The organism is Thiothrix lacustris DSM 21227, from assembly GCF_000621325.1.
GTDB lineage: Bacteria > Pseudomonadota > Gammaproteobacteria > Thiotrichales > Thiotrichaceae > Thiothrix > Thiothrix lacustris.
Window position 1 is genome coordinate 1 of sequence record NZ_JHYQ01000008.1, and the last position, 56,165, is coordinate 56,165.

Here is a 56,165-nt window from a genome sequence, read left to right on the forward strand (position 1 = left end):
ATCCGTTGGCTATAGCGGTAGTGATACCCTGAAATACCGTATCACCGATAAAAATGGCAACACGGCAGAAGCCAGTATTGAGTTAACGGTTCAAGCTGCCAATACTGCTCCCGTAGCAACCGACGACAGCACCAGCACCACCACTAAAGTACCGATTACAATAGATGTGCTGGCCAACGACACGGATGCTGACAATGACGCTCTCAGCATTGCCAGCTTTACGCAAGGTAGCAAAGGCGTTGTCACTCAAAGTGGTGAAACACTGATTTATACGCCCAATGCGGATACGACGGGCAGTGACACGTTCACCTATACCGCAACAGACTCCGCTGGCCATGAAGCCACCGCGACAGTCACCGTAACCGTCATTGCTGATCCTGAACCCACCACCAAAGACACTGATGGTGATGGTTTAACTGATGCAGAAGAAACCACTCTGGGAACCAATCTCAACAATCCTGACTCTGATGGTGATGGAGTCAATGACAAAGAAGAAGTTGGCTCTAATATTAACCAACCAAAGAACACGGATAGTGACGGCAAAATTGATCCACTTGACGCCGATGATGATGGTGATGGCTTATTAACCCGCAAAGAAAACTACGCAGGCACACCTCAAACCACCGATACAGACAAGGATGGCATACCAGACTATCTCGACAAAGACGATGACAATGATGGTATTCCCACCGCTGCCGAGCATCCAGATGACAACGCAGATGGAGCACCAGAGGATGCCCTAGATAGTAACAAGAACGGCATACCAGACTATTTAGATGCCACACAAGCAAGCTTAACAAGCATAGCAGTTCCAACGTTGACCCAGTGGGCTCAGGTTCTACTCAGCCTACTGCTAGGTATCGTTGCTTTACGCAAACATATACGCTTGAATAAATAATCCCCTTATAAAATAAGGATTTTTTTAGTAACTTTCAGCCATCAATCTGATCTTTGTCAGGTTGGTGGTTGGTATTTTGTCGTACAAATACAACTTGCACTGAAAAACACATAAGCATAGCCTTATGCGCTTGTTTCAAACGAACACTCCTTTGGAATGAATAGTAAGGAAATGGGTTATCGAATTTTTTCACACGATTCTATAAGGGAATTTGCCGTGCACTTTCCATATATGCCTCCTACAATAAGAGTCAACCCTGTGCTGCACAATAATGGCAAAAGTCAACAGGGATGTGAGTGTGTTATAACGTGTTAAAGTTGAGGGTTAAACATGAAATTAATTAAAGGGGCATTTGCCCTAGCCGTACTGTTGACTACATCGCTGACAGCAATTGCTGCTGAACAAAAAACGCCAGTACAAAACTTCTCTTTTAAGGATATTGACGGCGCAAGTCATCAATTCTCTGAATACAAAGGCAAGTGGGTCATCGTCAACTATTGGGCTACCTATTGTGGACCATGTGTCGCTGAGCTACCCGTTTTGAATAGTGTTGCCAAACGTTTCAAAGACAAAGTAGTGATACTGGGAATGGAAGCCGGTGAAACACCAACCGAAGAACTAAAACAATTTGTAGAACAGAAAAAAATTGCCTATCCAGTCATACCTACTCAAGATAGTACTATGTTTGCACTGGGTTTATTGTACGGTGTACCAACAACATTTGTTGTCAATCCGAAAGGTGAGATTGAGGGTACACATATGGGAGCCGTGTCTTCTGCTATGTTACAGAATTATTTACGGGCAGATAACAAGGCAACAGCCTCAAAAGACAAAGATACTCACTGCACATCAGACGTTTGCTAACCTATTATGAATAAAAAGCTCGCTATTTAAAGCGAGCTTTTTGGCAAACAAAGAGAAACAAAGAGAAACAAAGAGCGCTTACTTGATCTGCAAACGCTGCCCTGGACTGAGTGAGTAATTAGGTGCTTCCAAATTATTCAGACGGATAATATCTTTCCAATAAACACCCGTATTACGCATCACCTGAAATACTGTATCACCCTTTTGTACCGTGTAATAACCAGTAGAGGTAGAGGCAGTTGTAGAGCTAGCTGTGTTGTAGGCTACACTAGGTGTTGATGTTTTTGGCTCAGAATAAATGTAGTAACTACCGCTGTTAGTACCTGCGCTGTTAGTACCTGTATTATAGCTAGGAGCAGCCGGTGCAGGCGCTGGCGCACTAGCTGTATACGTATTATTAGGATTTGTATAATCGTAATAAGACGGTTGGGCTGGTGAAGTATTATAGCCATAGCTATTGGCAACAGGTTGCTGTGGTTGTGCTTGTGGCTGTGCGCTGTAACTACCACCATAACCATACGTTGAAGTATTAGTATTTGATACCGCAGCACCACCCGTCCCTGCTACACAACCATCACCGTGCTGATGTGCCAATCCTTCTGCTGGTAATGCATGACTATGAGTACGACCACAATGGGTATGCGTCACTGGTGTCGTTGAACGATTACCAATCGTTCCTGAAGTTGTTGCTTGTGTATTGGTTCCGTTGTAACCAGCATAATACGGACTTGGGGCGCAAGCGGCTGCCGTCAATGCTAGCAAGGAAGTGGCAGCAGCCACTTTAAGTTGTCTATCCATGATAGTGACACCTTCTGTTATTTAGGGTTCAGGGATGTGAAAATACTCACATAATTCTTGAATAACTTTGGAATATATACCAAATTTAAGAAAATATTTCTCAATATTCCAATCATGTGTGTATTCATTAGCTAATTTTCATTAATCATAGGCACGAACTGTACAGCCTCATACTCGACAGTTATATAGTTTTCAGCACTCTTTCGCGTGATGATCTGCAACACCTGCATCAGGCCTTGCTTACCAACAGGAATAATCAAACGCCCACCTAAGGCAAGCTGTTCTAACAATGCGGGAGGGATTTTTTCAGGGGCAGCCGTGACGATAATGGCATCGAAAGGTGCTTCTTTTACCAAGCCATCACTACCGTTACTAAGGTAAGTGTGAATATTACGATAACCCAAGGTATACAGTAATTCTCGGGTAGCATGGAACAACGGCTCGATACGCTCCACAGTGAATACCTTATCAACCAAAGGCGACAACACAGCCGCTTGATAGCCAGACCCCGTGCCTACCTCCAGCACTTTACGAGGTGGACTATCACCCATCATCAATAATTCAGTCATATACGCAACGATGTAAGGCTGAGAAATGGTTTGACCATACCCAATCGGCAACGCCGTATCTTCATAAGCACGACTTGCCAAAGCCTCATCGACGAATAAGTGCCGGGGTGTTCGACTCATGACAAACAACAATGTCTCATGTGTAATACCCGCCGCACGCAAGCGCTCAACCAAGCGGTTGCGTGTACGTTGCGATGTCATGCCAATGCCTTGAGTATCAAGCTTACGTGGAGACATGACAAGCTTCCAACCAAAGGGCGGTATCGACCAATGCCCGATGACGCGTCAAGTCTGCATGAATCGGCGTAATCGACACATAACCTTCCTGCACAGCATGAAAATCGGTACCTTCGCCAGCATCTGCGGCATCACCGGGAGGGCCTATCCAGAAAATTTCCCGACCCCGAGGATCTGTCGTACGAACCACCGGCTCAGAGCGGTGACGATTACCCAAACGCGTCACACAAAACCCTTTCAACTGATCCCACGGCACGTCGGGAACATTAATATTGAGAATCATATGGCTTGTATCGGGGTAAGCATTAACATGCGGTAACAAGTACAGCACCACCTTTGCAGCTGTATCAAAGTGCACTAACGGCGCATGATCACGCGCCACCAGCGATACCGCGAGGGCAGGATATCCCAAGAAACGCCCCTCCATCGCCGCTGCTACTGTGCCCGAATACAGTACATCATCCCCCATATTAGCCCCGGCATTGATACCAGAAATCACCATATCAGGATCATTCGCATACAATCCTAAACCAAGATGCACACAATCTGTTGGGGTTCCATTAACACTGTAGACCTGCTCCTCGTGCTGCGTCAGCCGTAAAGGATTACGCAATGTCAGCGAATTACTCGCACCACTACAATCCTGATCGGGTGCAACTGTGATAACATTAGCAACTGTTATCAAAGCCTCTCGTAAACGGTTAATACCTGGAGCGTTGACGCCATCATCATTACTGAGCAGTATATCCATGAGTACTGAAGAGTTTTCCTTGTTCCGTGAATCCATGTCCGATGTGAAGCCACTACGGCACAAACATCATGTCGTACATCATAGCGTAAAACCGCCAGCCATACCCATCAAGACCCTCGAAGACGAGCGACAAGTACTACGAGATATGCTTTCTGATGCTTATGATCCGGTGGAGCTTCAACCCGGTGATATGCTGAGTTACTACCTCCCCGGTTTGCAAACAAGAATTGTGCGCAAACTACGTTCAGGTCATTACCGCATAGCCAGTGAACTCGACCTGCACGGGCTGAATGCACGAGATGCCAAACAACAACTACTGCAATTTTTGCACGACGCTCACCCCGGCCAAGGGGAATGTGTACGGATTATTCACGGCAAAGGCAATCGTTCCAGCCACAAAGGCCCGGTCATTAAAACAAAAATCAATAATTGGTTACGCCAACACGAACGAATTCTCGCATTTCACTCCGCTCGTCCAGTAGATGGCGGAACGGGTGCAATTTACGTCTTGTTACGTCGCTAAACGAACCTGAATAGTTTATGATTATGGGTAAATTCCGGGCACATAAAAGATAGTGAGACATGACAATGAATATTTTATGGACAATAATACCCCTGTTGTTCGTCAATAGTGCAAACGCCACTGAAACGCTATGGCAAGACCAGAAAACACGTAGCACTGATGATACATCCAATACCACGCCACTACAGAACTACCGATTACTCGGCTTAGATGAAGCGCAACTCCAAACACAATTAGCACAAGCTGCCCTTCCCAATACACAAGCCCGTAGTGAACAATCAACCTTAAGCTTACCCTTACCTGATGGTGGTTTTGCCAGCGTTACCGCTACCCCCAGCGAAACCCTCGCCCCCGAGATCGCAGCAGAACATCCAGATATTCAAACCTGGAAAGTCGTCGGAACTGATGGCAAAGTCATTAGTGGTGTGATTGATTTCACCCCACAAGGCTTCCATGCCATGTTGGATATGGCAAATGGTGACACCCTATTCATTGAGCCAAAAGCCAATGACGCTTCACGTGACTATGTCAGCTTCCGCAAAAGCGCTAATCGTGAAGCATTCAACCAAAGCGGTTGGTCTTGTGCTAGCCAACATAGCCAAAGCACTTCACAGCCTAGTTTTAGCAGTACACTCGCAACCAATACGGCTGCTCGTAGCCTTGCTGCAAGAACCGGTGAGACTATACGGACTTACCGTATTGCCATCGCAGCAACCGCTGAATACACTAGCTATCAGGGTGGACAAGATGCCGCTTATAGCGCCATTGTCACCGCAGTCAACCGCATCAATCAGATTTACGAACGTGATTTAGCCATACGTTTGATCTTGGTTAGCAACACGAATTTGGTCTTCACCAACGCCACAACCGACCCTTACCACAACAGCAGCTCCTCGCTCATGCTGACTGAAAACACCACAACACTCAACAGCATCATTGGCAGCGCTAACTACGATATCGGGCACGTCTTAGCCACCAATAATGGCGGACTAGCAAGCTCCTCTACTGCTTGTGGCACATACAAAGCACAAGGTGCGACTGGCCTCGCTGCCCCAAAAGGTGATGCATTCATCATCGACTACGTTGCACATGAAATAGGCCACCAATTAGGCGCGAGCCACACCTTCAATAGTCTCATTGGCTCCTGTGGCGGTAGCAACCGCGAAAAGCTGAGTGCTTTTGAGCCGGGCAGCGGTAGCACCATCATGTCCTATACGGGGTTATGCGGTAGCGACAACCTTCAAGCAAATAGCGATAGCATGATGCACTCCACGTCTATCCAGCAAATACAGGATTACCTCGTCAATGGTGCAGGAGCCAGTTGCGCGGGTAGCATTAGTCCAACTAACACCAGTCCAATAGCAGACGCTGGCAGTAATTACACCATTCCCGCTAGCACCCCTTTCACGCTGGTAGGCGCGGGGCTGGATAGCGATGGCAACACACTCACGTACTCATGGGAACAGATAGACGCCGGTAGCTCATCAAATGTGAATGTGGATACGACCGACAACGCGTTGATTCGCGCCCATTTACCAATGACCACGCCACTACGCACGATTCCACAATTGTCAGATTTAACTGGAGGCGTCCAATCTGCGGGTGAAGCATTACCTGTCAACGACCGTGCCCTAAATTTCCGTCTCACAGTAAGAGATGGCTTAGGCGGCACAGACTATAAAGACATGAAAGTCACTGTCAGCAACACGGGCAGCGCTTTTGCTATCACAGAACCTAGCAGCACAGCACTCGTAGCAGGCAGCGTACAAAATGTACAATGGACTGTTGCAGGAACTGATCTTTCCCCCATCAACTGTAGTGCGGTTGACATCGCCTCTAGCACAGACGATGGCAATACCTTCACAACCCTATTAAGTAAAGCCCCCAATAATGGCAGTGCCACCGTCACCTTACCGAACAACCTTGGTAGTAAAACCTACTTACGCGTCAAATGCAGCGATAATATTTTCTTTGCCCTATCAGCAACCACGCCTGCACAAGCAAAAAATGGCGGCACGGGCAGCAGTACCACTAGTGCTAATGCCAGCGTTACCGACAGCAGCACCAGTTCAAGCTCTGGTGGTGGTTCTATGCCACTTGAATGGGCACTATTCGCAGGCATCTATGCCCTGTTACGCCGCCGGAAAGGAATCCAAAGATGAAACACACCTTATTAGCACTACTCTGCGCCACTGGTCTGACAGCCTGTCATGAAACGGTTGCCACGGATACCGGCAGCAGCAATAACGGCGGTGGTATTCACATTCCCTCCGCCGCAGAAATCAGCAAAGGCAAAGAACAGCACTACGCCGAGCAACTGCCCATTCTGCAAGCCCGCAACCCGGAAGCCGAGGCAAGAGCCTCCATCCGCCAAGGCAAGCGTTATTTCCTGTGTAATGCCGGGCGTGGCAGCAGCGTTCCCGGCGTTGATCCAACGGTCTTCGCCAGCCTAAAAGGCAATTGCCCGACCGAATGTCTGGATGGGGTAACGGATGCGCTGTACGGCGAAAACCACCGGCGTTACCTGGCCGTAGCGCTGGACTATTCCGCGAAGTGGAACAAGGTCATGCTGGACGCTTGCCGCTAACCCCGGTCAAGCACTTCAGGCAGATAGTGCACCACCATTGCACTCAAGGCACGCGAAGCGGTTTGCGGCACAACTCCCGGCATGTTTGCCACGCAATAAGGCAAGCGCCCTTCCACCGCAAACACCGGGTCAGCGTGGGTGGTGGGTCGTGAAGTCTCGAAACAACCACCCTCGTCGATGGCCACATCGACCAGCACCCTGCCCGGCCGCAGCAAATCCAGATCAGCACGCGAAATGACTTTGGGTGCAGCCTTGCCGGGAATCAACACCGCACCCACCACCAGATCAGCATCCGGCAAATGACGCCGGATCACCTCTGCCGAGGCCAACGCGGTTTCCACCCGAAACCCCAGCAAAGACTGAATGCGCTGCAACGCCGCCCGGTTACGGTCAAGCACCACCACGCGTGCGCCCATACCAACCGCCATGAGTGCCGCTTGCGACCCCACATTGCCTGCGCCGATGATCAGCACCTTGCCCGGTTCTACGCCCGGAATGCCGCCGAGCAAGATACCTGCGCCGCCTTGCGCCCGTTCCAGCCAATGCGCCCCCGCCTGTATCGCCAGTCGCCCAGCAATTTCAGACATGGGCGCCAGCAAGGGCAAACCGCCCAGCGCATCACGCACCTGTTCAAACGGGATGTAGCGCGTACCTTGGGTATTGAGGAAATCTTCCAGCGCCGGATTCGCGGCCAGATGCAGGAAACAAAACAGGGTATGATCAGCGCGGATCAGCGCATATTCTTCCGGCTGCGGTTCTTTCACCTTGATAACCAGTTCAGCAAACTGGTAAACCGACTGCGCATCCGGCAAGCCTTGCGCCCCCGCCTGCGTATAGTCGCTGTCGCTGAAACCCGCACCCTCCCCCGCGCCACATTGCACAGCAAGCGTGTGACCTTGCCGCACCAGTTCCGCCACCGCATCCGGTGTCAACGCAACCCGGTACTCGTTATTTTTGATTTCCTTGGGAATGCCGATACGCATGGTGAGCCTCTTTCCTGAGTTTCCCCCATACTAGCAAGCCAGCAAAGCTCAACACCAGCGCCCCCACATACACCATGCCAAAGCGAAAGAAATACGCCAGCGGAAACAACTGGATCAGCGGGCTATCATCCGGGAAGACCCACGTCCCCTCCGGGAACAACAGCGTGTGCAGGAAAATAAACAGCGGCACAAACCCGCCCAACAGCATCACTACCCCCGGCAATAAGATAGCCGCCAACCCCAAATACCCCGTGCGCACTAACACCCGGCCTTGAGCAAACCGCCGCTGCAACCCCAGCAATAACACGCTGGCAGCCAACACCCCGTAAAACAGGTAGCTAATCTGGGCAAACAACTGACGCACATCCAACAAGTGATAGCGCTCAACAAAATTGAGGTAGGTGACTTCCAGCACACCATCGGTCACACCGCCCAGCAAATACGCCACGATTTCCTGCCGCTGTGGCACAGCCTCCGGCAACCAGCGGTACAGCGTCAACAGCGCTTCCCAAACACCCAAAAAAATGGCAAGCATCAAAACGATGCTTGCCATCCATGTCAGCACATTGGTGACAACGCCTGCTTTAGACAAGCGTGCGCACACCGTTCGCACCGCCCAGAATCAGCACATCCGCAGGGCGGATCGCAAACAGGCCGTTAGTAACAACACCCGGAATCTGGTTAATACGGTTTTCCAGCGCCACCGGATCGGTGATTTCCAGCCCGTGAATATCGAGGATAATATTGCCGTTATCCGTGGTAAAACCAGCACGCAACACCGGCTTGCCGCCCAGCTTGATCATTTCACGCGCCACTAGCGCTTCTGCCATCGGAATGACTTCGATCGGCAGCGGGAACTTGCCCATCACCTTCACCAACTTGGTGTCATCAGCGATGCACACAAACTTTGCACTCGCACCGGCGACGATCTTTTCACGGGTCAAAGCACCGCCACCGCCCTTGATCAGGTTGAGGTTTTCGTCGGACTCATCCGCGCCATCCACGTACAGCGACAGCTCCCCGGCTTCGTTCAAATCCAGCACACGGATACCGTGGCTTTCCAGACGCTGGGCGCTGGCGATGGAACTGGCAACCGTGGCTTCCACCTTATGCTTGATCCCCGCCAGCAGGTCGATGAAATGGTTGGCGGTCGAACCTGTACCAATCCCGACGATCATGCCCGGCTGGACATAGGCTAATGCGGCTTCTGCTGCCGCTTTTTTCATAGCATCCTGACTCATAAACTTTCCTGTGATGTTGCAAAAATCTTTCTCAAGCCCGAGTTTGCAATATACTAGCGCACACGTAAAGGCACAGCCGCAAAAGTTGGAAACATGAACAAATCGCTGATCAAACGCATCCTCACCGCCCGCGTCTACGACGTGGCTATCGAAACCCCACTGGATCGGGCGCGTAGCCTGAGTTCACGGCTGGGCAATGAAATCTTCCTGAAGCGCGAAGACTTGCAGCCAGTGTTCTCCTTCAAGCTGCGCGGCGCATTCAACAAAATGTTCCTGCTAACCCCGGAAGAACGCGCTCACGGCGTAGTCGCTGCCTCCGCAGGCAACCATGCGCAAGGCGTAGCGCTGTCCGGTTCCAAGCTCGGCATCAAGACCACCATCGTCATGCCCAAGACCACCCCGGAAATCAAAGTCAACGCGGTCAGAGCCTTTGGCGGCAATGCGGTATTGCACGGCAACTCCTACGACGAAGCCTACGCCCACGCCCGCGAACTCGAACGCGCACAGCACATGACCTTCGTGCACCCCTTCGATGATCTCGATGTGATCGCCGGGCAAGGCACGATTGGCATGGAAATCTTGCGCCAACATTCCGACCCGATTGACGCCGTATTCCTGTGCGTTGGCGGCGGCGGCCTAATTGCAGGTGTCGGCAGCTACATCAAATACCTTTACCCCGACATCAAAATCATCGGTGTAGAACATGAAGAAGCGCCCACCCTATACACCTCCTTGGCAGCAGGCGAACGGGTACAACTCGCACAAGTGGGCACGTTTGCCGATGGCGCGGCGGTAAAGTTGGTTGGCGAAAACACCTTTGAAATTGCCCGCCACGTTGTCGACGAAGTAATCTTGGTCAGCACCGACGAAACCTGCGCCGCCATCAAGGACGTGTTTGAAGACACCCGCACCCTGCTAGAACCCGCAGGCGCATTAGCCGTGGCAGGCATCAAAAAATACGTCGCCCGCGAGCAAGTGCAAGGTAAACACCTGATCGGCATTGCCAGCGGCGCGAACATCAACTTCGACCGCCTGCGCCACGTCGCCGAACGCGCCGAATTGGGCGAAGGCCGCGAAATGTTGCTAGCAGTGACCATCCCCGAACGCCCCGGCAGTTTCCGCGAATTTTGCCACGCCATCAGCAACCGCACCATCAGCGAATTCAACTACCGCTATTCGGATGCGCACGACGCCCAAGTCTTTGCCGGGGTCAAGATTTCCGGCGGCAAGCCAGAACGCGAAACCCTGTTACAGGACTTACACACACGTGGCTATTCCTTCACTGACCTGACCGACAACGAAGTCGCCAAACTGCACTTGCGCTACATGGTCGGCGGGCATTCCAGCGGCGCGAAAAACGAAGTACTGTACCGCTTCATGTTCCCGGAACGCCCCGGCGCATTACTGCACTTCCTCACCAGCATGAGCGCGGGCTGGAACATCAGCCTGTTCCATTACCGCAATCATGGCTCGGATTTCGGGCGCGTGTTGGTCGGCATTCAAGTCCCGCCACAGGAACGCGACGAGTTCTGCGAGTTCCTCAACAAGCTGGGGTATGAGTATTGGGATGAGACCGAAAATCCGGCTTACCAACGGTTTCTAGGGTAACGTCTCCCGTTCTACTGGCGCCAACTCCCGCCATTCACCCGGCGGGAGTTCCGCATCCAGCATCACTGTGCCAATCCGCTCGCGATGCAGCGACCCCACCCGATTTCCCACTGCCGCAAACATGCGCTTCACCTGATGGTATTTGCCTTCGGAAATCGTAATCCGCGCCTGCTGGTCGGGCAGGATTTCCACCTCCGCAGGCTTGGTCAGCCCCTTTTCGCCATGCAATTGCACCCCGGCGCGTAACTGTTCCGCGCCCTCTTCCGTCAGCGCCCACGCCAGCGTTGCCAGATAAGTTTTCGGCACATGGCTTTTCGGGGCAGTAATGCGGTGCAACCAGTCGCCATCATTGGTCAACAGCAACAAACCTGTCGTGTCCTTATCCAAACGCCCCACTATCCGCAGCGTCTTGCGGTGCGGATGATCAATCAAATCCAACACGGTCTGATGCTCAGGGTCTTCCGTGGCACTCACCACACCTGCCGGTTTATGTAGCATCAAATAAATATCACCCGGCAAGGTAATCAACGCATCATCCAACGTCACTGCCGCTGTTGGGTCAATGTGCGTAGAGGTTTTAGTGATGGTTTTACCCTCAACATCTACCCAACCACAACGAATGGCTTGTTGAGCATCCACCCGCGTAATAGCGGCGGCTTGACTGACGAACTGATCTAAACGCATAGGATTTTACTGCTATAATGGCGAAAAAAATCCATAACAATAAAGGAAAGTACTCATGAAACTCAAAGACTATCTGCGTATCCTCGCCCATTACGACGGCTCCGACCTGTACCTCACCGCCGATCTCGAACCCAAAGCCAAATTCCAAGGCAAGCTCAAAGCCCTCGATAAAGTCGTCATGACCCCGGAAATGCTCAAGGACATGGCTTACGAGCTAATGAACAAAGAACAGCAGCAGCAGTTTGAACACAAACCCGAAATGAACCTCGCCATCAGCGAAGAAGGCGTTGGCCGTTTCCGCGTCAATATTTTCAAGCAGCGCCACAAAATCGCGATGGTCATCCGCAATATCAAAACCGACATTCCCAACGCCGACAAACTCGGCCTGCCGCAAGTGCTCAAAGACGTGATCATGGAAAAACGTGGCTTGATCCTGTTCGTCGGCGGCACAGGTTCGGGCAAATCGACTTCACTCGCCGCACTGATCGACCACCGCAATGCTTCGGCTGACGGGCATATCATCACCATCGAAGACCCGGTGGAATACGTGCATCCGCACAAAAAATGTATCATCAACCAGCGCGAAGTCGGCGTCGACACCGACAGCTACGAAGACGCGCTGAAAAATACCCTGCGCCAAGCCCCCGACGTGATTTTAATCGGCGAAATCCGCGCCCAAGAAACCATGGAACACGCCCTAGCCTTCGCCGAAACAGGCCACCTGTGCCTGTCCACCCTGCACGCTAACAACGCCAACCAAGCGCTCGACCGCATCATCAACTTCTTCCCCGAAGAGCGCCGCCACCAATTGCTGATGGATTTATCCCTCAACCTCAAAGCCTTCGTCTCGCAACGCCTGATTCCCACCATTGACGGCAAGCGCGTCGCCGCCATCGAAATCCTGCTCGGCACACCGATGATTCGCGACCTGATCATGAAAGGCGACGTGCACGCCATCAAAGAAATCATGGAAAAGTCCGAAGAACAAGGGATGCAAACCTTCGACAGCCACCTCTACAAGCTGTATCTGGCCGGGCAAATCTCACTGGCAGAAACCTTGCGCAACGCCGACTCCCCCAGCAACCTCAAGCTCAAGATCAACCTGTCGGGGAATCTGGCGAAACCACGTCCGACAGCAGCGGCAGCAGCACCTGAAGCCAAATCCACGGCCGCAAGTGCTGATTTCATGGCGAATTTGTCACTGGAGCCAAAACCAGAGGTGGAACTGACCTAAGCTCTTTTCTCCCAGAGTTGACATCCTACGAGACGGCTATGCCCAGCCGCGAGAATGTTCCGAGCTGCATTGACATCTCTGTCGTGCAGCGTGCCACACTCGGCACAAATCCATGAAATACCAACGACCCCGTGCATCCCCATTTTTCCACTGGGCAACCGGCTTTGAAAGGAATCCAGCCCAATGAGCGTTTAGACCCTCCACTCACGCGCCAACGTAGCTTGTCTTTTTTGAACTGCTGGCGGGACTTGGCATGAACGGCAATCACCTCTTGAATTTTAGGCGTGAGTGACAACAGGGAAATGGCATGAAGGGTGAGAGATACGCCACCAACGGATAGGTTAGCTAAAGACGCTTATATCCCCGACCTGAAGGACGGGGCTTTACGCGAATATTGGTAAAGTAAGAGGTGTTTTTCGTAGCCACTCTACCTCTGGGAAATCAACCCGACGGCTGCGGCAAATCCGTCCGCCCCCTCACATGCTTAATCATCTTCATCACGGCAGGTGAAGCATTCGTCACCTCCAAATGCGTATCAGGATGCTTCAACACCCAAACCCGTAGCAATTCATCCGCAAACGCCTGCCCCATTTCCTCCACAGCCCGGCAATCAATTTCCACTTCACTAAACGCCTCAAACCGTGCTGTCACCCGCTTGGCTTGCGAACGTGACACCAGGTTCCCTTCCAACGTAGCGAGTGACAAAAAGAAGCGCGTTTTGTAAAAAATGAAATCTTCGGTATCGCAAAATTGATCAAATACCTGTTTGGTTGTTTGGGTAGCAGCATTCGCCAGTTGCATCTGAATACGTGTTCCTTGCCGTGATGCAATACTGGCAACCGTGCATTGGTCGCCTGCAAAGGTAACAGCAAGCTCGCCGGATTCCAGGATAAAACGGTCAAACATTTTGCTACTGAAGAATAAACCCTCACCACTGTGTGCTTGCGGGGCAGTCGTTAGCTTGCCCTTGACGAGTTCGATCAGCGCATGAACATCAGAATCTAACCCAAAGTATTCCCGCAAGCTGGCAAGCACCCCAATACCATCATCTTCAATCACCATCGTGACGGATTGTTCGTCTTGTTCAACCTGAATACTAACCGTGCTGCCATGCGAATGATCCAACACATTGTTGAGCATTTCCGTAAAACCATACTCACACATCATCAAAGCTGATGCCGATAAGTTCAGTTCCGGCTTAACCCATTGCGCCCAGAGTCGGAATTCGTCTTTGACAGTCTCAATAGGGAATCGTTTTTCCATCGTCACACCCGTCGTTAGATCGCGCTAGAACGCCTTAGCCTTTCCACTATAACACCTCACATCCGCTCCATCACCCCAATCCCCAGCAAACCCAAGCCGGTTTGCAGGGTTTGCGCGGTCAGGTTAGCCAGTTGCAAACGGCTATTGCGCACCTCTTCCGCCACGCCATCCTTGAGGATAGGGCAAGCTTCGTAGAAGCTCATGAAATTGCCCGCCAGCTCGTACAAATAAGTACACAGGTGGTTCGGCAAGCCTTCTTTCGCCACGCTGTCCGTCGCTTCGGTGAATTGCAGCAGCTTCATCGCCAAGGTACGTTCAGCGGGTTCGTGAAGAGAAATCCCCCCCAGCCCCCCTTTTTCAAAGGGGGGAGTAACACCCGCCTTTCTGAAAATGCTTTTGATGCGAGCGTATGCATACTGCAAATACGGCGCGGTATTGCCCTCGAAACTGAGCATGGATTCCCAGTTGAAGATGTAATCCGAGTTGCGATTTTTGGAAAGGTCAGCGTATTTAACCGCGCCGATACCGACAGTGCGGGCAATGTCATGGCGTTCAGTTTCATCGAGTTCCGGGTTCTTGTCGGTGACGAGGGCGAAGGCGCGTTCTTCAGCTTCTGCCAGCAAATCTACCAACTTGACCGTGCCGCCGGTACGGGTTTTGAAAGGCTTGCCGTCTTCGCCGAGCATATTGCCGAATGGCATGTGTTCGAGGGAAATGGTGTCACTCGCGAACCCGGCTTTACGTGCCAACAGGAACACTTGCTGGAAATGCAGCGCTTGACGGGCATCGGTGAAATACAGCGCACGATCGGCCTTCAACGTGCCGCTACGGTAACGCACTGCCGCAAGGTCGCTGGTGGCATACAGGTAGCCACCGCCGGTTTTCTGCACGATGATCGGGGTAATGCTGCCATCCTTGTTCTTGAATTCGTCGAGGAACGCGCACTGTGCGCCCTGATCTTCCACCAGCAAGCCTTTGGCCTGCAAATCGCTGACCACGTTGGCAAGGTCGGCATTATAGGCGCTTTCCGGCATCACATCCGCACGGGTCAGGCTCACGCCCAGGCGCGCGTAGACGGCCTCACAATGGTGTAGGGAAATGTCGATAAATTGCTGCCACAGTTGCAGGCATTCCGCATCACCCGATTGCAGTTTCACCACGTAATCACGCGCAGCATTGGCGAAATCAGGCTCAGCGTCGAAGCGCTGCTTGGCTTCGCGGTAAAAGGTTTCGAGGTCAGCCAGCTGGGGTTCGACTCCGCTCACCCCGCCGTTCTTGTCGGCAAGGCTGACCATGTGGGCAATCAGCATCCCGAATTGCGTGCCCCAGTCGCCGACGTGATTCTGGCGAATAACCTTATGGCCTTGGAACTCCAGCACCCGCACCACGGCATCGCCAATGATGGTGGAACGCAGGTGGCCAACATGCATTTCTTTGGCAAGGTTGGGGCCGGAATAATCCACGACGATGGTTTGGTCTGTAGGGGTATATTGCATACGCCCTCCCCCCAACGCCCCACTCAACCACTCGTTTTTCAGGTGGATATTGATGAACCCTGGCCCCGCGACTTCGAGTTTTTCGGCGAGATCGGACAAATCCAGCGTTTCCAGCAAGCGGGTGGCAAGTTCACGCGGGTTAGTTTTCAACTGCTTAGCGGCCGCCATCACGCCGTTGGCCTGATAATCGCCGAATTCGGGGCGGGCGGAAGGTTTCACAATGGCGGTTACGGTAGCCGGTGCGCCGAGGGTGTGCAGCGCGGCGGTAATACGGTCATCAAGCAGTTGGCGAATATTCATCAGACTCTTTTCAGGTTTGGGCAAAAGGGGGATTTTAGGCGGCTTGCCTCGCAGAATCCAATATTCTGAACCTTAGATTGGCAGGATTAAGGGATTCTCACGGTGAAAGAGGCGATTGCACCTAGGCCAACAGACGTTTTTTACCATTTTCGTCAATGGCAACGTAGGTAAAGTCAGCTTCCGTTACTTGCCAACGCAGCTCGGTATCGCTGCTGTGCCACAGTGGCTTGACCCATACTTGCAGGTGCAAGGTGATGGAGGTTGTGCCGATTCTTACTACGTCACCGTAGCAGCACACCACATCCCCAACATTAACAGGACGAATAAATTTCATGCTATTGACCGCCACGGTTACCACTCGTTCTTTAGCAATTTCTTTGGAGAGGATCCCGCCCGCAATATCCATTTGTGCCATGATCCAGCCACCGAAAATGTCACCGTTGGGATTGGTATCTTTAGGCATCGCAAGGGTACGCAGGATCAGCGTTCCGCGTGGGTGGGCATTATTGGTGGTCATGGGGGTTCCTGTCGTTGGTATTTTAGACGCTATCCATCACAGCTTCAGTCAGGCGAAAATGCCTTCCACTTCCATCATCAAATCAGCACGGCACACATCACCTTGCAGATAGAGAACGTCGACAGGGCTATCCCCCAGATACGCAGTGAGCATCGCCTGAATCGGCGCTAGAATGTCTGGCGCGTGTAGGTAGACTTTCAATTGCGTTAACTCGCGCACCGTTCCAACAGGTAAGCCCAAGGTTTTATCGCCATGTCCTAACAACGCTTCCAGATTGCGCAAGGTTTCTTCCAGTTGTGCCAACGGGTTGCCGATGTGTAAGGTTTCATGCCCGACGATACTGGTCGTGCCGGAAATATACAGGTGCTTACCCTGCCCCCAGTCTTTCACCGTCGCTCGCGAAAAAGCCGGGCTGACGGGGCCATACTGACGCGGATACAGGAATGCGCTGGTCTGGCGCGGATTTTCCAACTGCATCCCCGCACTTTTTGCAGCGATGAAATACAGTTGCAAGCCTGACTGTTGTGTACCAATCGCGGTCGCAGCGGGCGGGGCGTAATCGAAATTGCCCCACACATCCAGCGCATCCTGCCGACCCAAGCAAAACGTCTGGTAGCGGTTGAATTCGCCTTGTTGCGAGACGATGGCGGGGAAATAATTCCACATGCGCAACAAACACGGGTAGCCCGCGTGCTGCAACAATTCAAATACATGCTGGTAAGCCGTCTGGCTGGCAATGCGGAAATCGGGAAAATCCGCTTCTTCCAGCAACAAATGCCCAAATAGCACCGTGCCGTTTTCACTGTAAGTAATGCTGGCGTGTTTGCCATAGCGGACAGGTGTAGGGCTAAGCCAACGTTCCGTGCGGGAAGTGCCTGCCAATAAGGGTAAACCGACGGTAAAGATGGGGCGCTGCGTATCCAGAATCGCCGCTTTCTGAGCGAAACCGATAGCTGCCAGCACATTCTGCCCCTGACCTGCGGCGATGACATCACCGTCCGGCAACATCGTGACAGCAAAAGGTGGCAAATTGTAGCGTGGTATTGCGTCGTTCACATTGCTGACTTTGAATGGCTCAAAATAAAAAAGGGTTGCGACCTGACGGTAGCAACCCTTTAAATATATTGGCTCCCCGAGACGGACTCGAACCGCCGACCCAATGATTAACAGTCATTTGCTCTACCGACTGAGCTATCGGGGAACTGTTGAAGGCGCGTATTCTGCTAAATTCCGCTGGCAACGTCAAGTAATTTTTTCACAAGATTCACGTAATAATTCAATTCCAGCCTTTTGCTTATGCGCATTTTCACTAATCAAGCGCCGAAAAGCCCGTGCGCCCGGCATTCCTTGGAACAAACCAAGGATATGACGACTCATGTGATTAAGCGCCACACCCGCTTCTTGCTGCGCTTGCACATAATCCAGAAACACCTCAAACGCGGCTTTACGCTCAAGGAACGGTGCATCCACCCCATAAATCAGCGGGTCAACCTGTGCTAGCAACCACGGATTATGGTAAGCCTCTCGCCCCACCATCACCCCGTCGACGTGCTGCAAATGCTGCTGGCATTGTTCCAGCGTGGTAATGCCGCCGTTGATAATGATTTCAAGCTGCGGGAATTCTTGCTTGATCTGATAAACCAGTTCATAGCGTAACGGCGGAATGTCGCGATTTTCTTTCGGACTAAGCCCTTTCAACCACGCTTTCCGGGCATGGATAATGAACGTCTCACAACCGGCCTGCGAAACTGTACTGATGAATGCGTGCAAACCACCGTAGTCATCCTGATCATCGATACCGATACGATTTTTTACGGTGACAGGAATTTTCACAGCAGCCTGCATCGCAGCAACGCAATCAGCGATCAGTGGTGGCTCCGCCATCAGACAAGCGCCAAATGCACCTTTTTGCACCCGTTCGCTGGGGCAACCGACGTTAATGTTTACTTCGTCGTAACCGTAGCGCTCTGCCAACCGGGCGCATTCCGCCATTTCCTGCAGATCACTGCCCCCTAATTGCAAAGCGATGGGGTGCTCTTCCTGATTAAAACGCAAATGACGTTCGGCATCACCGTGTAACAATGCCCCAGTTGTCACCATCTCCGTGTACAAAACTGCTTCTTTTGTCAGCAATCTGTGAAAATAACGGCAATGACGGTCAGTCCAATCCAACATTGGGGCTACGGTAAATTTCCTGTTCAGCTTATTCATATAATATTCTTATCTTGAAGTGATTTATATTATTTCGATCAAAAAACAATCTCAAAAATAAACAGCACATAAGCAAGGGGCTTTTATGTTGGACACAGAAATCGTTATGTACTTTATGGCTGGGCTAGTCATTATCGGGATTCCATCCTTCCTTTTCTACCGCATTGGCCTGGATATTGGGGTAAATAAAGGTATTCGCCGCCAATTAGTACGTGAATTGATGGCGAATGGCATTCTCGAAGAAGTCGATATGAGCATTCGCGGCACACAACGCAACTGACTCAGCGGCAAGCCGCAAGGCGATGCTACCGCTGCACTCAGCAACCAAGAGAGCAGCACCTCGACTACGCTCAGTGACCGGGATGAATTAATGCTGGCAGAGGGGGCAGAACCAAGTGGAACGCTGCCCTTGAGTGATCTGAACAATCGGGTTCTGGCAGACCGCACACGCCTGCCCGGTTCGATCGTAAACCTTCAGCTCAAGCTGGAAATACCCCGGCGTCCCATCTTCCCGTACAAAATCGCGCAAGGTTGTTCCCCCGCATTCAATGGCATAGGCCAAAATCTGGCGGATAGCTTGCACCAGTTGAAGATAACGTTCGCGGGATACGCCCCCCGCCGCACAGCGTGGGTCTATCCCGGCTAGAAACAGCGCTTCGTTGGCGTAGATATTACCTACGCCAACGACAATATGCGCATTCATAATGAATACCTTCACACTAACCGTGCGGTTACGGGATTGCGCAAACAGGTAATCACCATCAAAACCATCACTCAACGGTTCCGGCCCCAAATCACATAGCAAGGGATGCTGCAACGGGTCACCTTGCACCCACAGGAATGCCCCAAACCGGCGCGGGTCGTGGTAACGCACCGCCTTACCACTTGCCAGCACCAAATCGAAATGGTCATGTTTACGCGGCTCTAAATCTACCTCCACAATCCGCAAACTGCCCGACATTCCCAAATGGATCAGCCCGACACCGGCGTCGGTATGCAGCAGAATGTATTTGCCGCGCCGGGTCAACTCATGCACCACCTGCCCTTCCAGCGCGGTAATCGTGTCCGGCACAGGCCAGCGCAATTTAGGCTGGCGAATATTGACCTTGGCAACAGTGTGCCCCTTCAACCACGGCTCGATTCCCCGGCGGGTGGTTTCCACTTCTGGCAATTCAGGCATCGTGCATCCTTTCTATAGTCAAGCTCATGGGGGCTATGTTATACCTTCTGCCTCTAACACGGAGGATCACCATGAAAAAAGAAACCCTATCTCTTCACGCTGGCTACACGACCGACCCGACCACCAAATCGGTTGTCGTGCCTATCTATCAGACCGTGGCCTACGAATTTGATGATGCCCAGCATGGCGCTGATTTGTTCAATCTGGCCGTGCCCGGCAATATCTACACGCGCCTGATGAACCCCACCAATGACGTGCTGGAACAGCGCGTGGCAGCACTCGAAGGCGGTATCGCCGGGCTGGTGGTTAGCTCCGGGATGTCCGCCATCCATTACGCCATTATCAATATTGCGGAAGTGGGCGATAACATCATCGCCACCCCACAATTGTACGGCGGCACTTACACCCTGTTTGCGCACATGCTCCCCAAATTGGGTATTGAAGTGCGCTTTGCTGAAAATGACAGTGCGGAAGCCATCGAAAAGCTGATCGACGCCAAAACCAAGGCTGTTTTCTGCGAAACCATCGGCAACCCGGCGGGCAATATCGTCGACATTGAAGCGATTGCCACTGCCGCCCACAAACATGGCGTCGCGGTCATCGTGGATAACACCGTTGCTACCCCCATCCTGTGTACCCCGATTGATTACGGTGCGGACATTGTGGTGCACGCCCTGACCAAATACATCGGCGGGCACGGCAATTCACTGGGCGGCATCATTGTGGATTCCGGCAAATTCCCGTGGACGGAAAACAAAGAGCGCTACGCAGCCATCAACAGCCCAGAACCTTCCTATCACGGTGTGGTGTATACCGAAGCCTTTGGAGCGGCGGCCTACATCGGGCGGGCGCGTACTGTGCCTTTGCGCAACACGGGTTCGGCACTGTCACCGTTCAATGCATTCCTGATCCTGCAAGGGCTGGAAACGCTGGCCTTGCGCATGGAACGTCATTGCGACAACGCCATTGCCGTTGCCCATTACCTGAAAGATCATCCCAAAGTTGAGTGGGTGAATTTTGCGGCGCTGGCAGATGACCCGTATCATGCCTTAGCATTAAAATATTTCGACGGCAAACCTGCCTCGCTGATGACCTTCGGCATCAAAGGCGGCTTTGATGCTGGCGTGAAGTTCTACGACCAATTGCAGATCATCAAGCGCTTGGTGAACATCGGCGATGCGAAATCGCTGGCGTGCCACCCGGCTTCCACCACCCACCGCCAATTGACCGAAGCCGAGCAATTGCGTGCTGGCGTTAGGCCGGAAACCATCCGCCTGAGCGTTGGCATTGAACACATTGACGACATCATTGCTGATCTCGAGCAAGCATTCGCAGTGGTTTGATCCCTGACTAACGAAAACTAACGATTTACCTTACCCAACCAAGGAGATTTACATGGCAACGATTACCCTGCAAGGCAACCCGATTGAAACCGTCGGCGAACTGCCAGCCGTTGGCAGCAATGCCCCAGCCTTCACCCTGACCAAAACCGACCTGTCTGAGGTTGGTCTACAAGACTTCGCGGGTAAAACCGTCATTCTCAACATTTACCCCAGTGTTGACACCGGCATCTGTGCGGCTTCCACCCGCAAGTTCAACGAAGTCGCCAGCAGCAACCCCAACGTTGTCGTACTGTGCATTTCTGCCGACCTGCCGTTTGCGCACAGCCGTTTCTGTGGCGCTGAAGGTCTGGAAAATGTGGTTTCCCTTTCCACCTTCCGCAACGCTGATTTTGGCAGCAACTATGGCGTCACCATCACCACTGGCCCTTTGGCTGGCCTGATGTCCCGCGCGGTCGTCATCGTCAAGGATGGCAAAGTAACTTACACCGAACAAGTGCCTGAAATTGCCCAAGAACCTGATTACGACGCGGCATTGGCAGCAGCGTAACAGCCGTTGTAGGACTAAAGTCCGACCTACACATCACGGTGTGGGTCGGGTTTCAGTTCAATATCAAAGCATAAAAATCAACCACATACCTGCAAACTCCTACCCGCTTGACTACACTCAGTTCGATACACCAATCAGGAACTGACCATGAAAACCCTACCTCACGTGTTGTTCGCCCTCATCATGAGCGCAGGCAGCACAGCGGCCGGTGCTGCCGAATGTACCTCCTCTTTTTATTGTTACGGCAATACGGCTAACACGGTCGTTAGTGTAGCAACACGTCCACCACCGATTCCGCCACCCAACCCACGAGTAGTACAACAACGGCGGCAAGCACAACTTGCCCTGCGTAGCCGCCCCCCTACACCTACCATTGCTAGACCGGCCGCTACCCCAACACCACAACGGGCTGTCACGCCCATCACTCAGCCAACACCACGTGCCAATATTAGGGCGACCCCACCTGCACAACCCAACAGAACATCCAGCAATTGCCAAACATTTTTTAATCAAGCAAGTGCCCTAGAAAGCCAAGCAGTTATCGCATCCAAACAGAATAATCGGCAGCGCTCCATCAGCTTGTTCAAAGAAGCCGCGCGACTGCGTACTCAAGCAACCAAGATGAATTGCCGTTGAACCCGTTCAAACAAGTCAGAATTGCTGATACACTCCATCCAAGAGAAAACAACAGTTATTATCAACGCGCACAAGGAGAGGAACCATGCCACAACTTTTTTCGGCTGATTGGATGAACGAGCTCAAAGACCTTTGGAACGGCGACCCCGATGTTAAGGATAAACTGGCTGCCATTAACTTTAATTCCACCATCGCCTGTGGTTTAAAAGGTGAAAAGCAACCAATCGGTGTATTCGTCGTCGAAAACGGCGAATGCGTCCGCGCTGGCGACTATGCAGGCGAAACCCTGGATTGGGATATGCGTGCTGACCGCAAAGACTGGATGAAGTGGACCAAAGAACCCATGGGTATGGTCGGCCTAGGAACAGCTTACACCTTCGGCAAACTGAAGTTCCTATCAGGTGACTACGGTTCAATGCTAAAAAATCCTGCGATGGCGGGTCCATTTGTCAAATCCTTCGCACTGATGGCAAAAATCGACACGCAATAACACCATAATTTATGGAATAATTTGCGAGAGAAAGCCATCACTAGATGGCTTTTCTTTTATACCCGCTTGGAGGAGACACCACATGAGTTTTATTCGTAACATTCTCGCCCTACTTGGCCTCGTCGCCATTATTGGTGGCGCATTCGCCTATACCAAATTTGCACCCATGATGAATCAATTAGGCGGTGTTGACATCGCCGCTGAAAAAGCAGCACTTGACCAACTCGACCCCAAAGCCAAAGATGTCTACATGGATATGTGGAAAAAGCTGAAGGAAACGGGTACTAGTGCAGGCGCAACGGTCGTTACCTTCCCGGTAAAGGATGGCGTCACTACCGAACAGGTCGAAGCAGCCATGAAATTCAAGGCCAACGAACTGAATATCAAGGGTGTGGGCGAATTGCCACTCTCCGAGCAGGTCAAATTGGAAACGGGCAAAGACCAACGCTTCCTTAAAATTTATCAGTTCTGCAACCCGCAAACAGCTATGCGTATGGTTGATTATAGTGATGCATTCTCCGCCTACCTGCCTTGCAGAATTTCCCTGATTGAAGACAAACAAGGCAAATTGAATCTGTACTCGCTCAATATGGATATGATGATCTACGGCGGCAAAACACTGCCAACTGAATTACTGGAAGAAGCGAAAGGCGTTCAGAACATTATAACATCCATCATGGAACAAGGTGCAACCGGGGAAGAATTCTAATTCTCTCAGGCTATGACTAGGGTTGGTTTGCCGGTACTAATCCCGGCGAACCACTCCTCACGCCTCAGGCTGTTCCGGCTGACCAGACCCGAAAATCACCCCCAAGGTTATCAGCACCATACTCGCATACCATAACCAAAAGCCTGCCCCCAGACCGACAATATGCATGTTGATTTCATGCCCCGGAATATCCGCAAACCAGAAAGCATGACCCGCAACGACCACCCCCACCACTGCCAATAACATCGCCCGATTCGGGTAACGTGCCATCAGCAATACCGCGAGTAATTCCAGCAGATTCGCGTACCATGCAAACTGGAGCATTCCGAACCCTAGCCACCCTGTCGCCCCGATCCAATAACCCATGACAACGCCCTGATCGGTATAAAAAGCAATTTGCGTCAGGGAAACCACCCATAACAAACCACCAAGAAATAAGCTGAGAGCGGGTGCTGACAACCAATCTAATTTGATCATGTGTGACACTGTATTCATCCTGAGTTCCTAAAAGTATCCATACGCGACAATCATATACGCAAACGCATCACCGACGAAATGCTTGGTCAAAGGCTATACACCCGATCTTCACTTAACCACAATCATGGTGCATACTGAGCACTAAATTGGTGCTTAAAAACAAAAACGCACGTTGATAGTGACATTTTTCACTAAAAAACCACCTCAAATCAAAAAACCACAGGACTATCCCCAATTTTGGGCATTCCACTCTAGTCATTGATTAACAAGTAGTTATGATTGTGCATCTTTTATTGGCTCACGTCGTCGAGGTTACTTGGTATGGAGCAACTTGTTTCCGCGTTGGATACCCTGTTCGTATTAATGGGCGCTGTCATGGTGCTTGCAATGCACGCAGGCTTCGCCTTTCTGGAGGTCGGCACTGTCCGCCACAAGAATCAGGTCAATGCACTGGTTAAAATCATTGTGGACTTTGCAGTTTCCACCATCGCTTATTTCTTTATCGGTTACTACATTGCCTATCAGGCTGGTTTCTTCGAAAGTGCTAGCATTTTGGCTGAAAAAAATGGTTATGAACTGGTCAAGTTCTTCTTCCTGCTGACCTTTGCGGCGGCGATTCCTGCCATTATTTCTGGTGGCATTGCAGAACGGGCGAAATTCTACCCGCAACTGATTGCAACCTTCGTGATTGTTGCGCTGATCTATCCGTTTTACGAAGGCATGATCTGGAACAACCTTTACGGCGTACAGGATTGGATCAAAGGCATGTTTGGCTTTGCCTTCCATGACTTTGCTGGTTCAGTTGTCGTCCACGCAATGGGGGGCTGGTTAGCTTTAGGCGCAGTCATTCTGCTGGGGCATCGGCACGGACGTTACACCAAAGATGGCAAACCCATGTCGGCGCATCCACCTTCTAGTATCCCGTTCTTAGCGATTGGTGCATGGATTCTGGCTGTCGGCTGGTTTGGCTTTAACGTCATGTCAGCGCAAAAAATCGGTGGCATCAGCGGGCTGGTTGCTATCAATTCCTTGATGGCGATGGTAGGGGGTATTCTGGCTGCCCTGATTGCAGGCAAGAATGACCCCGGTTTCGTTCACAATGGCCCCTTAGCTGGCTTGGTGGCTGTCTGCGCTGGTTCTGACCTGATGCATCCACTGGGTGCGTTATTTGTAGGTGGTGTAGCAGGTGCATTGTTTGTCTGGGCATTCACCCTAGCGCAAAACAAATTGAAAGTGGATGATGTACTGGGTGTCTGGCCGTTGCATGGCATTTGTGGCGCATGGGGTGGCATTGCCGCAGGCATCTTCGGATTGGAAGCTTTTGGGGGTATCGGCGGTGTTAGCTTCGGCGCACAACTGGTCGGCACGCTGATCGGGATCAGTATCGCGACAGCAGGCGGTTTTGCCGTTTACGGTATTCTCAAAGCCACGCTGGGCATTCGCCTGACGCAGGAAGAGGAATACAACGGCGCTGACCTAAGTATCCACAAGATCAAAGCTAACCCAGATACCTAAAGGTTATGCACATAACGTGCAGTAACTGACTTACAATCAACCCCATTGTTCATCACTTTGGGGTTTTTTGTTGGAAAATATCCTGATCGGGTTAGGCATATTCTCTGCCGTGACCTTTGTCTTATCCCTGCTGCTGCTACCGTGGTTTATTGCGCGGATTCCAGCAGATTATTTCACTCGTCCGCGTGATTCAGACCCATGGCGGGTACTGTTGCAACCACGTGCCTTGCTACGTAATTTGCTGGGATTACCCGTGTTGCTAGCGGGTATTGCCATGCTAGTGCTACCAGGGCAAGGCATTCTCACCATCATGATAGCGCTGGGTATCATGAGCTTCCCCGGCAAATTTGCACTGGAAAAATGGATCATCTCGCGTAAAGGCGTACTCCAAGCGGTGAACTGGATTCGTCAGAAATCGCATCATCCACCGCTTGCAGCACCGTGATTTAGAGCAGCACCTTCTCGATGCCACCCTGCACGGCTTTGCCCACAAAGCCTTGCTGCCAATCCTTGCCCAGCAAATAGTTAGCCATTTCCACCACGATGTAATCGGTTTCCATCCCGGTGTCATCGGCGTAGCGTGACAAACCTTGCTGACAAGCTGGGCAGGAGGTAAGGATCTTCACATTGCCATTTTGCGCCATATCACTACCGGTCAATTCCTTGATACTCTCCTTGAGGCTTTCCGCCTTACGGAAACGTAACTGGCTAGCAATATCCGGGCGGCTGATCGCAAACGTCCCTGCCTCCCCGCAGCAACGCTCGCTCAATACAACGTTGGAACCCGTTAATTGCTGTGTCACTTTCAGCGGGTTAACCTGCTTCATCGGTGTGTGGCATGGGTCGTGGTAAACGTACTGAATACCGCTGACACCTTCCATTTTCACACCCTTTTCCAGCAGGTATTCGTGGATATCGAGCAGGCGGCAACCGGGGAAAATCTTCTCGAATTCATACTTCAACAACTGATCCATGCACGTCCCGCAGGAAACCAGCACGGTCTTGATGTCGAGGTAACTCAAGGCATTCGCCACCCGATGGAACAACACGCGGTTTTCAGTGGAAATCTGCGTGCCTTTCTTCAAATCACCACCGGCATTTTGCGGATAACCACAGCACAAATAGCCTGGCGGCAATACCGTGGTTGCCCCCGTTTCATACAGCATCGCCAGTGTTGCCAAACCCACCTGACTGAACAGGCGTTCCGAACCGCAACCGGGGAAATAGAACACCGCATCGCCACGCTTGTCCGCCGTTTTCACCGGATCGCGCAAAATCGGGATCACACTATCATCTTCCAGCCCCAACATCGCCCGGGTGGTTTTGGCCGGAAGCCCTTTCGGCAGTGGTTTTTTGATGAACTGAATCACCTGCTCCTTAATGGCAGGCTTGCCCAACGTCGCGGCAGGCGGCTTATCTCCACCCAGCAAACCTGTATTTTTTGCCAAAGTGTAAGCAAAACGCTGCGCCTTGTAACCAAACTTGATCATTCCAGTTCGCATCAGGCTGATTTGTGTCGGGTCTTTCATATTCAGGAATTGCATGGATGCCCACGTCACCGGGCTGGTCTTTTTCTTACCACGTTCACGCAGGATGCTGCGCATCCGCACGCTGACTTCACCAAAGTCGATATTCACCGGGCAAGGATTCAAACACTTGTGGCACACCGTGCAATGGTCGGCGACATCGTTCATTTCATCGAAATGACGGATTGAAATCCCGCGACGAGTCTGCTCCTCATACAGGAACGCCTCAATCATCAGCCCAGTGGCCAGAATCTTGTTACGCGGCGAATACAACAAGTTGGCGCGTGGAATGTGCGTATTGCACACCGGCTTGCACTTGCCGCAGCGTAAGCAGTCCTTGATGTCATTGTTCAGCGCACCCAGCTCATTGTGCTCCAGCAGCAAGGCTTCACGTTCCACCAAACGTAGCGATGGCGTGTAGGCATTCTGCAAACCAGAACCCTGCAATAACTTACCCTTGTTGAAGTGTCCGTGCGGGTCGATGTCCTGTTTGTACTCAGCAAATTCGCGGATTTCGCGCTCTTCCAGATACTGGAACTTGGTAATGCCAATGCCGTGTTCGCCGGAAATCACCCCATCCAGCTCACGCGCCAGCACCATAATGGCATCCACCATACGCTCAGCTTCGTGCAACATGCCGTAATCGTTGGAGTTCACCGGAATATTGGTGTGAACATTGCCATCACCGGCGTGCATATGCAGCGCCACGAACAAGCGACCGGTACGAATCTTGCGGTGGATTTTTTCCATCGCCTGCATCAACGGTTCCAGCTCACGACCTGCAAACATTTCCTGCAAAGGACGCACAATTTCCTTGCGGTAAGAAATCCGCAATTCACGCCGCAACAATAAATCAATGATCCGATCTTGTGGGCGTTGTGCCGCTAGTGCGGAGCTATCCAGCAAATCCTGATGGGCTGCCGCAGGTTCGGCAAACACCGCCAGAATCTTCTCCCAGCGGGTTCTACGCTGCTGAAGATAATCCACTGCATGTGCCAGCTTATTCGCCCAGATGGAACTGCGCTCCTCACTGGCCTCATAGTCCGCCACTCTGCGTAATTCTGGCAAATCACCGGCAAGGTGTTCCAATAAGCCATCAATCATACGCAGCTTGTTCTGCATGGACTGGCGGATATTGATGGTTTCGATGCCTTCGGTGTAACGCGCCAGGTTGCGCAGCGGAATCACCACGTCCTCGTTGATCTTAAAGGCGTTGGTGTGTGCCGCAATCGCCGCCGTGCGTGAACGATCAGCCCAAAACTGGCGACGCGCTTCCGGGCTAACTGCCGTGAAACCTTCCGCATTCCGCGCATTCGCCAAACGCACCACTTCAGCAGCGGATTCAGCCACGGCTTTCTCATCATCGCCGACGATATCCGCAATCAGCACCATTTTCGGCAACATACCGCGTGCGCCTTTCGGGGTGTATTTCACCGCTTTGACGTAGCGTTCATCGAGGTGTTCGAGGCCGGAAAGCAGCACATCGTTACGCCCGTCGAGGTAGTCTTTCACTTCCACAATGGCGGGGACGGCTTCGTGCAAATCCGTGCCGTAGAATTCCAGACAAACGGTACGAATTTGATCCGGCATCCGGTGCAGAATGAACTCGCCGGAGGTGATCAGGCCATCGCAGCCTTCCTTCTGGATACCGGGCAAGCCGCCGAGGAACTTGTTGGTGACATCTTTGCCCAACCCCTCCTTGCGGAAATAGCGCCCCTCAAAGGTGAGGATCTGCGGCTCACCTTTGGTGGTTTTACCGTCCGGCTGGAAACGTTGTACGGAAAACTGCACCGTCTGCTGATCGTGGATTTTGCCAAGATTGTGGTTCAAGCGTGTCACTTCCAACCAATCCGCATCCGGCGTGACCATGCGCCAAGACAGCAGGTTGTCGAGTGCGGTTCCCCACAGCACGGCTTTCTTACCACCGGCATTCATGGCGATATTGCCGCCAATGGTGGAAGCATCCTGCGAGGTTGGGTCAACGGCGAAAACCAAACCGTGTTTGCCTGCCAAATCAGACAAACGGCGGGTAATCACCCCTGCCCCGGCACGTACTATGGCCACGCTTTTATCCACACCCGGTAAATTAGTGCGGTGTTGGACTTCACTGAGGAATTCGAGCTTTTCGGTATTGATCACCGCGCTGCGTGCATCCAGCGGTACTGCGCCGCCAGTGTAACCTGTGCCGCCCCCACGCGGTATGACGGTCAATCCCAACGCAATACACTCACCCACCAAGCCAGCCATTTCTTCTTCGGTATCCGGCGTCAGCACCACGAAAGGCAGCTCTACGCGCCAGTCGGTGGCATCAGTAACATGGGATACGCGGGCAAGGCCATCAAACTGGATGTTGTCCTTGCGGGTCAGTTTTTGCAGGCGCTTACGCGTTTTTTCACGTAAATCGTATTCATCGCTGAAAGCTTCAGCGAATCGTACCAACGCGGCGCGGGCAATCTGCGTCAGCTCTAGGCTTAATGCATTGCCATTGGCACGCTCCTCGATTTTATCGACTCTGTCGTTAAGCGTATCTAACAGGGATTGACGCCGATCACGCGTTTCCAGTAAATCGTCGTAGATGTAAGGGTTACGCTGCACCACCCACATATCCCCAAGGATTTCCTGTAGCATGTGCGAGGAAAGCCCCGTCTCACGCTTTTCACGCAAGGCTTGCAGGATTTCCCAAGCGCGGTCGCCCAACAAACGTTGCACGATTTCCTTGTCGGAGAATGAGGTGTAGTTGTAAGGAATTTCCCGGATCGGGTGGCTGGCTGTCATAGCGTTCACGAATGCTCTTGTGCAAAGGTGCATAGTGTAACGCGCTGCACCATTGAAAAAAACCCGTTATAACAAAGGGGATTGTTTCTTTACGTAGAGAGAAGGTCAAGCACCTGTATAACAGTGACACCCTGATAAGAACGTATCCGCTTGTCATTCGTCACGAAAAAATCGCAGTTATTTTCCAGTGCCGTCGCCATATGCAGCGCATCCGGTGTTCTCATTAGGGTTTCCCCACCAATCTTTGCCGCTTTCAAGAAAGTTGCCATACTTAAGCCAAATACAGAAAAATGACCGGAATGCAGCAACAATCCCTCGTACTCGGCAACGATGTCATGCGCACCATCCCGATAGGGCTTAATGAGCAACTCCGTGAGAGTCAGTTCGCCCGTACAAGCGGTGATCTCATCCCGATCAATCATTTCAAACAACGGTTTGACAGCATCGAAAAAGATCTCATGCCCTTCCACGAAATAGATAAACGGATTGGTATCAAAATAGACGCTTTTGCCCTTCACTTGCTCCAACATGCTTATCTATCCCACTCATCACGCTGGCTAGAAATGAAGGCATCTGCTTCCTTAGCGGTGGCATAGGTGCGCTTTTTACCGACTCCGGCATAGCGGAAAATACTCTCGCGGCGTTGTGTTATCTGGGCAGGGCGCATAAAAACACCATTACTGCGAATGAAATATTCAATATAGGTATCTGGCTTGGCGTGAAGAAACGCCATCACATCTTTAGGAAGTGTGATTTGATTTTTTTCCCGTACTCGTATCATTGCCATGATAATCACCGCAGAAGTTGTTAGAAAATAGGATTTTCTTACTATATTCTTAACTTACCCGTAAGTACATAACACTATTTCTCATCATCACCACAAACGCTGACCAGCGGCAATTTTGGCAAGCACGTATTGCTGAAAGGCGGGTGAGCCATACGCAATGGCTTGTTGTTCGCGTTGGATCTTGCCATTGATAACGTCTTGTTCCAGATACACCAAGGGGCGATTGTGCTGTTCGGCGAATTGTTTGAGCCAGTTCAAGGCGCGGGGGGGAATGCGTTTACCGACGGGAATGGCGACATCAACGGGCATACCCTGCCATTGGAACTTATTGAATAGCACCATGACTTTGGCTTCATGCGGCCTCATCCAATCGGGTAGCGGGCTATTGGGAATGACCCAGCCACAGTTGAAGTTATCACAAGGGTCGAGCGGACGATTGGCATAATCATTACAACCTTTACCCGTACTGTGTGGGCAGGGGCAACCGGGATAGACATCCGTACCCTTGATATTCATTTGCACCCAGCCGTCACAACAGGCGGTACAGGGCTGGCATTGGCGATTTGACAATTTTCTCATGCCCTAATCATAACGAGAAAAGGCTCCCGAAGGAGCCTTTTCTTTAACTGTCAACTAAAGTCCAGAAGGATCTTAGAATTCAGTCACTAAGCCAACTTGAGTAGCCGTGATCTTGTCAGTAACATTAATATCATGCTTAGGATTTTCACGCTCATTCCACATCAGGTAAGTAGAAGTCTTTTTGCCCAGAGCATAATCAACACCAACAGTGGTATTGGTCTCTTCGCCACCAGTGTCACGATCGCTTGAACCGTAGCCAGCTTTCAACGTTGCAGCGCCAGTTTTGAAACCACCAGCAACATACATGTTGGTATCAGTAGCAGTGCCAGCCGGGAAACCAGCAGTCTCAGCCGCAGCACCGTCGCCTTCAACTGTTTCATATACGAAGTTAGCGAAATGACCAGCTTCATGCTTATAGCCAAGACCAAGGTTGATGTCAGTACCAACGTTATCAACAGCAGTGTAGCCTAAACCAGCATAAATAGGGCCATTGCTGTAGTTAACCATGGCAGTGTTAGCAGGGTTATTTAAAGCGGTACCAGCAGTGTTAACTGTGTCGTCACCCAAAACGTCAGTGCTGTGAGCAACAGCAAAGCCAACAGGGCCAAACTTGTTGATGTAAGCAACTGCGTTGTTTACACGGTGTTTATCAGCCGCGATGATTTCAGACATTTCAGCTTGATTGTTGTCAGCAAACGCATCCAAGCCAGAAGTAGCCAGTTTAGCTGGGGTGTCATGCTTACCAACGCGAACTTCACCGAAGCCGCCTTTCAAGCCAACAAACTGGTTACGTGAACCTAGGTTGGTACCATCACCGTCAATGTCTACGCTCATTTCTAAGCCGTAAGTAGCAGCCAAGCCGTTATCCAGCTCAGTTGAACCTTTGATGCCGAAACGTGAAGTGTTGTTTTCAACAACAACGTCTGCGTCGGTATCAGCGCCAGTATCCAATGTACCAACAGTAGCGTGCAGTTTGCCGTACAGAGTAGTATCAGCCATTGCAACAGCAGGTGCGATCAGTGCAGTAGCAACTGCGATTACGAGTAATTTTTTCATGAGTCGACTCCTATTAGAAGGTTTGTCCTGTCAATTAAGATTTGATTTCGATTTGTTCAATCTGACGGGACTATTTATACATCCCTTGCCAGCGTCTTGCAACAGCTTTTTTGCAAATACGCTACAAATTTTACTGCCAATGTTGCAAAAATGCCACAAATATTGTTGACTAAAACGGCAGAATCCTGACAAGCGGTAGTATCTGTAATTTCAAACGCTTAGATGCGATAAAGCCACAGGTAATAACACGCTGTGGCTTTGTTGATACACACTGAACCTTTTCGAATAACCGAAAAGAACGGTGAGTTTAACGCTTGGAGAACTGGGTAGCGCGACGTGCTTTGTGCAAGCCGACTTTCTTCCGTTCAACCTTACGAGCGTCACGAGTCAGGAAGCCTTCAGACTTCAACTCAGCACGCAGGGTTTCATCATATTGCAACAGTGCACGGGCAATACCGAGGCGGATAGCGCCGGACTGACCAGTAATCCCACCACCCGCAACGGTAACTTGGATATCAAACTTTTCTGCCATCTTAACAGTATGCAGCGGCTGGCGAACAACCATGCTTGCTGTTTCGCGACCGAAGAAATCACCCAGTGCTTTGCCGTTAACAGTGATCGCACCGCTACCTGCGCGCATGAATACGCGGGCAGATGAAGATTTGCGACGACCGGTTCCGTAATATTGTGTTTCAGCCATTTCTAATTCCTACCCGATCAAAAGTCCAGCGCTTGCGGCTGCTGTGCTTGGTGGTTATGTTCTGTGCCAGCGTAAACTTTCATTTTACGGTACATGGCGCGACCCAATGGATTTTTTGGCAGCATGCCTTTGACAGCGAGTTCAATCACTCGGCCTGGTGCACGTTGTTGCATTTTCTCAAAGGTAAAAGCACGCATGTTACCGATATAGCCGGTATGGTGATAATAGGTCTTATCTTTGAATTTGTTACCCGTGATACCAACCTTGTCAGCGTTGATGATGACGATGTAGTCGCCGGTATCAACGTGCGGGGTGTACTCTGGCTTGTGCTTGCCACGCAAACGCCGGGCAACTTCGGAGGCCAAACGGCCTAGCGCCTTACCTTCGGCATCAACGACGAACCAATCGCGTTTTACCTCAGCCGGCTTTGCACTGAATGTTTTCATCTTGCTCAATCCACTTCTTAAATCTGTTTTGCCGATCCGCCCCAAACCTTGAGAAGGTGGGGGAACGAAGAAACGGCGCATTTTAGGGGAATCGCGACTGTTTCTCAAGTGTTAACGCACTGCCATCGACAAAAAAATGCCTCACGCACAACGGGAGGCAAGTATTTAAGAGACAAACACATGAAAAAAATGAGCGACCCACATAGCGCTCCCTTCACGAAAAAGAGAGACAAAAAAACGCGGCTCAGGTGAGCCGCGCAATTACCACCAAAGGAGGATGGAGGAGTGTTAAATCGGTAGTAAACAATATGAGAATATACTAATATTCCAATCTTTCCTTGTCAACATCCTGTAACAAATTTGGTGAAAATTTTTCATATTTTTCATATTTATGGTGCACAGGCGCACCTAAAGAGGGCGTATGCAATACGACCCTACCAATGACCGGGCGTAGGGTCGTATTGCATACGCCCTCTTTGCACCCAAAATCTTCCAACCAATAAGCCTTTTGCACGCTAATCATCCTGCAAACGGCTAAGGGCAGCTTCTGATAACGCTTACCCAATCGGAAACCAATCAGTTTTACCAAGGTTTGCAAAGCAGCTAAGGGCAACAACCAAGCCTTGCGTTTATACAAATAACGAATCAGTGAGCGCACGTAAACCCATGCCTCCCTATCCGGCGCACCGACAGCCTTCATTAAAGGCTCTTCAGAAGCATGAAATACGCCCACATCAAAATAGCGCCGAAACATTTGCCACAACGTATAACGGTGTGAATGCTCCACCGTACTTTCTGCCGAATACACGGCTTTCCAACCCGCCAACAACAGGCGTGCCGCCACGTAACTGTCTTCACTGACAATAATATGTTGTGGAAACCCGCCGATACTCCGTAATGCACTGGCGCGATACACCGCATACACGTCTGACGCAAACGCCGCTCGATAGCCCATGGCTTTGAAACTCTCACGGTCACGCACGGAAGAGATTGCCGGATAAGTAAACCCACGCGCATGACATTCGAGCAAATCAGCACCGGCACGTGGCAAATGTCGCCCGTACACCATCCCCACATGGCTATCCGCATCGCAATGCCGCAGCAAGGTTTCCAGCGAATCAGCTTGTTTGAGGATGGCATCCTGAGTCAGGTAAACCAGAAACTCAGCATCAGGACACAACTCTGCCGCCCGTTGGCGCGTACCACCGTGACTAAAATCACGCGGGTGAATACGCTGCACCTCCAGCCCCGCCGCCATAGCCAATTCTGCTGTATGGTCTTCTGACAGCGAATCAATCACCAGATAGCGCCCAGCTTGCACTGTCTGCTGCTGGATAGCCTTGATCCATTCCGGCCACAAACGCCCCGCATTGCGAGTCAACACAATAACGGCCACATCAGGGCGCTGAATTATCGTTGTCATAGTTATCCCCCTGTTTACTGTTTACGCAAAAAGCAGCAACGCCAAATTACCCAGAACGCCTTGCTTAAATAGCCGGTGATGTAAAATATGTTGCCGCCGTCGCCAACCTTGCAGATAACGCAACCCGGCTAATGCCTCCACCTGCTTATAATCCTGTACATTCAGACGTCCACCGAAGCGATGCAGAAAAACTTCCGCTTGCTGGCTCCACGCTTCTACCCGCGCACTCAAACCATCCAGTTTCGCAGGCTCCGCCCCAATCAAATTATGATCATGCTGTCGATACAAAAGTAGTGGATGAGGCAAAGCCTGAATCTGCCCAAACCAAGCACACACCAACGCCAACCAACGATCATGCTCCATTGCCCGCAACGGCAACGGAAAAGCCATATTCGCAGCAGCACGATTGAAAGCCGCCGCACACCCAGTCACCACATTGTTCAACAAATAGGCTTGTTTACGCTGCATCACATCAAAGTTGCGGTAATCCCAAAACGACACCGCCTGCAATGACCGCCCCTCATCCACCACCACCAGATCAGAATGCACCAGTAACGGCATATCCTCACCGTATTGCGCCTCCATCCGACGTAACGTGGTGTATTGCAACTCCACTTTCTCCGGGAACCACACGTCATCCTGATCACAAAACATCAGACACTGCGCGGTGCTAGCCTCCACCAAACGGCTGAAGCTCAACTTACTTCCCAAATGATTACCATCCAGCAATAAACCCGCCAGCTTTTCAGGGTGTGCCGCCTGCCACTTCAATAGGATACGCAAGGTCTGATCTGACGAACCATCATCTCTAACCAATAACTGCCAATCCTGAAACGTCTGCTTCTCTAGCGACGCCAATAATTCAGCCAGCCAACGCTCCCCGTTCCAAGTCGACAGCAAAATTTGTACACGTGACGTATCCATCATGTTGCTTCAAACCACCCACGCCACCATTTTGCCGCCGAACGATCTTGCAAGAACAAACGCAAGCGAATACTGTACCAAATCAACATCGCCTTAATACCGGGACTAAAACAACGCCCGCGCCCTGATGAAAAACGAAAGGCCAATGCATACACAAACAGCTTCATTGGGCTCAAAATCATACCCGCCTCCTGTTATTATTTTTTACTATTGACCGAGGTAACCCCTAATTATGCCCATAGCCTTGGTGATTGTATTACCACCTACTGTCCAGTGACTGAACACAATCGTGTTAATTAATAGTACAAATCAAAACCTCTAAACAAAATGAATGGCAACGTTAGCCCTTGGGTTCTTTTTCTATAGTTTGCTAAACTCGCGCTGCTTCATCAGACATCCATCTTTCAGAGTCAATCGCATTTAATGATCACACAAAAAACCTCCGGCAAACATTTCTTACACCCGCGCTACTGGCTGACTTGGTTCGGTCTGGGCTTTCTGTGGCTGTTGGTGCAACTGCCGTGGGGCGTGCAAATGTGGCTGGGCAAGCAATTCGGCTTACTCATGTTTTACCTGTTACCCAAACGTCGGGAAATTTGCTGCATCAATCTGGAACTCGCCTTCCCCGAACGCACTGCGGCGGAACGCGCCCAGCTCAACCGCGAGCACTTCATCTCGCTGGGGCGCGGCTTACTGGAAACCGCCCTGAGCTGGTGGGGCGACGATGACAAACTGGCACAGCAAACCGACATCGAAGGGCTGGAAAACCTGCAAGCAGCGATGCAACAAGGCGGCGTAGTATTGCTCAGCGCCCATTTCACCAGCCTCGAACTTGGCGGACGTTTAATCGCACAACGCATCCCGCTACACGTTATTTACCGCCCGCACCAGAACCCGCTGATCGAATGGCGTGTCGCCCGTTTGCGCTCGAAACGTTACGGCAAAGCCATCTCCCGCGACAATATCCGCGACATGCTTCGCAGCCTGCAACAAGGGCATGTGGTGTGGTATGCGCAAGATCAGAATTTCGGGCATAAAAACGCCGTATTCGCGCCTTTTTTCGGCATAGAAGCCGCCACCAACACTGCCACCAGCCGCCTCAGCAAACTTGGCAAAGCGCAAGTCGTGCCGTTTTTCACGCTGCGAACTGCTACCGGCTATCAATTACGTTTCCTGCCAGCACTTGAAAATTTTCCCAGTGAAGCCATACTTGACGACACAACCCGAATAAACAACCTCATTGAGCAACAGGTACGCGAGTTCCCCGCCCAATATTTATGGACACACCGCCGCTTCAAGGATGACCCCTCCGGCGGCAACCGATACATTCTCTATTCCAAGGAAAACCAATGCAAATCGCACAAAATACCGTAGTCACCATGACTTACACCCTCACTGATGACAAAGGTCAAGTGCTAGACCAAGCTGATGCTACCCAACCGTTTGCCTACCTGCATGGCGCAAGCAACATTATTCCAGGGTTAGAAGCACAGTTGGAAGGTAAGCAAGCCAATGACAGCATGATCGTTACCGTCGCTCCAACTGAAGCCTACGGTGAATACGACGAGCGCATGACCCAGCAAGTGCCACGCAGCATGTTTGAAGGTGTCCCCGAAGAGCAAATCGTCGCGGGTGCTGCTTTCCATGCCCAAACAGGCGCGGGCAACCAGACCATTCGCATTGCAGCCGTCGACAATGACACTGTTACCATCGACGCCAACCACCCACTGGCGGGCGTTACCTTGACGTTTGATGTCAGCATTATCAGCGTCCGCGCCGCTTCTGAAGAAGAAGTTGCCCACGGCCACGCACACGGTGAAGGCGGCCACCACCACCATTAAGCCCTCAGCGGTAGCGTGTTGGCAACAAACCCAGCTCAACCCTGTGTTGCCACAGGGTCTGTATACTGATCAGATGCTGTGCATCCTCAGATTTGCTGGAAAAAAACCGCACGCTACCCTGCCCTGTTTCAAGCCTGCGCAAATTCTGCTGATCCAGCACGCGGATTAACTGGTGCGTCACGGGTGTACTGGTTTCCAGCACCGTCATTCGCCCATGCGTTACCTCGTGGATTGCTTCCGTCAGAAAGGGGTAATGCGTACACCCCAATACCAGCGTATCCACCCCCGCTTCCAGCAAAGGCAGCGTGTAATGCTTCAACAACTGACGCACCGCCTCGCTACTGAAATCCCCCGCCTCCACATGCTCCACCAAACCGGGGCAGGCTTGCGCCATCACTGTCACTTGACTGGCATGATCGCGAATCAAATGCTGCAAGCGTGGGCTGTTCACCGTTTGCTGCGTCGCCAGCACCCCAATCACCCCGGATTGCGTCAACCGTGCCGCAGGTTTCACCGCAGGCTCTATCCCCACCACCGGAATCGGCAACATACCGCGCAAATAGTCCACCGCATGAACCGTCGCGGTATTACACGCCACCACCAACACCTTAACCCCTTGTTCCAGCAAGAAATCAGCCATCTGCTTGCTACGGGTACGGATGTATTCCGGTGTTTTCGCCCCGTAAGGCGCATGACCCGAATCCGCCACATAAATCAGGTCTTCCGCAGGCAGCAAACGGTGAATTTCGCGCAGCACCGAAATGCCACCCAAACCGGAATCAAACACCCCGACAGGTTGTTCGCGCTGTGACATGGCTTACTGGTTTTCCTGCAAATACTGTAACCAAGCTGCAAATAATGCCTTATCGGGGGAAATTACCACCGAACGCGGCTCCAGCGCGGGTTTAAACACAGCCTCACCCTGCAAAGTACAGGCATAGCCACCCGCTTCGGCGAGAATCAGCGTCCCCGCCGCCAAATCCCACAACTTCATGCCGCCGTGCAAGTACACATTGCCCCGGTTTGCCGCCATCCACGCCCACTCCAGCACGCAACTGCCGAGATTACGCTGCGAACCATACGGCGGCTGGTGCATCAACGCCTGTTTCAACGGCAACGACAAACGCTTAAAATCCACAATGGCCACCGCATTGCGCAAGGCAAATTCACTGGACTGGCAACGTAACGGCTTGCCATTCAACCAAGCACCCTGCCCGCGTACCGCGCTGAACATTTCGTCGCGCACCGGATCATACGTCAGCGCCAACACCACTTCGCCCTGCTGAAACAAGGCCAGCGACACCGCAAACAGTGGAATGCCCGCCGCGAAATTGCTGGTGCCATCCAGCGGATCAAGACACCACAAAGCATCGGCTTCGCGCAACAAACACGCCTGCTCCTCGCGCTCCATTTCCTCGCTCAGAAACGCAATCTCAGGCCATTGTTGTTGGAGAAACGTGGCAATACGCCGATTAGTCGCCAAATCTGCTTCCGTTAACAAGCTACCATCCTGCTTTAACGCAAAGCCCACGTGCTCGAAACGCGGTAAAATTTCCTCGCGTGCAATTTGACGTATTTCCTGCACCAATACTTGCAAATCAGGCTGCATCATTTAACCTACCCAGCGTTACCAAAACGCTAACAATACAAGGATACCCACACGTGGACAAACCGAACATTTCGGCCAGCCAAAAATTGTTGCATGGGATCGAATATCTAGTGCTTACCATCATCACAATAGCCACTGTTGTCGCCGTCGGTCAGGAAATTGCCAACATTATTACCAACCTGAAAGTCCAGATCGCTGACCTGCTGTTATTGTTTATTTATCTGGAAATCATCACCATGGTCGTGGTGTACCTGCAATCCGGGGAAGTACCGGTGCGGATGCCCTTATACATCGGCATGGTTGCCCTCGCCCGTTACCTGATCCTCGACATGAAAGCCATGGATCAATGGCAAATGCTCGCCATTTCAGCCTCTATCCTACTGATTTCACTAGCCGTACTAGCGGTGCGTTTTGGTCATGTAAAATACCCGTATGAAAAAAACCTCAAAGGAAAGCCCCACCCATGAGTCGCTTTATCAATGAACAAGACTATTTCCACGGCAAATCCGAATGCACGGGTATATTGCTGGTTAATCTGGGCACACCTGATGCACCTGATAAAGCCTCATTGCGCCGTTATTTGAAAGAATTCCTGTCCGACCCGCGTGTCGTTGAAATTCCCCGGATTATCTGGAATGTCATCCTGCACGGCATTATCCTCAATACCCGCCCCGCCAAGAGCGCCGCAAAGTACAAAACGGTGTGGACGGAGAATGGCTCCCCGCTGATGCATATTTCCGAGCAACAGCAACAAGCACTTCAGAAGGAAATGGAGATCCGCTTTGAAGGCCCCGTGAAAGTAGCCTTGGCAATGCGCTATGGCAACCCAGCCATTCCCGATACCCTGCTGAAACTCAAGGAAGCCGGGGCAAGGCGCGTACTGATATTGCCGCTTTACCCACAATATTGTGCTGCCACCAATGCCACCACCTTCGACAAAGTGTTCGACGAACTCAAACGTTGGCGCTGGATGCCGGAATTACGCCTGGTCAACCACTACCACGACCACCCCGGCTACATCAAAGCCCTCGCCAACAGCGTGCTGGCACACTGGGAAAAGCAGCCACGCGGTCAACTGCTGGTCATGTCCTTCCACGGCATCCCCAAGCGCAACCTGATGCTGGGCGACCCTTACCACTGCGAATGCCACAAAACTGCACGACTACTGGCAGAAGAACTCAACCTCAAACCCAATGAATGGCGCGTCACCTTCCAATCGCGGTTTGGCAAAGCCGAATGGTTACAGCCCTACACCGACAAAACCATGCAAGCACTGCCGGGTGAAGGCATCAAAAACGTCGACGTGGTCTGCCCCGGTTTTGCAGCCGACTGCCTCGAAACGCTGGAAGAAATCCGCGAAGAAAACCGTGAATACTTCCAGCACGCAGGCGGTGAAAACTACCATTACATCCCCGCGCTCAACGATAACATTGAACATATCAAAGCGTTAGCCGACATTATCCAACAGCACACCCAAGGCTGGGCGGAAACAACTCCCGGCTGGTCAACGACCACCCAACAGCGGCGAGCTGAAAAGACCTTGCAACGTGCCACCGATAAAGGAGCCAAACAATGAAAGTTGGACTCATCCTCATTGGCGATGAACTGCTCAGTGGTTTACGTCAAGACAAGCATCTGCCACAAGTGATAAGCTTTCTCAAAGCACGGGGCTTGCCGCTGGCGTGGGTACGCATGATCGGCGACGATTGGGATTTACTGCTGCAAACCTTGCAGGAAACCTTTCAAAGCAACGACATCGTGTTCAGCTTCGGCGGCATTGGCGCAACCCCGGACGATCTGACTCGCCAAGCAGCGGCTGCCGCCACAGGCGTCAGATTGTTACGCCACCCGCAGGCTGTCGCCCTGATCGAAGGCCGTTTCGGGGCAGAGGCTTACCCTAACCGCATTCGCATGAGTGAACTACCAGATGGTGCCAGCTTGATCCCTAATCCCATCAACCAGATTCCCGGCTTCAAAGTGCAGCACCACCATTTTGTCCCCGGTTTCCCTAATATGGCGTGGCCGATGGTCGAATGGGCATTAGACACCTATTACCATCAATATTTCGACACCACCCCACCTGTGGAACACCGCTGGCTACTGCAAAACGTGCAGGAAAGCGAACTGATTCCGATGATGGAAGAGCTGTTGCGTACTTTTCCAGCCGTGCATCTTTCCAGCCTGCCCAGCACCGTCGAACGCCGTCAAATTGACTTCGGGTTGAAGGGCAAAGCCGCAGACGTGCAAACAGCGGGCGTATGGTTCGATGCATGGCTACAAGTCAACCAGATCAATGGCGAACGCCAGCCGTGAATATGCCGCCCCGCCACTTGCTTGCACCCAAACACTGGCTCACATGGGCAGGTATCGGGCTGTTTGGATTACTCGCTTGGCTACCCTGGCAAGCACGGCGCGGGCTAGGTAAATGGCTCGGTAACTGGATTTACCGTCGCAACCGCAAACGCCACACCGTTGTCCTCAGCAATCTGCGCCTGTGCTTCCCCACGTTAAGTGACACCCAGCATGAGCAGATGGCGCAAGCCCATTTACAGGAATATGCCAGCGCCTTACTGGATTACAGCGTGTTGTTCTTTCGTTCACGTCGCTGGCTGTACCAACGCACCCAAATAATCGGGCGGGAACACATTGATCAAGCCATCGCCGCTGGGCAAAACGTTATCCTGATGCTGGGGCATTCGGTATGGCTGGAATTTGCGCCAGCAGCTATCGGCGAACATTACCGCGCTTACGGCTCTTACAAACCCTTCCACAACCCTGTCGCGGATTGGCTGATTGCCCGTAGCCGCTTGCAAGATGTGGAATTCGTGGTCGCCCGTGAAGAAGGCATGATGAAACTGGTGCGGGCGCTGGAGCCGGGGCGGCTCATGTTTTTCCTGCCGGATGAAGATCATGGCAGTAAACATTCGGTGTTTGCCCCCTTTTTCGGGGTTCCCAAGGCAACCTTGACGACCCCGGCACGCCTAGCCAAGTTAGGCAAAGCAGTTGCGTTACCCGTTATGGCCTTTTTCAATCCACAACGGGGGGGGTATGAGATTGTGATCGGTGCTGCTCTGACGGACTATCCCGGCAAAGACGAGGAGCAGAATGCGACGCTGCTGAACACAGGGCTGCAAATTCTGATTGAACAACACCCGGAGCAATACATGTGGGTACTCAAGTTTTTCCGAACCCGCCCGACGAATGAAACTGATGTTTATTAGTTGGTAGCTGGGAATTGCGCAGGAACCATCACAACGGATACGCTATCGTAGGTTAAACCCTCGATACTTTTTTCCACAATCATTTTAATATCTGACTTCATGTCTTCCAGACGGTAGGACGGGTTGTACTTGATAAACACTGAGGCCGAGGAAGGTTTAACTTCGGTATCAATCGGGTTGTTTTCAGGCAAGACCACGTGTACCCGTGCAACTAAAACACCATCAATCTGCGACAGGGTTTCTTGCACGCTTTGTGATAAAGCAAATATAAAACGGGCACGCTCTTCTAGTGGGGAAGAAATCAGTCCTTCCTTCTTAAACAACTCGCCAACCGTTGCAGTTTTTTCTTTGGGATAGCCGTGTTCTTTAAGCATCTGAACAGCTTGTGGAATTTGGGACTCTTCAACATTTAGCGTGTATGTTGCTGCTTTCTTATCATAGATTTTTTCTGCGTCAACCTTATTATTGAGCAAAATAGCAAGCATACCATTAGCATCATTTTCCACTAGGTTGCTATACAGTTCGGTTTTACAGCCTGTTAGAAGAAACAAAGCGAAAACAACTGAGAATCGGAGAAATTTTTTATTTATGATTGTCATTATTTTCTCTTTTTACAATATAAACTCATGGATTATTAACTTGCTTGGAACAATGTTTTAAATCCTTGAGAAACTTGTCCTACTGCCGACGAAAGAATCTTCATATGGCTAAACCACATTTCCATCTTCGTCGCCCATTGATAAACTTTATTTTGATACTCGGCAGCAGACAAAATATTATCAGCCACACTTTGTGCAGTCGTTTCCATTTGCCCTGATGCACTGCCAGAAAGGCCACCAACTTCAGGATAAGTCCTAATTTGAGTGGTATCACTTCCACTTGCCCTATCAGCTAGCATGTGTTGTCGCATCTCAGGCATCGTTTGATATTCTGACAACACGCTATGATAGGAACTATCCATTCCTTGAACTTTATCTAATAGTGCTTGTTTGAAACCACCGAACCCCTCATTCGCTGGTTCTAACACACTTAGAATGGGTTCTTGAGAAGCATTAATGCTAAGATCCCCATGCGTCATGACATCTTCAAAACGCTTTACATCTTGAGCTTGCGGGGCTGGCAAATGCTGCACCCCCCAATCACCTAAGTTTGCCGGATTTACCAAAACGCTTGTATCAATCATATTAACATCCTAATTATTCAAGTAGGCAACCGCAATAATTTTCTCATCTTGATTACCATGCTCAACAACTTCTTCAAATAATTCTTTGGCTTCAGCCTTCTGACCTTTCTGAGTCAATGCAATACCTAGAAAACATTTAGCACTCATATGATTAGGATCTTCCGCTAAGATATGATTGCGCAAGATATTGATGGCTTCATCATACTTACCTGCATAAATACCTGCGACTGCAACACCAATTTTAATAGGAATTTGCTCACGCCCAATAGCGTTCACACCATCCATAATCAATTGAGCACGTTTGGCATCATTTTTAAAACAAGCCAAATAACCAACTTGAGAAACGACTCTAAGTAATTCTACATCAGGACTCATACTGTCTCCTTATATGTGGCATCAAGGTACCTTGATGCCACGCTCTATTGAAATTACAGTTTACGACTCTATGATAGAGTCCCTGTAATTATTTTTGCACGGCTTGTGCTGCTGAATCTAAAGCACCACTAACACCCTGCATAGCAGCCAAATCTGCTTTAGAGTTCATAGTGAGAACTTCAGCTTGGCTAGCTGCGGTGTTAATAGTAACTTGAGCATTTGCACTATCAGTCAGAGTTTGAGCCACAGTAGTCGCGGCGCCACTAATATCTGCCATTTTAATATCTCCTAAAAAATTAATCGTCCATAAAATATAATTCCCGATGACTATTCATCAAACGCAGGGAATTCATAACTTCCTGTTAAAACATTGCGTTCCATGCTTACTTTTGGCACTTACTCAATGATGAGTTTGCGACCAAAACTCTTCAACCACCTCGCAACTGGCATTCAGTGCATCTAAAAACCTGTTCAACTTATCGTATTCATCAGGTGACACACCTTGATTCAACTCGGAACGAACTTCCGATGCTGCTTGGTTAAACTTATCTAAAAGCTCATTTTTATACATACCGGACACATCATTTCTGAGGTTCTGCTCGATTTGCAGCATCATTACTTCTCCCCTTTTCTATACCGTAATAAAAAGGAATATCTATTCCATTATTCGTTAAGACCACATGATCAGATTGGATGGACTTAACAAAGTATTTATCACCAAGTGTTGAACCTTCCATATACTTTTTGCCATCTTTAGATACCATAAACGGTACTTGACCAACACTTACACTGCGTATTGAGAGCTTAATACGATCTCGTACATCACTAACCTTCAATACAACAGCAGGGCCTTCATCTTGAAGTTTGTTGAACTCATTCAAAAAACCTTTTAATTTTTTGATTTCTGGCTGAGTTAACTCGCCGTTGACTATAACGCTCTTACCATCAGTTGTGGCGTTGATACGGCCAGAAAGTCCTTTTTTCTCGATGAACTGCACAAATGAAGCCAAATAACCATCCATAGTCTGGAACTCACCTTCACTAATAGAGCGAATACCACCGACATCATTTAGGATCGTTGCCTTGACCCGCTCCCAATCAGCCGTCTTGCTAACAAAGCCCTGTGCAACCAAGACACCGTCAGTACTACCCGACTTGAAATGCAGGGCAGATTGCCCCATTGCTCGTGCAATCATGTTTGCATTATTCGCCATCTCATCTTGCGCCCAGATATGAAGATTAGCCTTGATGCCAGCATTCTGAATCTTACTCATCAGCTCATTGCGCTCTAGTACCGTATTTGTATAACCACTCAAGCTAACCGAACCATCAGACTCTTTTACCAACTTGAAATCTTGCTTACCTAAGTCTTGCATCAGATTAGCCGCCTGCTGCTCTCCCGATTCCCACATACCCAAGCTTTCTAACAAATGCTTAAACTGGGGAGTCCAATAGAGAGCGTTAGCAAGCAAGAGTAAACTCAAGCCGACGAGTAACAGCCACACCCTCCCGCCTGTCTTTTGCATAGATGGGGAACGCGTTGCTCGAGCAGATTTTTTAGGTTGCTCAACTCGAGCAGTAGCCATGACTCCTGACGCATCTCCATCTTTGAGGTTGGTTGCTCCGTCAGCAGATTTATGCTTTGCCTGCGGCGGCGCAACACGACTATCTGTCACCAGAAACTCAACATTACCTAGCTTGACCGACTGATAGGGAAGTAAATCAATACTAGCGTCTGTGACCTCTACCCCCCCCGCAAACACAGGCCTAGCCAAAGGTTGAAGCGTAATACCAGCAGAGGTTATTAATAATTGAATATGCTGATCAGCAATGTTTTCATCATGTAAAATAATGTCGCTAGTCATGGCGCGACCAATAACTAGACTACCTGTTTTTAACCTAACAGATGCACCCGCATTGATGCCACTAAGCACTTTGAGTACAAATGAAGTCTGTTGAATAGCCATTTACTCCGCCTGTTTTTTATTTTTAACAACATCAACCACATCAAAACCTGGGAATTTTTCATCGGTCTTAACATCCCACTCAGATCCCAAGCGTTTCACTGGGTCCTCCGAGCTAAAATTAACCACTCCACTTTTATCTTTCCAGCGATAAACTTGGCGGCGCGATAAATCTTGATTATCCATTACCTTAGCCATGGATAAGACCGAACTAATAAAACGTTCTGGCCCCGTCATGTACACAATGTTATCTACCTCAGAAACTTCCCATTGGAAGCGATCTTCTAGCACCTGAAGACGCTTAAGCGTGTTGGTGAACTCCTGTGGAGACATCGTCTTCATGCTGACCGACGCTGTTTGCACCTCTTCTTCTTTGTAAACAAACAATGCCTCTTTGTCGTAATACCAAATAAGGCCATAATTTTTAACCAACTCGTTAAAAATATCCTCTGGCTTACGACTCTGAAAATGCAAACTGACAACTTCTTTAACCTTAGGGCTCACTACAATAGGAAGATCCTGCAATGATGCTAGTGTTTTCAACAGCTCAATCAAGGGTTCCTGATCAGAGAAATGTGAATAGGGGTAATCTTTCCAAGCCAAAGGCGCCGCTGCCGCTGTAAAACTGACACAACTCAGTAGCAATAAAGCCCAGCGAAATTTAAAAAATACATTATGCATAGCCAAGCAATCCCCCGGCAGTTCTATAAACCAGTCTAATTTATATCTATGCACCGAGAGATTCATCCTTTGAAAGATGAACGTAGAAGAAACACGACTTAATGGAAAAGAACCCGACAAGCTTCACTGATTATCTGCAAAACACATCCACTCATCACCTAACACCAAACCTAATGCAAAGTAGATGCTTACATTAAGCATCGAATCTAGCCATACAGTACATCAGGGAGGATGTAGAATGCCCCTTACTATCGTGTCACCCACACAAAATAGCGGACAAGCACAAGGCAATAGCAGTATTTCCCCAACATTGTTAGCCTCCTCCAATACAACCCAACCACAATACAGAGACGGTTTATCCAGCACACTACTGAGCGTCTTGCCTAACTACGCATCTTCTCCCATGCTATCTCCCCTGCTCCAGAAAATTGGCCAACAAATTGGAGGTCAATCCAGTAATGTCGCCAGCACACCTCAAGTTATTGTATTAAGTGAGGCTGAAAAATCCATTTTGATGGGAACTTACGCAGCTGATAGCCAAGGCAAAATCTCCAGCGGTCAAAATATCAAAATTTTGGATGGATCTAACGCTGACAAACGCCTCAGTGAGGGTGATACCTTGATTATTAGTGATGCAGCTGGAACCGAAACCTCACGCAAAACACTCAGCACGACCGACTTGTATAACCTAAACTTCCGTAAAAACATGGTCAACATCGCCAGTTCGCTTGGTGAAGGCTGGGCTTTCAGTGAAAATTTAGTGCATATCAATGCGGGTGAACTGACACCACCTGAAACACGTAACTACAGCAGCAACAATCAAGTCTCAACAGAAACCGTACTAGAACGCAATAATTACTGGGAGGTCGTACAGCGAGGCAGCAATCGTTACTTGCTCATGCGCAATACCGATAATTCAGGTCAGCCCGTTCAACCCTCAGTCGCCATCAATGATGTGTTCAATAATCGACAGGATTACGCCTTTGATTGTGCTAGTCCAATGCGGTTGCTCAATCTAAAAGCAACATTGGAGACTATCGGCGCAGATGATTTCGACAGTCACGCGGGTCAACTGCAAATCTCATCTTGGTATGATAAGGACGATAGCTCTGGCTTTGATGGCGGCTTCGTTACCAAAGTACGTACCGCGCAGGCTGGGGAAGTTAACGTCGATGGCATCAACAATCTGAGCGGTGAAACAGCCCTATTTGACACCGCTAAAGGGGATGCACTAACCCCTGGATCGGCTTATTACTTTGACCTGCCAGGCGACAATACATCTGCATCACAAGGCTGGAATGCGATTTACCTTGGCCGTAATGCGGATGACTCCTACCGTTTCTGGAGCACGAACATTGGCAATGTGAACGTCTCCTTCAAGGAAAACACATGGCTTCCACAGGATTCTTTCAAGGGTTATTACTTGGGTGCTATCAATGTTAATCCAAATACTGAGCGCCTACAAAGTTGGGATACACACCGTTCAGTCTGATATTAACACCGTATAACCTGAAGAAACTTGAAGTTCACCCCGTGCAGCGGCAGACTGAACATTACTATTGCACGTTTTCAAAAATAAACAATGCCATGCTGCATTAACAATGCAGTGTTCAGGATAATAACCATAATGGAAAACCGGCAGTCCCAGATCACCCCGATCAAATTCACCAATCAGGCGGCCCTAGTTGTACGCCTGAATAATATTCTATTAAACAAAACCAACACCATCAGTTTCGCACTAGATGACAAATACAACGTTCGTTTACAACTACAAGCAACAGATAGCAACACTCAAAACCTGTGCCCGATCAGCTTAACACTAGAATTAGGCAGCACATCCGCTGGCTTATGGCTCTCTGAATGGCCACTCATTGAAAAAATCGACCAATTTGTACCTAGCGGATTATTAGCGCAATTACCTGAAAACTTAAGCATTAGCATTATTGAAAGCGCTCTCGCCCCCTTAATTCAACAAGCTGAACAGGCATTAGGGCTAAAAATAACCGTTCAAAGTACCTCTGCGGAATATCAAAGCCCTATCTACAACATGCCACTGGGTTTTGAATTTCAAGTACTGAATCAAGCAGATAATAGCGTACAACAAACGATCTTCGCCATTCTAATGCTTGACCCGCATTTATATCCACACCTACAAGAACGCTTGCGTCATTGGCCATCAGATACCAATGCTGATTGGGAAGAGCATGTCACCCCCGCGTGGTTAGAAATCAGCCGAACTGTTTTTACTATGGCAGAGATCAATCAGTTACAAGCTGCCGATCTCATTCTGCTTGAAGATACCCGTTTTGAGAACGAGAGCTTACTCAGGTTACGCCTCAACTCGGGCTATTACTGTGAGGCCACCCTTAACCGAACAACACCATCAACACTGACCATCAACACTGAGTGGATGCCCATGAGCGATAACGAACAAAAACAAAATATAGAACATATCAGCCAGATACCTGTTCAACTCTCTTTTGATGTTGGAGATAAAACGTTGTCATTCAATGAAGTACGACAACTACGCCCTGGCTACATTTTAGAACTCGGCAAATCATTACCAGAAATCATTCAAATACGCTCCCAGCAGCGCTTAATCGGCACGGGAGAGTTGGTCGAAATCAACGGTAGAGTCGGCGTGCGCATACTCAATCTATTCAACAAAAAAGCTAAAGGCAGTTAGGCATGGAGGGTATGCCCAATCCCATTATCCTGCTAGCCATTCTCAGCATTCTAGGGCTAGCCCCGTTTATTGCGATCATGGTTAGCTCATTCGTCAAGCTAGTGGTTGTGATGCACATCATCCGCAGTGCATTAGGTCTACAACAAGAACCACCAAACATTGCGATCAGTGGTATTGCCATTATCTTATCCATGTACATCATGGCGCCAGTGGTGATGGAAACCTATGAACAATTTAATAGCCATGGGGTATCCATTGAAGACATTCGCAACCCCCAACTCATTGAAGCACTGGAAGGTAGCACTGACCCTTTACGGCAATTCCTAACCAAACATTCGAGCGCCAGTGAGCGCGAATTTTTCACCCAAACCACCCAGAAACTATGGCCAGAAAAATACGCAAAAGACATCACTACTGACCACTTATTAGTACTCATTCCTTCATTTATGGTCAGCGAATTGACCAATGCCTTCCAGGTCGGCTTCCTGATTTTCTTGCCATTTGTAGTCATTGACTTGGTCATTTCCAACCTATTGATGTCAATGGGCATGATGATGTTGTCACCGATGGTGATCTCACTACCCTTCAAACTATTGCTGTTTGTACTGGTAGATGGCTGGTCACGTCTGATCCACGGCCTGATATTGAGTTACTGATAGCATGAATGAAACGGACATCCTTCACCATACATCACTCGCCATGCAGCTTATTTTGTACCTGTCGCTGCCTGCAATTATTGCTGCCACTGTGGTTGGTTTACTGATTGGTTTACTGCAAGCGCTAACCTCTATTCAGGAACAAACCCTCCCACATGGTTTCAAACTGGTCGTCACCATGATTGCTCTGGCCGCGACAGTACGGTGGCTAGGGCCGGAACTTCTTACTTTCACGCAGAACTCCTTCGATCAAATAGCCCTGATACGGCATCATTAATGGAAACGGATGTTCTTCACTCATGGTTGTTAGCATGGGCATTAACGGCTCCCAGAATACTGGTGGCATTTGCCCTGCTTCCTATTCTGACCGATCCTATCGTGCCACGCACCTTGCGAAATGGGATCATCATGACCCTGTCACTGTTCATATTGCCGCTAACACATGAACAGTTTCTCAACCTTAAACTGGATATGCTCACCTTGCTGGGTATTCTGGTCAAAGAAGGCGTCATCGGACTGTTACTAGGCTACACCCTAAGCGTGCCTTTTTGGGCAGTAAAGGCTGCCGGATTCCTGATTGATATGCAACGTGGGGTAATGAGTGCCCTGTACTTCTCCCCCATGACCGCCAATATGGTATCGCCTTTAGGTGGTCTCTTCAGCCTCTTACTAACGACGCTACTCCTAGTATCCGGTGGCTTCCTGATTTTGTTGAAAACGCTCTACTTAAGCTACAAAACGTGGCCAATAGATCAATTTTACCCGCAAATTACGCTGGAAGTAGTGACATTCTTTCTTCAGCAACTGGACTTACTGCTTTACACCAGCGTCCTTATTGCTGGACCGTTTCTCGGCACGATGTTTCTAATCGACTTTGGGCTTGGCATGGTAGGACGATTTCTTCCTCAATTAAACGTATTCCTCGCCGCCATGCCGATTAAAAGCGGCCTGACATTTTTTATGCTGACACTCTACATCGGCTTTTTAGGGGATTACTTGAAGGAAGGATTCTTTAAAATGGGTAACAACCTTACCATTCTGGACAATCTGCTACGATGAGTGAAGATAGCAGTCAAGAAAAAACCGAAGAACCCAGTTCGCGGAAACTCAAGAAAGCGCGCGAGAAAGGCCAAGTTGCCCGCAGTAATGATGTACCGTCAGCCCTAACCATGTTATTTGTTATCCTCTATTTTTTCGCGGCATGGGACTGGATTGTCGCCAAGTTCATGGAAATGTTCGATATTATCCCAAGGCTATATACCATGCCCTTTCCACAAGCCTTGGAAATAGGCTTCAAAGCCATATTGGAAAACGCCCTATACAGTATTGCCATACCCTTTGCGATGCTGACGGTCATTTCTGGCATTATTGGTAATATCATTCAAATTGGTTTTGTTTTCTCCTTTGAGCCGATTATTCCGAACCTCTCCAAAATTAGCTTTTCCAGTGGTTTCAAACGAATATTTTCTGCCAAACAATTTATTACCACCCTAATAGCCCTGTTTAAAACGCTAATTGTCGGCCTTATCCTGTTCTTTGTGGTGAGAATCGGCATTAGTGAACTGTTTCATGCCATCAAACAATGCAACGTCGCGTGTCAACAAGAAGTCATTGAACATTTAGTACGCCAATTGATGCTATTCATTGTTCCGATAATGATCATTATGGCAGTCGTTGACTTTATGTTCCAACGTCAACAATTCACCAAAGACCAGCGTATGACGAAGGAGGATGTCAAAAAAGAAATGAAAGATATTTTTGGCGACCCCCATGTCCGTGCTGCCCGCCAAGGTATCCGCCGAGAATTATCCGAGCAAGACATCCAGAAGCGTATCCGCACCGCTCGGCTGCTTATCCTCGACATGGGCATCGCCATTGCGTTGCAATACGAGCAAGGCGTAACACCACTGCCCATCATCGTGGCTATTGGTAAAAATAATATGTCCAAAAAAATGGTAGAAATCGCCTCATTGGAAAATGTTCCTCTAGTTAGTGACCCTGCCTTGGTCGAAGACTTGCTTAGCGAGGGCAAAATTGACCAATACATACCCGAAAAAACCATTAACAAAATTGCAAACCTGCTGCGCCAGACGCAGGGGCAAGTCAAACAGTGAAACGTATGGAACAAGATAATCAGCCCACAACCCTTCTTCAGCGTGTAAAAAATGGCTGGACAGAATTCAGACGCACCAACGTGCGGGCACAAACACATTACGCTATTTTTCGTACCACCCAACACCTAAAAAATAAGGATGGGCTGGTCAAACAATACCAACAGCGCTTCGTCGCAAGCTGGGAAACATGGCTAGGTATTGGAGCAGGTATTACTGGCTTATTGATGTTACTCAATCCTGATGGGCTATGGCGTTGGCAGTTCTTACTGGTACTGTTTTCTGTCCTGCTCGCCCCATTGTTTGCAGATCTATTCAAATCGCTCAAACGCGTTTTTACCGAATACCCCGGCAAACAGCTTATCGGTCAAGTTATTACGCTGGAACAACCTGTGGTGGATGGCAGCAGCAGCATTCGTTTAGATAATTTGGAATGGCAGCTTGCCGGAACCGATTGCCCAGCAGGAACCCAAGCAAGGATCGTAGCCATCAATGATAAGACTTTGTACATCACGCCCCTAGGCCCAGCCACATAATTTATTACAAGGATCAGGAGCTACTTACTCATGCAGTCCAGCCAATCACAAGATCTTCTCAACTCGCTAACCAAGCGCAGCGATGTGGTGCTGGCGTTGTTACTCGTAGCCATCATTTCCATGATGATTCTACCGATGCCAACGCTGATCATGGACATGCTCATCGCCCTGAACATGACCATTGCCATCCTGTTAATGATGCTGGGTATCTACATTCCCCACCCCTTGGCCATCTCCTCTTTTCCCTCAATATTACTGTTGACGACTCTTTTTAGACTATCCCTCAGTATTGCCTCCACACGCTTAATCCTACTGGAAGCGGATGCCGGACACATTATCCAAACATTTGGTGAGTTTGTGGTCGGCGGCAACCTGATTGTAGGTCTCGTGGTGTTCCTGATCATCACGATTGTGCAATTCATCGTCATCACCAAAGGCTCGGAACGTATTGCCGAAGTCAGCGCCCGCTTCTCACTTGATGCCATGCCAGGCAAACAAATGAGTATTGACAGTGACATGCGTGCTGGCCTAATTACCCTCGTAGATGCCCGGAAGCGGCGTTCCAATCTAGAAAAAGAAAGCCAGTTATATGGGGCACTCGATGGTGCCATGAAATTCGTCAAAGGTGATGCTATTGCTGGCTTAATCATTATCATGGTCAATCTCATCGGCGGTTTATCCATCGGCACAATGCAACGCGGCATGCCGATGGGTGAGGCTCTAGAACTTTACTCCATCCTCACCATTGGTGATGGGCTGGTATCACAAATACCGGCGTTATTCATATCCATCACATCAGGCATTATCGTCACCCGCGTCAGAGGTGAAGAAGACGCCAACCTCGGTAGCGACATCGGTGGGCAAATGCTGGCACAACCAAGCGCTTTACTGGGTGCTGCGGGTATTGTTGCTGCCATGGGACTAATCCCCGGTTTCCCAACCGTCATTTTCTTGTTTCTAGGCATATTATTGGGTATCACAGGCATGGCCTTACGTAAGGTTCAGCACCAAATGGCATTCTCTGAGGAAGAAATTACCACCGTCATCGGACAACAAGAAGCTGGCAATGCCCCACAATTGGGTGGTGGCGACATCAAAGCTGCGTTGGAAGACATGCAACCTCTATCACCAGCACTGGTGGAACTTCCAGCGCAAGCCAAAACGTTATTCTCAATGGATACATTGAATCTAGAATTTGTGCGTATCCGCCGTGAATTCTACCAAGATATGGGCGTCCCCCTACCGGGGATCAGCGTGCGCCTATCCGCACGCCTCAACAATGACAACTACCAAATATCCATCCGGGGCATTCCGGTGGCACAAGGCCACCTCCAATCTAGCGCAACGAATTCGACTAGCCTTGAATCATCCAAACCAGCCGCAGATAAAAGCGGAAACGATCTCATCACCAGTAGCACACGCACTGCACCCGATAATATTCAAGCTATCAGCCTTCATCTCGCTTATATACTACGCAAGCACGCAGCTGAATTCATCGGCATACAGGAAATACATACCCTCTACAACAAACTGGAACAATCCAGTTACGCCGAGCTAGTCAGGGAAGTACAACGGGCTGTTACCACGCCAAAAACCGTTGATGTATTCCGCCGCCTACTCAATGAAGGTGTTTCCATCCGTGACCTACGGCAAATCCTAGGCACGCTAGTGGAATTTGGTGAAGCAGAAAAAGATACCAGCATGTTAGCGGAACGGGTTCGCATTGGCCTAAAGCGCCAACTTTCCTACACCGTTACCAATGGTACCGGCATATTACCCGTTTATATGTTCGCGCCTGAAACGGAAAAGCTGTTGCAAAATAGCCTGCGTCAAACCCCTAATGGTGTGTTCTTTGCGCTTGCGCCTGATGCTACCGAGCGCTTTGCCAACACACTACGAGAACTCGAAAATGAACACGCGAAAGATAAAGTACGCCCCGTCATTCTCACCAATCTGGAATTACGGCGGCATATCCGGCGGCATTTGGAAAACAGTTACCCAGAACTTCCCGTTGTCTCTGTGCAGGAATTAACATCCAGCGTTTCTCTGAATCCTGTAGGGGAGATTCGCCTAACATGAGACCACGTACCCCCTTAAGTCATGTCACCGAACGAATGCGCAACCGCTTAGAAAACTGTGCTCCCTTGGTACTACACGGACGTATTGTTCAGGTCACAGGAACCGTGGTACGTGCCATTGTTCCTCGTGTGAAACTCGGTGAACTATGTATGCTCAAAAACAGCGGAGACACCCGCGAGATTCCCGCTGAAGTCATTGGTTTTGAACAAAACATCGCTCTCCTTGCCCCCATTGGCGACATGCAAGGGGTTTCTGCACACACCCAAGTGATCACCACGGGCAAAATGCTAGAAGTAGGTGTTGGTGAGCACCTGCGCGGCTGCGTACTCGACGGCATCGGCAGAGTACAAGATCATGGAGGTAACCCCCCGCAAGCCTTCACCGAATATTACCCCATTTATGCCACGCCCCCTGATCCACTCTCACGCGACCGAGTCAGCACGCCGTTATCACTTGGCATACGCTCGATGGATGCACTCATCACCTGCGGCATCGGGCAACGGATAGGTGTATTCGCAGGTGCAGGCGTCGGCAAAAGCTCGTTGCTTAGCATGTTGGTACAACACGCAGATGTCGATGTTTACGTTGTTGCCCTGATTGGCGAACGGGGACGTGAAGTTCGCGAATTTATGGAAGAAGCCCTCGGTGAAGAGGGAATGAAAAAAACGGTACTGATTGTTGCCACCTCTGATCGTCCGGCCATTGAACGCCTCAAAGCAGCTTACGTTGCCACAGCAGTTGCCGAATATTTCCGTGACAAGGGCAACCGAGTATTGCTACTCATGGACTCTCTGACCCGTTTCGCGCGTGCCCAACGCGAAATCGGCTTAGCAGCAGGAGAAGCGCCCGCCCGGCGTGGCTTTCCGCCCTCGGTCTTTTCAGAATTACCCAAACTGGTAGAACGTGCCGGTAACTCTGACAAAGGTTCTATCACCGCATTTTACACCGTGCTGGTAGAAGGCGACGACATGAGCGATCCGATTGCGGATGAAGTCCGCTCGTTGCTGGACGGGCATATCATGCTGTCGCGTGACCTTGCCTCTGGCAACCACTACCCTGCGGTTGATGTCTTGGCAAGCCTTAGTCGTATCATGCCGCAACTGGTCAGCCCACAGCACCGCGCCGCAGCCGCCCACCTACGCACCCTATTAGCCAAATACAAGGAAATTGAATTTTTACTGCGCGTTGGTGAATACAAACATGGATCTGACCCACTGGCAGACGAATCCATCCGCAAAATGGATGAAATTCTACGTTTTCTCAAACAACCTTCACACGAATATTCCAGTTTTGAAGATACGATCAACTGGTTAACACGACTGGCAGGATAAGCACCATGAGCCTAG

At 50.2% G+C, this 56,165-nt stretch carries 65 protein-coding genes and 1 tRNA gene (1 of these 66 running past the window's edge); 31 read left to right on the forward strand and 35 right to left on the reverse strand.

Features of this window, described 5'->3' with window-relative positions:
- Together Q394_RS0105185 and Q394_RS0105195 are read left to right on the forward strand one after the other, a co-directional pair.
- Positions 1-898, forward strand: an 898-nt coding sequence (locus Q394_RS0105185; protein ID WP_028488333.1) for an IPTL-CTERM sorting domain-containing protein, incomplete at its 5' end; no start/stop codon positions are given.
- Between the two features lie 330 nt (positions 899-1,228).
- Positions 1,229-1,762: a TlpA family protein disulfide reductase gene (locus tag Q394_RS0105195; RefSeq protein WP_028488334.1), complete on the forward strand. Its 534-nt coding sequence runs from the start codon at positions 1,229-1,231 to the stop codon at positions 1,760-1,762.
- A gap of 78 nt (positions 1,763-1,840) precedes the next feature.
- Here Q394_RS0105195 and Q394_RS0105200 read toward each other — a convergent pair whose 3' ends face one another.
- The 3 genes from Q394_RS0105200 to surE form a co-directional block, all read right to left on the reverse strand.
- Positions 1,841-2,560 carry a LysM peptidoglycan-binding domain-containing protein gene (locus Q394_RS0105200; protein WP_028488335.1) on the reverse strand — a complete coding sequence of 240 codons (720 nt, stop codon included), beginning with the start codon at positions 2,558-2,560 and terminating at the stop codon, positions 1,841-1,843.
- Positions 2,561-2,691: 131 nt separating this feature from the next.
- A complete protein-coding gene (locus tag Q394_RS0105205; RefSeq protein ID WP_028488336.1) occupies positions 2,692-3,366 on the reverse strand; it encodes a protein-L-isoaspartate(D-aspartate) O-methyltransferase in 675 nt (224 codons plus the stop codon).
- A complete protein-coding gene (gene surE, locus Q394_RS0105210) occupies positions 3,353-4,117 on the reverse strand; it encodes a 5'/3'-nucleotidase SurE (RefSeq protein WP_028488337.1) in 765 nt (254 codons plus the stop codon). The genes Q394_RS0105205 and surE overlap by 14 nt, the downstream gene beginning before the upstream one ends.
- On the opposite strand from surE, the gene Q394_RS0105215 reads away from it, so the two are divergent.
- From Q394_RS0105215 to Q394_RS19230, 3 genes are read left to right on the forward strand one after another with little or no spacing between them, the layout of a single operon-like run.
- The gene (locus Q394_RS0105215) at positions 4,116-4,640 is read left to right on the forward strand and encodes a Smr/MutS family protein (RefSeq protein WP_038140598.1); all 525 of its coding nucleotides are present in this window, start codon (positions 4,116-4,118) and stop codon (positions 4,638-4,640) included. The two genes, surE and Q394_RS0105215, sit on opposite strands and share 2 nt — an antisense overlap.
- Before the next feature lie 59 nt (positions 4,641-4,699).
- Positions 4,700-6,802, forward strand: a complete 2,103-nt coding sequence (locus tag Q394_RS19225) for a reprolysin-like metallopeptidase (protein ID WP_051542853.1) — start codon at positions 4,700-4,702, stop codon at positions 6,800-6,802.
- Complete coding sequence (locus tag Q394_RS19230) at positions 6,799-7,227, forward strand: hypothetical protein (protein ID WP_038140601.1); 429 nt, start codon at positions 6,799-6,801, stop codon at positions 7,225-7,227. The genes Q394_RS19225 and Q394_RS19230 overlap by 4 nt, the downstream gene beginning before the upstream one ends.
- Here Q394_RS19230 and ald read toward each other — a convergent pair.
- The 3 genes from ald to rpiA are packed head-to-tail and all read right to left on the reverse strand — an operon-like array spanning position 7,224 to position 9,451.
- The gene (ald, locus tag Q394_RS19235; RefSeq protein WP_038140648.1) at positions 7,224-8,210 is read right to left on the reverse strand and encodes an alanine dehydrogenase; all 987 of its coding nucleotides are present in this window, start codon (positions 8,208-8,210) and stop codon (positions 7,224-7,226) included. The two genes, Q394_RS19230 and ald, sit on opposite strands and share 4 nt — an antisense overlap.
- A complete protein-coding gene (locus Q394_RS0105235) occupies positions 8,176-8,802 on the reverse strand; it encodes a lipoprotein intramolecular transacylase Lit (RefSeq protein ID WP_038140603.1) in 627 nt (208 codons plus the stop codon). The genes ald and Q394_RS0105235 overlap by 35 nt, the downstream gene beginning before the upstream one ends.
- Positions 8,795-9,451, reverse strand: a complete 657-nt coding sequence (rpiA, locus tag Q394_RS0105240; RefSeq protein ID WP_028488341.1) for a ribose-5-phosphate isomerase RpiA — start codon at positions 9,449-9,451, stop codon at positions 8,795-8,797. Before rpiA ends, Q394_RS0105235 begins: the two co-directional genes overlap by 8 nt.
- A 93-nt stretch (positions 9,452-9,544) precedes the next feature.
- Between rpiA and ilvA the strand changes: the two genes are divergently transcribed.
- Complete coding sequence (gene ilvA, locus Q394_RS0105245) at positions 9,545-11,059, forward strand: threonine ammonia-lyase, biosynthetic (RefSeq protein ID WP_028488342.1); 1,515 nt, start codon at positions 9,545-9,547, stop codon at positions 11,057-11,059.
- Here the strand turns inward: ilvA and Q394_RS0105250 are convergent.
- Entirely contained in the window at positions 11,051-11,743 is a 693-nt protein-coding gene (locus tag Q394_RS0105250) for a pseudouridine synthase (RefSeq protein ID WP_028488343.1), read from the reverse strand. The genes ilvA and Q394_RS0105250 overlap by 9 nt on opposite strands.
- Before the next feature lie 55 nt (positions 11,744-11,798).
- Between Q394_RS0105250 and Q394_RS0105255 the strand changes: the two genes are divergently transcribed.
- A complete protein-coding gene (locus tag Q394_RS0105255; protein WP_028488344.1) occupies positions 11,799-12,977 on the forward strand; it encodes a PilT/PilU family type 4a pilus ATPase in 1,179 nt (392 codons plus the stop codon).
- Here the strand turns inward: Q394_RS0105255 and Q394_RS23055 are convergent.
- The 7 genes from Q394_RS23055 to dusA all read right to left on the reverse strand — a co-directional run bounded on the left by Q394_RS23055 (position 12,974) and on the right by dusA (position 18,764).
- On the reverse strand, positions 12,974-13,120 hold the full coding sequence (locus tag Q394_RS23055; protein ID WP_425426724.1) for a zinc ribbon domain-containing protein: 147 nt from the start codon (positions 13,118-13,120) through the stop codon (positions 12,974-12,976). The genes Q394_RS0105255 and Q394_RS23055 overlap by 4 nt on opposite strands.
- A 298-nt stretch (positions 13,121-13,418) precedes the next feature.
- Positions 13,419-14,240, reverse strand: a complete 822-nt coding sequence (locus Q394_RS19240) for an STAS-like domain-containing protein (protein WP_051542856.1) — start codon at positions 14,238-14,240, stop codon at positions 13,419-13,421.
- Between the two features lie 56 nt (positions 14,241-14,296).
- The gene (gene argS / locus Q394_RS0105265) at positions 14,297-16,036 is read right to left on the reverse strand and encodes an arginine--tRNA ligase (RefSeq protein WP_028488345.1); all 1,740 of its coding nucleotides are present in this window, start codon (positions 16,034-16,036) and stop codon (positions 14,297-14,299) included.
- A gap of 121 nt (positions 16,037-16,157) precedes the next feature.
- Positions 16,158-16,553, reverse strand: a complete 396-nt coding sequence (gene yciA / locus Q394_RS0105270) for an acyl-CoA thioester hydrolase YciA (RefSeq protein ID WP_028488346.1) — start codon at positions 16,551-16,553, stop codon at positions 16,158-16,160.
- A gap of 48 nt (positions 16,554-16,601) precedes the next feature.
- Complete coding sequence (locus Q394_RS21870; protein ID WP_156946742.1) at positions 16,602-17,609, reverse strand: chorismate transformation FkbO/Hyg5 family protein; 1,008 nt, start codon at positions 17,607-17,609, stop codon at positions 16,602-16,604.
- A 69-nt stretch (positions 17,610-17,678) separates the two neighbouring features.
- Positions 17,679-17,754, reverse strand: a tRNA-Asn gene (locus tag Q394_RS0105280).
- Between the two features lie 41 nt (positions 17,755-17,795).
- A complete protein-coding gene (gene dusA / locus Q394_RS0105285) occupies positions 17,796-18,764 on the reverse strand; it encodes a tRNA dihydrouridine(20/20a) synthase DusA (protein ID WP_051542858.1) in 969 nt (322 codons plus the stop codon).
- Positions 18,765-18,849: 85 nt separating this feature from the next.
- Between dusA and Q394_RS0105290 the strand changes: the two genes are divergently transcribed.
- Positions 18,850-19,044 carry a hypothetical protein gene (locus Q394_RS0105290; RefSeq protein WP_028488348.1) on the forward strand — a complete coding sequence of 65 codons (195 nt, stop codon included), beginning with the start codon at positions 18,850-18,852 and terminating at the stop codon, positions 19,042-19,044.
- Positions 19,045-19,131: 87 nt separating this feature from the next.
- Here Q394_RS0105290 and mutM read toward each other — a convergent pair whose 3' ends face one another.
- Positions 19,132-19,944, reverse strand: a complete 813-nt coding sequence (mutM, locus tag Q394_RS0105295; RefSeq protein WP_028488349.1) for a bifunctional DNA-formamidopyrimidine glycosylase/DNA-(apurinic or apyrimidinic site) lyase — start codon at positions 19,942-19,944, stop codon at positions 19,132-19,134.
- Positions 19,945-20,015: 71 nt separating this feature from the next.
- On the opposite strand from mutM, the gene Q394_RS0105300 reads away from it, so the two are divergent.
- The 5 genes from Q394_RS0105300 (at position 20,016) to Q394_RS0105320 (ending at position 23,669) form a co-directional block, all read left to right on the forward strand.
- On the forward strand, positions 20,016-21,287 hold the full coding sequence (locus Q394_RS0105300) for an O-acetylhomoserine aminocarboxypropyltransferase/cysteine synthase family protein (RefSeq protein ID WP_028488350.1): 1,272 nt from the start codon (positions 20,016-20,018) through the stop codon (positions 21,285-21,287).
- A 52-nt stretch (positions 21,288-21,339) separates the two neighbouring features.
- Positions 21,340-21,834 (forward strand): thiol peroxidase, encoded by a 495-nt coding sequence (gene tpx, locus Q394_RS0105305; RefSeq protein WP_028488351.1) that lies wholly within the window; start codon positions 21,340-21,342, stop codon positions 21,832-21,834.
- A 147-nt stretch (positions 21,835-21,981) separates the two neighbouring features.
- Positions 21,982-22,470, forward strand: a complete 489-nt coding sequence (locus Q394_RS0105310; protein WP_028488352.1) for a hypothetical protein — start codon at positions 21,982-21,984, stop codon at positions 22,468-22,470.
- A gap of 85 nt (positions 22,471-22,555) precedes the next feature.
- Entirely contained in the window at positions 22,556-22,960 is a 405-nt protein-coding gene (locus Q394_RS0105315) for a hypothetical protein (protein ID WP_028488353.1), read from the forward strand.
- 82 nt (positions 22,961-23,042) lie between these two features.
- On the forward strand, positions 23,043-23,669 hold the full coding sequence (locus tag Q394_RS0105320; protein WP_028488354.1) for a DUF302 domain-containing protein: 627 nt from the start codon (positions 23,043-23,045) through the stop codon (positions 23,667-23,669).
- A 57-nt stretch (positions 23,670-23,726) separates the two neighbouring features.
- Here Q394_RS0105320 and Q394_RS0105325 read toward each other — a convergent pair whose 3' ends face one another.
- Positions 23,727-24,164, reverse strand: a complete 438-nt coding sequence (locus Q394_RS0105325; protein WP_028488355.1) for a hypothetical protein — start codon at positions 24,162-24,164, stop codon at positions 23,727-23,729.
- A gap of 303 nt (positions 24,165-24,467) precedes the next feature.
- Here Q394_RS0105325 and Q394_RS0105330 point away from each other — a divergent pair, with 303 nt between their 5' ends.
- Both Q394_RS0105330 and Q394_RS0105335 read left to right on the forward strand, forming a co-directional pair.
- Positions 24,468-25,661: an ammonium transporter gene (locus Q394_RS0105330; protein ID WP_028488356.1), complete on the forward strand. Its 1,194-nt coding sequence runs from the start codon at positions 24,468-24,470 to the stop codon at positions 25,659-25,661.
- Between the two features lie 109 nt (positions 25,662-25,770).
- The gene (locus Q394_RS0105335) at positions 25,771-26,106 is read left to right on the forward strand and encodes a PGPGW domain-containing protein (RefSeq protein ID WP_245606734.1); all 336 of its coding nucleotides are present in this window, start codon (positions 25,771-25,773) and stop codon (positions 26,104-26,106) included.
- Position 26,107: 1 nt separating this feature from the next.
- Here the strand turns inward: Q394_RS0105335 and Q394_RS0105340 are convergent, their stop codons facing one another.
- The 10 genes from Q394_RS0105340 to Q394_RS0105385 form a co-directional block, all read right to left on the reverse strand.
- Positions 26,108-29,962, reverse strand: coding sequence for a DUF3683 domain-containing protein (locus Q394_RS0105340; protein WP_028488358.1), 3,855 nt, complete (start codon positions 29,960-29,962; stop codon positions 26,108-26,110).
- Between the two features lie 89 nt (positions 29,963-30,051).
- A complete protein-coding gene (locus Q394_RS0105345) occupies positions 30,052-30,492 on the reverse strand; it encodes a type II toxin-antitoxin system VapC family toxin (RefSeq protein ID WP_028488359.1) in 441 nt (146 codons plus the stop codon).
- Between the two features lie 2 nt (positions 30,493-30,494).
- A complete protein-coding gene (locus Q394_RS0105350) occupies positions 30,495-30,749 on the reverse strand; it encodes an AbrB/MazE/SpoVT family DNA-binding domain-containing protein (protein WP_028488360.1) in 255 nt (84 codons plus the stop codon).
- An 87-nt stretch (positions 30,750-30,836) separates the two neighbouring features.
- Complete coding sequence (locus Q394_RS0105355; RefSeq protein ID WP_028488361.1) at positions 30,837-31,328, reverse strand: hypothetical protein; 492 nt, start codon at positions 31,326-31,328, stop codon at positions 30,837-30,839.
- A 72-nt stretch (positions 31,329-31,400) separates the two neighbouring features.
- Entirely contained in the window at positions 31,401-32,384 is a 984-nt protein-coding gene (locus Q394_RS0105360; RefSeq protein WP_028488362.1) for a porin, read from the reverse strand.
- 307 nt (positions 32,385-32,691) lie between these two features.
- Entirely contained in the window at positions 32,692-33,084 is a 393-nt protein-coding gene (rpsI, locus tag Q394_RS0105365) for a 30S ribosomal protein S9 (protein ID WP_028488363.1), read from the reverse strand.
- Positions 33,085-33,101: 17 nt separating this feature from the next.
- Positions 33,102-33,530, reverse strand: a complete 429-nt coding sequence (gene rplM / locus Q394_RS0105370) for a 50S ribosomal protein L13 (RefSeq protein ID WP_028488364.1) — start codon at positions 33,528-33,530, stop codon at positions 33,102-33,104.
- Between the two features lie 319 nt (positions 33,531-33,849).
- Positions 33,850-34,953 (reverse strand): glycosyltransferase family 2 protein, encoded by a 1,104-nt coding sequence (locus Q394_RS0105375; RefSeq protein ID WP_028488365.1) that lies wholly within the window; start codon positions 34,951-34,953, stop codon positions 33,850-33,852.
- 21 nt (positions 34,954-34,974) lie between these two features.
- Entirely contained in the window at positions 34,975-35,880 is a 906-nt protein-coding gene (locus Q394_RS0105380) for a glycosyltransferase (protein WP_245606735.1), read from the reverse strand.
- Positions 35,877-36,059, reverse strand: a complete 183-nt coding sequence (locus Q394_RS0105385; RefSeq protein ID WP_028488367.1) for a hypothetical protein — start codon at positions 36,057-36,059, stop codon at positions 35,877-35,879. The genes Q394_RS0105380 and Q394_RS0105385 overlap by 4 nt, the downstream gene beginning before the upstream one ends.
- Before the next feature lie 241 nt (positions 36,060-36,300).
- Between Q394_RS0105385 and lpxL the strand changes: the two genes are divergently transcribed.
- Positions 36,301-37,251 carry an LpxL/LpxP family Kdo(2)-lipid IV(A) lauroyl/palmitoleoyl acyltransferase gene (gene lpxL / locus Q394_RS0105390; protein WP_038140612.1) on the forward strand — a complete coding sequence of 317 codons (951 nt, stop codon included), beginning with the start codon at positions 36,301-36,303 and terminating at the stop codon, positions 37,249-37,251.
- Positions 37,227-37,718 carry an FKBP-type peptidyl-prolyl cis-trans isomerase gene (locus Q394_RS0105395; RefSeq protein ID WP_028488369.1) on the forward strand — a complete coding sequence of 164 codons (492 nt, stop codon included), beginning with the start codon at positions 37,227-37,229 and terminating at the stop codon, positions 37,716-37,718. The genes lpxL and Q394_RS0105395 overlap by 25 nt, the downstream gene beginning before the upstream one ends.
- Before the next feature lie 4 nt (positions 37,719-37,722).
- Here Q394_RS0105395 and murI read toward each other — a convergent pair whose 3' ends face one another.
- Together murI and Q394_RS0105405 are read right to left on the reverse strand one after the other, a co-directional pair.
- Positions 37,723-38,532 (reverse strand): glutamate racemase, encoded by an 810-nt coding sequence (gene murI, locus Q394_RS0105400; RefSeq protein ID WP_028488370.1) that lies wholly within the window; start codon positions 38,530-38,532, stop codon positions 37,723-37,725.
- 3 nt (positions 38,533-38,535) lie between these two features.
- Positions 38,536-39,330, reverse strand: a complete 795-nt coding sequence (locus Q394_RS0105405; protein WP_308896721.1) for an inositol monophosphatase family protein — start codon at positions 39,328-39,330, stop codon at positions 38,536-38,538.
- A 50-nt stretch (positions 39,331-39,380) separates the two neighbouring features.
- Between Q394_RS0105405 and Q394_RS0105410 the strand changes: the two genes are divergently transcribed.
- Genes Q394_RS0105410 through Q394_RS0105425 form a run of 4 tightly spaced genes read left to right on the forward strand, consistent with a single transcriptional unit; the run spans position 39,381 to position 42,548 of the window.
- A complete protein-coding gene (locus Q394_RS0105410) occupies positions 39,381-39,794 on the forward strand; it encodes a phosphate-starvation-inducible protein PsiE (RefSeq protein ID WP_028488372.1) in 414 nt (137 codons plus the stop codon).
- On the forward strand, positions 39,791-40,903 hold the full coding sequence (gene hemH, locus Q394_RS0105415) for a ferrochelatase (protein ID WP_028488373.1): 1,113 nt from the start codon (positions 39,791-39,793) through the stop codon (positions 40,901-40,903). Before Q394_RS0105410 ends, hemH begins: the two co-directional genes overlap by 4 nt.
- A complete protein-coding gene (locus Q394_RS0105420; RefSeq protein WP_028488374.1) occupies positions 40,900-41,640 on the forward strand; it encodes a competence/damage-inducible protein A in 741 nt (246 codons plus the stop codon). Before hemH ends, Q394_RS0105420 begins: the two co-directional genes overlap by 4 nt.
- A complete protein-coding gene (locus tag Q394_RS0105425; RefSeq protein WP_245606736.1) occupies positions 41,598-42,548 on the forward strand; it encodes an LpxL/LpxP family acyltransferase in 951 nt (316 codons plus the stop codon). The genes Q394_RS0105420 and Q394_RS0105425 overlap by 43 nt, the downstream gene beginning before the upstream one ends.
- On the opposite strand, the gene sctJ is transcribed toward Q394_RS0105425, so the two are convergent.
- The 7 genes from sctJ to Q394_RS19250 form a co-directional block, all read right to left on the reverse strand.
- A complete protein-coding gene (gene sctJ, locus Q394_RS0105430; RefSeq protein WP_028488376.1) occupies positions 42,545-43,147 on the reverse strand; it encodes a type III secretion system inner membrane ring lipoprotein SctJ in 603 nt (200 codons plus the stop codon). The two genes, Q394_RS0105425 and sctJ, sit on opposite strands and share 4 nt — an antisense overlap.
- Before the next feature lie 35 nt (positions 43,148-43,182).
- The gene (locus tag Q394_RS0105435; RefSeq protein WP_028488377.1) at positions 43,183-43,731 is read right to left on the reverse strand and encodes a hypothetical protein; all 549 of its coding nucleotides are present in this window, start codon (positions 43,729-43,731) and stop codon (positions 43,183-43,185) included.
- Positions 43,732-43,740: 9 nt separating this feature from the next.
- The gene (locus Q394_RS0105440; RefSeq protein ID WP_028488378.1) at positions 43,741-44,106 is read right to left on the reverse strand and encodes a tetratricopeptide repeat protein; all 366 of its coding nucleotides are present in this window, start codon (positions 44,104-44,106) and stop codon (positions 43,741-43,743) included.
- An 88-nt stretch (positions 44,107-44,194) separates the two neighbouring features.
- Positions 44,195-44,383: a hypothetical protein gene (locus tag Q394_RS0105445; RefSeq protein ID WP_028488379.1), complete on the reverse strand. Its 189-nt coding sequence runs from the start codon at positions 44,381-44,383 to the stop codon at positions 44,195-44,197.
- 123 nt (positions 44,384-44,506) lie between these two features.
- Positions 44,507-44,722 (reverse strand): EscE/YscE/SsaE family type III secretion system needle protein co-chaperone, encoded by a 216-nt coding sequence (locus Q394_RS0105450; RefSeq protein WP_038140618.1) that lies wholly within the window; start codon positions 44,720-44,722, stop codon positions 44,507-44,509.
- A complete protein-coding gene (sctD, locus tag Q394_RS0105455) occupies positions 44,688-46,073 on the reverse strand; it encodes a type III secretion system inner membrane ring subunit SctD (protein WP_028488381.1) in 1,386 nt (461 codons plus the stop codon). Before sctD ends, Q394_RS0105450 begins: the two co-directional genes overlap by 35 nt.
- Complete coding sequence (locus Q394_RS19250) at positions 46,074-46,751, reverse strand: hypothetical protein (RefSeq protein WP_084260359.1); 678 nt, start codon at positions 46,749-46,751, stop codon at positions 46,074-46,076.
- A 238-nt stretch (positions 46,752-46,989) separates the two neighbouring features.
- Here Q394_RS19250 and Q394_RS0105465 point away from each other — a divergent pair, with 238 nt between their 5' ends.
- From Q394_RS0105465 to sctO, 10 genes are all read left to right on the forward strand, one after another.
- On the forward strand, positions 46,990-48,243 hold the full coding sequence (locus Q394_RS0105465) for a hypothetical protein (RefSeq protein ID WP_028488383.1): 1,254 nt from the start codon (positions 46,990-46,992) through the stop codon (positions 48,241-48,243).
- A gap of 135 nt (positions 48,244-48,378) precedes the next feature.
- Positions 48,379-49,437, forward strand: coding sequence for a type III secretion system cytoplasmic ring protein SctQ (sctQ, locus tag Q394_RS0105470; protein WP_051542862.1), 1,059 nt, complete (start codon positions 48,379-48,381; stop codon positions 49,435-49,437).
- An 11-nt stretch (positions 49,438-49,448) separates the two neighbouring features.
- On the forward strand, positions 49,449-50,093 hold the full coding sequence (gene sctR / locus Q394_RS0105475; RefSeq protein ID WP_281169633.1) for a type III secretion system export apparatus subunit SctR: 645 nt from the start codon (positions 49,449-49,451) through the stop codon (positions 50,091-50,093).
- Between the two features lie 4 nt (positions 50,094-50,097).
- Complete coding sequence (gene sctS / locus Q394_RS0105480; RefSeq protein ID WP_028488386.1) at positions 50,098-50,370, forward strand: type III secretion system export apparatus subunit SctS; 273 nt, start codon at positions 50,098-50,100, stop codon at positions 50,368-50,370.
- Positions 50,370-51,152: a type III secretion system export apparatus subunit SctT gene (gene sctT / locus Q394_RS0105485; RefSeq protein WP_028488387.1), complete on the forward strand. Its 783-nt coding sequence runs from the start codon at positions 50,370-50,372 to the stop codon at positions 51,150-51,152. The genes sctS and sctT overlap by 1 nt, the downstream gene beginning before the upstream one ends.
- A complete protein-coding gene (locus tag Q394_RS0105490) occupies positions 51,149-52,207 on the forward strand; it encodes an EscU/YscU/HrcU family type III secretion system export apparatus switch protein (protein ID WP_028488388.1) in 1,059 nt (352 codons plus the stop codon). The genes sctT and Q394_RS0105490 overlap by 4 nt, the downstream gene beginning before the upstream one ends.
- 5 nt (positions 52,208-52,212) lie before the next feature.
- Entirely contained in the window at positions 52,213-52,740 is a 528-nt protein-coding gene (locus Q394_RS21320; RefSeq protein ID WP_156946744.1) for an NfeD family protein, read from the forward strand.
- Positions 52,741-52,770: 30 nt separating this feature from the next.
- Positions 52,771-54,819 carry a type III secretion system export apparatus subunit SctV gene (sctV, locus tag Q394_RS0105500; RefSeq protein WP_028488389.1) on the forward strand — a complete coding sequence of 683 codons (2,049 nt, stop codon included), beginning with the start codon at positions 52,771-52,773 and terminating at the stop codon, positions 54,817-54,819.
- Positions 54,816-56,150: a type III secretion system ATPase SctN gene (sctN, locus tag Q394_RS0105505; protein ID WP_028488390.1), complete on the forward strand. Its 1,335-nt coding sequence runs from the start codon at positions 54,816-54,818 to the stop codon at positions 56,148-56,150. Before sctV ends, sctN begins: the two co-directional genes overlap by 4 nt.
- 5 nt (positions 56,151-56,155) lie before the next feature.
- Positions 56,156-56,165: the beginning of a type III secretion system stalk subunit SctO gene (sctO, locus tag Q394_RS0105510; RefSeq protein ID WP_028488391.1), read on the forward strand. Its footprint extends 413 nt past the window's final position; only the first 10 of its 423 coding nucleotides appear in the window; it begins with the start codon at positions 56,156-56,158; its stop codon lies beyond the right edge, outside the window.

Coding starts and splice junctions, on each gene's coding strand:
- argS (WP_028488345.1), bottom strand. CDS start 16,036: ATGAATATTCGCCAACTGCTTGATGACCGTATTACCGCCGCGCTGCAC.
- Q394_RS23055 (WP_425426724.1), bottom strand. CDS start 13,120: ATGGGGATGCACGGGGTCGTTGGTATTTCATGGATTTGTGCCGAGTGT.
- Q394_RS0105290 (WP_028488348.1), top strand. CDS start 18,850: ATGTTGGACACAGAAATCGTTATGTACTTTATGGCTGGGCTAGTCATT.
- Q394_RS0105395 (WP_028488369.1), top strand. CDS start 37,227: ATGCAAATCGCACAAAATACCGTAGTCACCATGACTTACACCCTCACT.
- Q394_RS0105205 (WP_028488336.1), bottom strand. CDS start 3,366: ATGTCTCCACGTAAGCTTGATACTCAAGGCATTGGCATGACATCGCAA.
- rpiA (WP_028488341.1), bottom strand. CDS start 9,451: ATGAGTCAGGATGCTATGAAAAAAGCGGCAGCAGAAGCCGCATTAGCC.
- Q394_RS0105405 (WP_308896721.1), bottom strand. CDS start 39,330: ATGATGCAGCCTGATTTGCAAGTATTGGTGCAGGAAATACGTCAAATT.
- Q394_RS0105195 (WP_028488334.1), top strand. CDS start 1,229: ATGAAATTAATTAAAGGGGCATTTGCCCTAGCCGTACTGTTGACTACA.
- sctN (WP_028488390.1), top strand. CDS start 54,816: ATGAGACCACGTACCCCCTTAAGTCATGTCACCGAACGAATGCGCAAC.
- Q394_RS0105325 (WP_028488355.1), bottom strand. CDS start 24,164: ATGAATACAGTGTCACACATGATCAAATTAGATTGGTTGTCAGCACCC.
- Q394_RS19240 (WP_051542856.1), bottom strand. CDS start 14,240: ATGGAAAAACGATTCCCTATTGAGACTGTCAAAGACGAATTCCGACTC.
- Q394_RS0105330 (WP_028488356.1), top strand. CDS start 24,468: ATGGAGCAACTTGTTTCCGCGTTGGATACCCTGTTCGTATTAATGGGC.
- Q394_RS0105360 (WP_028488362.1), bottom strand. CDS start 32,384: ATGAAAAAATTACTCGTAATCGCAGTTGCTACTGCACTGATCGCACCT.
- Q394_RS21320 (WP_156946744.1), top strand. CDS start 52,213: ATGGAACAAGATAATCAGCCCACAACCCTTCTTCAGCGTGTAAAAAAT.
- Q394_RS0105435 (WP_028488377.1), bottom strand. CDS start 43,731: ATGATTGATACAAGCGTTTTGGTAAATCCGGCAAACTTAGGTGATTGG.
- sctV (WP_028488389.1), top strand. CDS start 52,771: ATGCAGTCCAGCCAATCACAAGATCTTCTCAACTCGCTAACCAAGCGC.
- sctT (WP_028488387.1), top strand. CDS start 50,370: ATGGAAACGGATGTTCTTCACTCATGGTTGTTAGCATGGGCATTAACG.
- dusA (WP_051542858.1), bottom strand. CDS start 18,764: ATGAATAAGCTGAACAGGAAATTTACCGTAGCCCCAATGTTGGATTGG.
- Q394_RS19225 (WP_051542853.1), top strand. CDS start 4,700: ATGACAATGAATATTTTATGGACAATAATACCCCTGTTGTTCGTCAAT.
- sctS (WP_028488386.1), top strand. CDS start 50,098: ATGAATGAAACGGACATCCTTCACCATACATCACTCGCCATGCAGCTT.
- Q394_RS19230 (WP_038140601.1), top strand. CDS start 6,799: ATGAAACACACCTTATTAGCACTACTCTGCGCCACTGGTCTGACAGCC.
- Q394_RS0105310 (WP_028488352.1), top strand. CDS start 21,982: ATGAAAACCCTACCTCACGTGTTGTTCGCCCTCATCATGAGCGCAGGC.
- Q394_RS0105425 (WP_245606736.1), top strand. CDS start 41,598: ATGGCTACAAGTCAACCAGATCAATGGCGAACGCCAGCCGTGAATATG.
- Q394_RS0105445 (WP_028488379.1), bottom strand. CDS start 44,383: ATGGCAGATATTAGTGGCGCCGCGACTACTGTGGCTCAAACTCTGACT.
- Q394_RS19250 (WP_084260359.1), bottom strand. CDS start 46,751: ATGCATAATGTATTTTTTAAATTTCGCTGGGCTTTATTGCTACTGAGT.
- Q394_RS0105345 (WP_028488359.1), bottom strand. CDS start 30,492: ATGTTGGAGCAAGTGAAGGGCAAAAGCGTCTATTTTGATACCAATCCG.
- Q394_RS0105250 (WP_028488343.1), bottom strand. CDS start 11,743: ATGCGTTTAGATCAGTTCGTCAGTCAAGCCGCCGCTATTACGCGGGTG.
- ald (WP_038140648.1), bottom strand. CDS start 8,210: ATGCGTATCGGCATTCCCAAGGAAATCAAAAATAACGAGTACCGGGTT.
- yciA (WP_028488346.1), bottom strand. CDS start 16,553: ATGACCACCAATAATGCCCACCCACGCGGAACGCTGATCCTGCGTACC.
- Q394_RS0105490 (WP_028488388.1), top strand. CDS start 51,149: ATGAGTGAAGATAGCAGTCAAGAAAAAACCGAAGAACCCAGTTCGCGG.
- mutM (WP_028488349.1), bottom strand. CDS start 19,944: ATGCCTGAATTGCCAGAAGTGGAAACCACCCGCCGGGGAATCGAGCCG.
- Q394_RS0105315 (WP_028488353.1), top strand. CDS start 22,556: ATGCCACAACTTTTTTCGGCTGATTGGATGAACGAGCTCAAAGACCTT.
- Q394_RS0105320 (WP_028488354.1), top strand. CDS start 23,043: ATGAGTTTTATTCGTAACATTCTCGCCCTACTTGGCCTCGTCGCCATT.
- Q394_RS0105255 (WP_028488344.1), top strand. CDS start 11,799: ATGAAACTCAAAGACTATCTGCGTATCCTCGCCCATTACGACGGCTCC.
- rpsI (WP_028488363.1), bottom strand. CDS start 33,084: ATGGCTGAAACACAATATTACGGAACCGGTCGTCGCAAATCTTCATCT.
- murI (WP_028488370.1), bottom strand. CDS start 38,532: ATGTCACAGCGCGAACAACCTGTCGGGGTGTTTGATTCCGGTTTGGGT.
- Q394_RS0105300 (WP_028488350.1), top strand. CDS start 20,016: ATGAAAAAAGAAACCCTATCTCTTCACGCTGGCTACACGACCGACCCG.
- hemH (WP_028488373.1), top strand. CDS start 39,791: ATGAGTCGCTTTATCAATGAACAAGACTATTTCCACGGCAAATCCGAA.
- Q394_RS0105440 (WP_028488378.1), bottom strand. CDS start 44,106: ATGAGTCCTGATGTAGAATTACTTAGAGTCGTTTCTCAAGTTGGTTAT.
- sctR (WP_281169633.1), top strand. CDS start 49,449: ATGCCCAATCCCATTATCCTGCTAGCCATTCTCAGCATTCTAGGGCTA.
- Q394_RS0105355 (WP_028488361.1), bottom strand. CDS start 31,328: ATGAGAAAATTGTCAAATCGCCAATGCCAGCCCTGTACCGCCTGTTGT.
- sctD (WP_028488381.1), bottom strand. CDS start 46,073: ATGGCTATTCAACAGACTTCATTTGTACTCAAAGTGCTTAGTGGCATC.
- Q394_RS0105375 (WP_028488365.1), bottom strand. CDS start 34,953: ATGACAACGATAATTCAGCGCCCTGATGTGGCCGTTATTGTGTTGACT.
- Q394_RS0105215 (WP_038140598.1), top strand. CDS start 4,116: ATGAGTACTGAAGAGTTTTCCTTGTTCCGTGAATCCATGTCCGATGTG.
- Q394_RS0105450 (WP_038140618.1), bottom strand. CDS start 44,722: ATGATGCTGCAAATCGAGCAGAACCTCAGAAATGATGTGTCCGGTATG.
- sctJ (WP_028488376.1), bottom strand. CDS start 43,147: ATGACAATCATAAATAAAAAATTTCTCCGATTCTCAGTTGTTTTCGCT.
- lpxL (WP_038140612.1), top strand. CDS start 36,301: ATGATCACACAAAAAACCTCCGGCAAACATTTCTTACACCCGCGCTAC.
- surE (WP_028488337.1), bottom strand. CDS start 4,117: ATGGATATACTGCTCAGTAATGATGATGGCGTCAACGCTCCAGGTATT.
- sctQ (WP_051542862.1), top strand. CDS start 48,379: ATGGAAAACCGGCAGTCCCAGATCACCCCGATCAAATTCACCAATCAG.
- ilvA (WP_028488342.1), top strand. CDS start 9,545: ATGAACAAATCGCTGATCAAACGCATCCTCACCGCCCGCGTCTACGAC.
- Q394_RS0105385 (WP_028488367.1), bottom strand. CDS start 36,059: ATGATTTTGAGCCCAATGAAGCTGTTTGTGTATGCATTGGCCTTTCGT.
- rplM (WP_028488364.1), bottom strand. CDS start 33,530: ATGAAAACATTCAGTGCAAAGCCGGCTGAGGTAAAACGCGATTGGTTC.
- Q394_RS0105350 (WP_028488360.1), bottom strand. CDS start 30,749: ATGGCAATGATACGAGTACGGGAAAAAAATCAAATCACACTTCCTAAA.
- Q394_RS0105340 (WP_028488358.1), bottom strand. CDS start 29,962: ATGACAGCCAGCCACCCGATCCGGGAAATTCCTTACAACTACACCTCA.
- Q394_RS0105380 (WP_245606735.1), bottom strand. CDS start 35,880: ATGATGGATACGTCACGTGTACAAATTTTGCTGTCGACTTGGAACGGG.
- Q394_RS0105200 (WP_028488335.1), bottom strand. CDS start 2,560: ATGGATAGACAACTTAAAGTGGCTGCTGCCACTTCCTTGCTAGCATTG.
- Q394_RS0105465 (WP_028488383.1), top strand. CDS start 46,990: ATGCCCCTTACTATCGTGTCACCCACACAAAATAGCGGACAAGCACAA.
- tpx (WP_028488351.1), top strand. CDS start 21,340: ATGGCAACGATTACCCTGCAAGGCAACCCGATTGAAACCGTCGGCGAA.
- Q394_RS0105420 (WP_028488374.1), top strand. CDS start 40,900: ATGAAAGTTGGACTCATCCTCATTGGCGATGAACTGCTCAGTGGTTTA.